At 70.5% G+C, this 55,933-nt stretch carries 54 protein-coding genes and 1 pseudogene (1 of these 55 cut by a window edge); 28 read left to right on the top strand and 27 right to left on the bottom strand.

Annotated features, from left to right (window positions below):
- From ABZV42_RS34315 to ABZV42_RS34295, 5 genes are all read left to right on the top strand, one after another.
- Positions 1-825: the 3' portion of a fumarylacetoacetate hydrolase family protein gene (locus tag ABZV42_RS34315; protein WP_356055373.1), read on the top strand. The gene continues 21 nt to the left of window position 1, outside the view; the window shows 825 of its 846 coding nt (coding positions 22-846); its start codon lies off the left edge, out of view; it ends in the stop codon at positions 823-825.
- 155 nt (positions 826-980) lie between these two features.
- A complete protein-coding gene (locus tag ABZV42_RS34310; RefSeq protein ID WP_355987094.1) occupies positions 981-1,607 on the top strand; it encodes a TetR family transcriptional regulator in 627 nt (208 codons plus the stop codon).
- A gap of 169 nt (positions 1,608-1,776) precedes the next feature.
- Positions 1,777-3,237, top strand: coding sequence for an APC family permease (locus ABZV42_RS34305; protein ID WP_355987092.1), 1,461 nt, complete (start codon positions 1,777-1,779; stop codon positions 3,235-3,237).
- 335 nt (positions 3,238-3,572) lie between these two features.
- Positions 3,573-5,063: an aldehyde dehydrogenase gene (locus tag ABZV42_RS34300; protein WP_356055371.1), complete on the top strand. Its 1,491-nt coding sequence runs from the start codon at positions 3,573-3,575 to the stop codon at positions 5,061-5,063.
- Positions 5,060-5,770 (top strand): gamma-glutamyl-gamma-aminobutyrate hydrolase family protein, encoded by a 711-nt coding sequence (locus tag ABZV42_RS34295; RefSeq protein WP_356055369.1) that lies wholly within the window; start codon positions 5,060-5,062, stop codon positions 5,768-5,770. The genes ABZV42_RS34300 and ABZV42_RS34295 overlap by 4 nt, the downstream gene beginning before the upstream one ends.
- A 95-nt stretch (positions 5,771-5,865) precedes the next feature.
- On the opposite strand, the gene ABZV42_RS34290 is transcribed toward ABZV42_RS34295, so the two are convergent.
- Together ABZV42_RS34290 and ABZV42_RS34285 are read right to left on the bottom strand one after the other, a co-directional pair.
- Positions 5,866-6,438, bottom strand: a complete 573-nt coding sequence (locus ABZV42_RS34290) for a MarR family transcriptional regulator (protein WP_356055367.1) — start codon at positions 6,436-6,438, stop codon at positions 5,866-5,868.
- Positions 6,439-6,652: 214 nt separating this feature from the next.
- Positions 6,653-7,252 carry an RICIN domain-containing protein gene (locus tag ABZV42_RS34285; RefSeq protein WP_356055365.1) on the bottom strand — a complete coding sequence of 200 codons (600 nt, stop codon included), beginning with the start codon at positions 7,250-7,252 and terminating at the stop codon, positions 6,653-6,655.
- 481 nt (positions 7,253-7,733) lie between these two features.
- On the opposite strand from ABZV42_RS34285, the gene ABZV42_RS34280 reads away from it, so the two are divergent.
- Positions 7,734-8,336, top strand: a complete 603-nt coding sequence (locus ABZV42_RS34280; RefSeq protein ID WP_356055363.1) for a DUF4240 domain-containing protein — start codon at positions 7,734-7,736, stop codon at positions 8,334-8,336.
- Between the two features lie 24 nt (positions 8,337-8,360).
- Here the strand turns inward: ABZV42_RS34280 and ABZV42_RS34275 are convergent, their stop codons facing one another.
- A complete protein-coding gene (locus ABZV42_RS34275) occupies positions 8,361-8,720 on the bottom strand; it encodes a MerR family transcriptional regulator (protein ID WP_355987081.1) in 360 nt (119 codons plus the stop codon).
- A gap of 94 nt (positions 8,721-8,814) precedes the next feature.
- Between ABZV42_RS34275 and ABZV42_RS34270 the strand changes: the two genes are divergently transcribed.
- The gene (locus ABZV42_RS34270; protein WP_356055361.1) at positions 8,815-9,330 is read left to right on the top strand and encodes a hypothetical protein; all 516 of its coding nucleotides are present in this window, start codon (positions 8,815-8,817) and stop codon (positions 9,328-9,330) included.
- A gap of 312 nt (positions 9,331-9,642) precedes the next feature.
- Positions 9,643-10,998 carry a beta-1,3-glucanase family protein gene (locus tag ABZV42_RS34265; protein ID WP_356055359.1) on the top strand — a complete coding sequence of 452 codons (1,356 nt, stop codon included), beginning with the start codon at positions 9,643-9,645 and terminating at the stop codon, positions 10,996-10,998.
- Between the two features lie 44 nt (positions 10,999-11,042).
- Here the strand turns inward: ABZV42_RS34265 and ABZV42_RS34260 are convergent, their stop codons facing one another.
- Positions 11,043-12,650 (bottom strand): FAD-binding oxidoreductase, encoded by a 1,608-nt coding sequence (locus ABZV42_RS34260; RefSeq protein ID WP_356055357.1) that lies wholly within the window; start codon positions 12,648-12,650, stop codon positions 11,043-11,045.
- 69 nt (positions 12,651-12,719) lie between these two features.
- On the opposite strand from ABZV42_RS34260, the gene ABZV42_RS34255 reads away from it, so the two are divergent.
- From ABZV42_RS34255 to ABZV42_RS34245, 3 genes are all read left to right on the top strand, one after another.
- Positions 12,720-13,349 (top strand): TetR/AcrR family transcriptional regulator, encoded by a 630-nt coding sequence (locus ABZV42_RS34255; RefSeq protein ID WP_356055355.1) that lies wholly within the window; start codon positions 12,720-12,722, stop codon positions 13,347-13,349.
- Between the two features lie 369 nt (positions 13,350-13,718).
- On the top strand, positions 13,719-15,065 hold the full coding sequence (locus ABZV42_RS34250) for a PHB depolymerase family esterase (RefSeq protein ID WP_356055405.1): 1,347 nt from the start codon (positions 13,719-13,721) through the stop codon (positions 15,063-15,065).
- A 172-nt stretch (positions 15,066-15,237) separates the two neighbouring features.
- On the top strand, positions 15,238-16,686 hold the full coding sequence (locus ABZV42_RS34245) for a tannase/feruloyl esterase family alpha/beta hydrolase (RefSeq protein ID WP_356055353.1): 1,449 nt from the start codon (positions 15,238-15,240) through the stop codon (positions 16,684-16,686).
- Positions 16,687-16,873: 187 nt separating this feature from the next.
- Here ABZV42_RS34245 and ABZV42_RS34240 read toward each other — a convergent pair whose 3' ends face one another.
- Entirely contained in the window at positions 16,874-18,142 is a 1,269-nt protein-coding gene (locus ABZV42_RS34240; RefSeq protein WP_356055352.1) for an MFS transporter, read from the bottom strand.
- Between the two features lie 133 nt (positions 18,143-18,275).
- Between ABZV42_RS34240 and ABZV42_RS34235 the strand changes: the two genes are divergently transcribed.
- On the top strand, positions 18,276-19,211 hold the full coding sequence (locus tag ABZV42_RS34235; protein WP_355987069.1) for a LysR family transcriptional regulator: 936 nt from the start codon (positions 18,276-18,278) through the stop codon (positions 19,209-19,211).
- A gap of 20 nt (positions 19,212-19,231) precedes the next feature.
- Here ABZV42_RS34235 and ABZV42_RS34230 read toward each other — a convergent pair whose 3' ends face one another.
- Both ABZV42_RS34230 and ABZV42_RS34225 read right to left on the bottom strand, forming a co-directional pair.
- Positions 19,232-20,101, bottom strand: coding sequence for an SDR family oxidoreductase (locus ABZV42_RS34230; RefSeq protein ID WP_356055350.1), 870 nt, complete (start codon positions 20,099-20,101; stop codon positions 19,232-19,234).
- Between the two features lie 132 nt (positions 20,102-20,233).
- Positions 20,234-20,647: a DUF1398 family protein gene (locus ABZV42_RS34225; RefSeq protein ID WP_356055348.1), complete on the bottom strand. Its 414-nt coding sequence runs from the start codon at positions 20,645-20,647 to the stop codon at positions 20,234-20,236.
- A 113-nt stretch (positions 20,648-20,760) separates the two neighbouring features.
- Between ABZV42_RS34225 and ABZV42_RS34220 the strand changes: the two genes are divergently transcribed.
- Positions 20,761-21,204: a MarR family transcriptional regulator gene (locus ABZV42_RS34220; RefSeq protein WP_356055346.1), complete on the top strand. Its 444-nt coding sequence runs from the start codon at positions 20,761-20,763 to the stop codon at positions 21,202-21,204.
- Between the two features lie 71 nt (positions 21,205-21,275).
- On the opposite strand, the gene ABZV42_RS34215 is transcribed toward ABZV42_RS34220, so the two are convergent.
- From ABZV42_RS34215 to ABZV42_RS34200, 4 genes and pseudogenes are all read right to left on the bottom strand, one after another.
- Positions 21,276-21,806, bottom strand: coding sequence for a hypothetical protein (locus ABZV42_RS34215; protein ID WP_356055344.1), 531 nt, complete (start codon positions 21,804-21,806; stop codon positions 21,276-21,278).
- A 21-nt stretch (positions 21,807-21,827) separates the two neighbouring features.
- A pseudogene (locus tag ABZV42_RS34210) lies at positions 21,828-22,533 on the bottom strand (acyl-CoA dehydrogenase family protein).
- Between the two features lie 51 nt (positions 22,534-22,584).
- Positions 22,585-23,787 carry an IS110 family transposase gene (locus tag ABZV42_RS34205; protein ID WP_355992012.1) on the bottom strand — a complete coding sequence of 401 codons (1,203 nt, stop codon included), beginning with the start codon at positions 23,785-23,787 and terminating at the stop codon, positions 22,585-22,587.
- 273 nt (positions 23,788-24,060) lie between these two features.
- Positions 24,061-24,873 carry an SDR family oxidoreductase gene (locus ABZV42_RS34200; protein ID WP_356055342.1) on the bottom strand — a complete coding sequence of 271 codons (813 nt, stop codon included), beginning with the start codon at positions 24,871-24,873 and terminating at the stop codon, positions 24,061-24,063.
- 455 nt (positions 24,874-25,328) lie between these two features.
- Here ABZV42_RS34200 and ABZV42_RS34195 point away from each other — a divergent pair, with 455 nt between their 5' ends.
- The 4 genes from ABZV42_RS34195 to ABZV42_RS34180 all read left to right on the top strand — a co-directional run bounded on the left by ABZV42_RS34195 (position 25,329) and on the right by ABZV42_RS34180 (position 27,563).
- Complete coding sequence (locus tag ABZV42_RS34195; RefSeq protein ID WP_355987051.1) at positions 25,329-26,327, top strand: nitronate monooxygenase family protein; 999 nt, start codon at positions 25,329-25,331, stop codon at positions 26,325-26,327.
- A complete protein-coding gene (locus ABZV42_RS34190; protein ID WP_355987159.1) occupies positions 26,324-26,815 on the top strand; it encodes an enoyl-CoA hydratase-related protein in 492 nt (163 codons plus the stop codon). Before ABZV42_RS34195 ends, ABZV42_RS34190 begins: the two co-directional genes overlap by 4 nt.
- Before the next feature lie 8 nt (positions 26,816-26,823).
- Complete coding sequence (locus ABZV42_RS34185) at positions 26,824-26,967, top strand: hypothetical protein (protein WP_355987049.1); 144 nt, start codon at positions 26,824-26,826, stop codon at positions 26,965-26,967.
- Between the two features lie 74 nt (positions 26,968-27,041).
- The gene (locus ABZV42_RS34180) at positions 27,042-27,563 is read left to right on the top strand and encodes a hypothetical protein (protein WP_355987046.1); all 522 of its coding nucleotides are present in this window, start codon (positions 27,042-27,044) and stop codon (positions 27,561-27,563) included.
- 142 nt (positions 27,564-27,705) lie between these two features.
- On the opposite strand, the gene ABZV42_RS34175 is transcribed toward ABZV42_RS34180, so the two are convergent.
- The 3 genes from ABZV42_RS34175 to ABZV42_RS34165 form a co-directional block, all read right to left on the bottom strand.
- Positions 27,706-28,389: a TetR/AcrR family transcriptional regulator gene (locus ABZV42_RS34175; protein WP_355987043.1), complete on the bottom strand. Its 684-nt coding sequence runs from the start codon at positions 28,387-28,389 to the stop codon at positions 27,706-27,708.
- Between the two features lie 73 nt (positions 28,390-28,462).
- Positions 28,463-31,075 (bottom strand): rifamycin-inactivating phosphotransferase, encoded by a 2,613-nt coding sequence (rph, locus tag ABZV42_RS34170; RefSeq protein ID WP_356055340.1) that lies wholly within the window; start codon positions 31,073-31,075, stop codon positions 28,463-28,465.
- A 363-nt stretch (positions 31,076-31,438) separates the two neighbouring features.
- On the bottom strand, positions 31,439-32,557 hold the full coding sequence (locus ABZV42_RS34165; protein WP_356055338.1) for a MerR family transcriptional regulator: 1,119 nt from the start codon (positions 32,555-32,557) through the stop codon (positions 31,439-31,441).
- 235 nt (positions 32,558-32,792) lie between these two features.
- Between ABZV42_RS34165 and ABZV42_RS34160 the strand changes: the two genes are divergently transcribed.
- On the top strand, positions 32,793-33,212 hold the full coding sequence (locus tag ABZV42_RS34160) for a hypothetical protein (RefSeq protein WP_356055336.1): 420 nt from the start codon (positions 32,793-32,795) through the stop codon (positions 33,210-33,212).
- Positions 33,213-33,224: 12 nt separating this feature from the next.
- Here ABZV42_RS34160 and ABZV42_RS34155 read toward each other — a convergent pair whose 3' ends face one another.
- Together ABZV42_RS34155 and ABZV42_RS34150 are read right to left on the bottom strand one after the other, a co-directional pair.
- A complete protein-coding gene (locus ABZV42_RS34155) occupies positions 33,225-33,920 on the bottom strand; it encodes a VOC family protein (RefSeq protein ID WP_356055334.1) in 696 nt (231 codons plus the stop codon).
- A gap of 52 nt (positions 33,921-33,972) precedes the next feature.
- Positions 33,973-34,497 carry a MarR family transcriptional regulator gene (locus ABZV42_RS34150; protein WP_356055332.1) on the bottom strand — a complete coding sequence of 175 codons (525 nt, stop codon included), beginning with the start codon at positions 34,495-34,497 and terminating at the stop codon, positions 33,973-33,975.
- Between the two features lie 52 nt (positions 34,498-34,549).
- Here ABZV42_RS34150 and ABZV42_RS34145 point away from each other — a divergent pair, with 52 nt between their 5' ends.
- The gene (locus ABZV42_RS34145) at positions 34,550-35,446 is read left to right on the top strand and encodes an EamA family transporter (protein WP_355987157.1); all 897 of its coding nucleotides are present in this window, start codon (positions 34,550-34,552) and stop codon (positions 35,444-35,446) included.
- Positions 35,447-35,464: 18 nt separating this feature from the next.
- On the opposite strand, the gene ABZV42_RS34140 is transcribed toward ABZV42_RS34145, so the two are convergent.
- From ABZV42_RS34140 to ABZV42_RS34125, 4 genes are all read right to left on the bottom strand, one after another.
- The gene (locus tag ABZV42_RS34140; protein WP_356055330.1) at positions 35,465-36,187 is read right to left on the bottom strand and encodes a VOC family protein; all 723 of its coding nucleotides are present in this window, start codon (positions 36,185-36,187) and stop codon (positions 35,465-35,467) included.
- A gap of 186 nt (positions 36,188-36,373) precedes the next feature.
- The gene (locus ABZV42_RS34135; RefSeq protein WP_356055328.1) at positions 36,374-37,291 is read right to left on the bottom strand and encodes an aminoglycoside phosphotransferase family protein; all 918 of its coding nucleotides are present in this window, start codon (positions 37,289-37,291) and stop codon (positions 36,374-36,376) included.
- A gap of 93 nt (positions 37,292-37,384) precedes the next feature.
- Positions 37,385-38,236 carry a DUF4239 domain-containing protein gene (locus ABZV42_RS34130; RefSeq protein ID WP_355987021.1) on the bottom strand — a complete coding sequence of 284 codons (852 nt, stop codon included), beginning with the start codon at positions 38,234-38,236 and terminating at the stop codon, positions 37,385-37,387.
- 186 nt (positions 38,237-38,422) lie between these two features.
- A complete protein-coding gene (locus tag ABZV42_RS34125) occupies positions 38,423-39,184 on the bottom strand; it encodes a hypothetical protein (RefSeq protein WP_356055326.1) in 762 nt (253 codons plus the stop codon).
- Positions 39,185-39,405: 221 nt separating this feature from the next.
- Here ABZV42_RS34125 and ABZV42_RS34120 point away from each other — a divergent pair, with 221 nt between their 5' ends.
- Positions 39,406-40,548: a winged helix DNA-binding domain-containing protein gene (locus ABZV42_RS34120; protein WP_356055324.1), complete on the top strand. Its 1,143-nt coding sequence runs from the start codon at positions 39,406-39,408 to the stop codon at positions 40,546-40,548.
- 57 nt (positions 40,549-40,605) lie between these two features.
- On the opposite strand, the gene ABZV42_RS34115 is transcribed toward ABZV42_RS34120, so the two are convergent.
- The gene (locus ABZV42_RS34115) at positions 40,606-41,301 is read right to left on the bottom strand and encodes a response regulator transcription factor (protein WP_356055322.1); all 696 of its coding nucleotides are present in this window, start codon (positions 41,299-41,301) and stop codon (positions 40,606-40,608) included.
- Complete coding sequence (locus tag ABZV42_RS34110) at positions 41,298-42,677, bottom strand: histidine kinase (RefSeq protein WP_356055320.1); 1,380 nt, start codon at positions 42,675-42,677, stop codon at positions 41,298-41,300. Before ABZV42_RS34110 ends, ABZV42_RS34115 begins: the two co-directional genes overlap by 4 nt.
- A gap of 238 nt (positions 42,678-42,915) precedes the next feature.
- Between ABZV42_RS34110 and ABZV42_RS34105 the strand changes: the two genes are divergently transcribed.
- Both ABZV42_RS34105 and ABZV42_RS34100 read left to right on the top strand, forming a co-directional pair.
- The gene (locus tag ABZV42_RS34105) at positions 42,916-43,608 is read left to right on the top strand and encodes an ABC transporter ATP-binding protein (protein WP_356055318.1); all 693 of its coding nucleotides are present in this window, start codon (positions 42,916-42,918) and stop codon (positions 43,606-43,608) included.
- Complete coding sequence (locus ABZV42_RS34100; RefSeq protein ID WP_356055316.1) at positions 43,605-46,028, top strand: FtsX-like permease family protein; 2,424 nt, start codon at positions 43,605-43,607, stop codon at positions 46,026-46,028. Before ABZV42_RS34105 ends, ABZV42_RS34100 begins: the two co-directional genes overlap by 4 nt.
- A 142-nt stretch (positions 46,029-46,170) precedes the next feature.
- Here the strand turns inward: ABZV42_RS34100 and ABZV42_RS34095 are convergent, their stop codons facing one another.
- Entirely contained in the window at positions 46,171-46,767 is a 597-nt protein-coding gene (locus ABZV42_RS34095; RefSeq protein ID WP_355987000.1) for an MBL fold metallo-hydrolase, read from the bottom strand.
- A gap of 402 nt (positions 46,768-47,169) precedes the next feature.
- Here ABZV42_RS34095 and ABZV42_RS34090 point away from each other — a divergent pair, with 402 nt between their 5' ends.
- Positions 47,170-47,703, top strand: coding sequence for a helix-turn-helix domain-containing protein (locus tag ABZV42_RS34090; protein WP_355986997.1), 534 nt, complete (start codon positions 47,170-47,172; stop codon positions 47,701-47,703).
- Between the two features lie 110 nt (positions 47,704-47,813).
- On the opposite strand, the gene ABZV42_RS34085 is transcribed toward ABZV42_RS34090, so the two are convergent.
- Positions 47,814-48,227, bottom strand: coding sequence for a hypothetical protein (locus tag ABZV42_RS34085; RefSeq protein WP_355986994.1), 414 nt, complete (start codon positions 48,225-48,227; stop codon positions 47,814-47,816).
- Between the two features lie 229 nt (positions 48,228-48,456).
- Here ABZV42_RS34085 and ABZV42_RS34080 point away from each other — a divergent pair, with 229 nt between their 5' ends.
- A complete protein-coding gene (locus ABZV42_RS34080) occupies positions 48,457-49,185 on the top strand; it encodes an NAD(P)H-binding protein (protein WP_356055314.1) in 729 nt (242 codons plus the stop codon).
- 373 nt (positions 49,186-49,558) lie between these two features.
- On the opposite strand, the gene ABZV42_RS34075 is transcribed toward ABZV42_RS34080, so the two are convergent.
- Positions 49,559-50,518: a helix-turn-helix transcriptional regulator gene (locus tag ABZV42_RS34075; RefSeq protein WP_356055313.1), complete on the bottom strand. Its 960-nt coding sequence runs from the start codon at positions 50,516-50,518 to the stop codon at positions 49,559-49,561.
- Between the two features lie 246 nt (positions 50,519-50,764).
- Here ABZV42_RS34075 and ABZV42_RS34070 point away from each other — a divergent pair, with 246 nt between their 5' ends.
- The 4 genes from ABZV42_RS34070 to ABZV42_RS34055 all read left to right on the top strand — a co-directional run bounded on the left by ABZV42_RS34070 (position 50,765) and on the right by ABZV42_RS34055 (position 54,123).
- Complete coding sequence (locus ABZV42_RS34070) at positions 50,765-51,610, top strand: SDR family oxidoreductase (RefSeq protein ID WP_356055311.1); 846 nt, start codon at positions 50,765-50,767, stop codon at positions 51,608-51,610.
- A gap of 74 nt (positions 51,611-51,684) precedes the next feature.
- Entirely contained in the window at positions 51,685-52,167 is a 483-nt protein-coding gene (locus tag ABZV42_RS34065; RefSeq protein ID WP_356055309.1) for a nitroreductase family deazaflavin-dependent oxidoreductase, read from the top strand.
- Positions 52,168-52,484: 317 nt separating this feature from the next.
- On the top strand, positions 52,485-53,453 hold the full coding sequence (locus ABZV42_RS34060; RefSeq protein ID WP_356055307.1) for an aldo/keto reductase: 969 nt from the start codon (positions 52,485-52,487) through the stop codon (positions 53,451-53,453).
- A 130-nt stretch (positions 53,454-53,583) separates the two neighbouring features.
- Positions 53,584-54,123, top strand: a complete 540-nt coding sequence (locus ABZV42_RS34055; RefSeq protein ID WP_356055305.1) for an NAD(P)H-dependent oxidoreductase — start codon at positions 53,584-53,586, stop codon at positions 54,121-54,123.
- Between the two features lie 234 nt (positions 54,124-54,357).
- On the opposite strand, the gene ABZV42_RS34050 is transcribed toward ABZV42_RS34055, so the two are convergent.
- Together ABZV42_RS34050 and ABZV42_RS34045 are read right to left on the bottom strand one after the other, a co-directional pair.
- Positions 54,358-54,759 carry an exodeoxyribonuclease VII small subunit gene (locus ABZV42_RS34050; RefSeq protein WP_356055303.1) on the bottom strand — a complete coding sequence of 134 codons (402 nt, stop codon included), beginning with the start codon at positions 54,757-54,759 and terminating at the stop codon, positions 54,358-54,360.
- Positions 54,756-55,736, bottom strand: a complete 981-nt coding sequence (locus ABZV42_RS34045) for a hypothetical protein (protein ID WP_356055301.1) — start codon at positions 55,734-55,736, stop codon at positions 54,756-54,758. Before ABZV42_RS34045 ends, ABZV42_RS34050 begins: the two co-directional genes overlap by 4 nt.
- Positions 55,737-55,933 lie beyond the last annotated feature (197 nt).

Raw genomic sequence — 55,933 nt, 5'->3', positions numbered from 1 at the left:
CTTCTCGACGGCGCCGCCGTCCAGGTCACCGTCGACGGGGACGAACTCGTCGCCGGGGACGGCCGCCGCGTCAAGACCGAGGAAGCGCACCACCTGCCCCCGGTCGTGCCCTCCAAGGTGATCGCCGTCCACCTCAACCACCGCAGCCGCGTGGACGAGTTCGGCATCGAACTCCCGCCCACTCCCACGTACTTCCACAAGCCGACCTCGGCCCTCAACTCCCACAAGGGCGCCATCGTCCGCCCCGAGGGCTGCAAGTGGCTCAACTACGAGGGCGAGGTCGCCATCGTCATAGGGAAGACGGCACGCAACATCTCCCCGGCCGAGGCGGGGGAGTACATCGCGGGGTACACCGTCGCCAACGACTACGGCCTGCACGACTTCCGGGACACCGACGCGGGCTCCATGCTCCGCGTCAAGGGCTCCGACACCCTCTGCCCGCTCGGCCCCGGCCTCGTCACCGACTGGGACTTCCGCGGCAAGAGCCTGCGCACGTACGTCAACGGCGAGGTGGTGCAGGACGGTTCGACCGACGAGATGCAGTGGGACATGCACTATCTCGTCGCCGACATCGCCCGCACCATCACCCTGTACCCCGGCGACGTCCTGCTGTCCGGCACCCCGGCCAACTCCCGTCCCGTACAACCAGGTGACGTCGTCGAGGTCGAGGTCGAGGGCCTGGGACGGCTCACCAACCACGTCGTGACCGGCCCGGCCGCGATCCGCGCCGACGTCGGCGCCCAGCCCACCGAGTCCGAAGAGGTCCTGTCCACCGCGCTCGGCGGGGACTGGGAGTTCCGCGGCATCCGCCCGCCCCGGCGCTGATGCCCGCCGCACGAGGGCGCCGCGGCGGGCGGGACGCCGCGAGCCGCCCGGCAGGCCGCTCAGGAACGCGGCGCACGGAGCCCGGCACGAGCACCTCCACAGGGCCCGTGCCAGGCCGCGCCGGGCCCCGTGAGCAGGCGGGTAGGGTCGGGGCCATGACCGAAACCGCCGAGACTCCTGAGGAACGCAAACCGCGCCGGCGCATGAACTACGGGGAGGGCCGCGAAGCCCTGCTCAACGCCGCGGTGCGGGTCGTGGCCCGGGGCGGGCTGCGCCGGCTCACCTACCGGGCCGTGGCGGAGGAGGCCGGCACCACGCACGGTCTGGTCGTGCATCACTTCGGTTCACGGGACGCGCTCATCGAGGAGGCGGTCGCCCACGCGATCCGCACCTCCCTGAACACCAGCGCGCTCGAACCCGGCACAGGCAACATCGAGGAGTTCTCGGTGGGGGTGTCCGACATGGTCACGGCCGATCCGGACATTCAGTCGTTCCAGTACGAGCTGCTCCTGGAGGCCAGGCGCCGCCCCGAACTGCTGCCGCATCTGCGCGCGTTGTACGACGAGTACTTCGACGCCACCGGACGCGAGCTGTCCCGCATGCTGCCCGACGGCGCCGGGCAGCCGCTGACCCGGCTCGTCTTCGCCGCCCTCGACGGCCTGGTGCTGCACCAGCTCGTCTTCGGCGGCCCCGAGATCACCGACGCCGCCATTGAGGAGCTGCGCTCGCTGCTGCGGCTGCTGGAGGCCCAGCGTCGCACCGCCGCCGATGGCCGCGAATAGCTGTCTGACCTGCGCGTTCATGGGCCCCGGACTCCTGTCGTCCGGGGCCTTTCGCATTCCGGGCAGGAAACGCGGCCCAGCCCCTTGTCAAACGGATAGTTCCAGCCCAGTATGAGGCAACTCGTTTGGCCTGAAACGAATCCCTCTTCCTCACTGGCAGGTGATCCGAGTGGACAGTCAGACTGCGGTCGTCAATCAGACCGCGCCCGACGCCCCCACGGCAGGCAAGCTCAAGCCCAATTCGCTCGGCGTTCTGGGCATCCTCTTCTTCGTCCTCTCCGCCCAGGCGCCGCTGACCGGCGTCGCGGGCGCCGTCCCCATCGCCGTCGGCGTCGGCAACGGTGCGGGAGCGCCCGCCGCCTATGTGGTGGCGGGTCTGATCACACTGCTCTTCTCCGTCGGCTTCGTGGCCATGGGCCGGCACGTCGTGGACGCGGGCGCCTTCTACACGTACATCGGCAAGGGGCTCGGCCGGACCGTCGGCACCGGCAGCGCCGGGGTCGCGCTGTTCGCCTACTGCGCGATACAGGCCGCCATGTACGGCCTGTACGGGGCGACCGTCAACGGCCTGCTCGCGCACTACACCGGGGTGGACGTGCCCTGGTGGGCGTGCGCCCTGGTCACGATGGTCATCGTCCAGGTGCTCGGAAGCGCGGGCATCGAGATGGGCGCGAAGGTGCTGGCGGTCTTCGTCCTGGCGGAGTTCAGCATCCTCACCGTCTTCGCGCTGGTCACCTTCTTCAAGGGGGGCGGGCCGGAGGGGCTGGCCTTCACCCAGTCCTTCTCGCCGAGCGCGGCGTTCAAGGGCGCACCGGGAGTGGCGCTCATGTTCGCCGTGGCGTCGATGATCGGCTTCGAGGCCACCGCGATCTACGGCGAGGAGGCGCGCGAACCCCGCAAGACCGTCCCGCGGGCCACCTATACGGCCGTCGCCTTCGTCACCGGCTTCTTCGGCTTCGCCTCCTGGATGCTGGTCTCCGCGTACGGCCCCTCGAAGGTGTCCGGGGCCGCGGGCAAGGCCCTGGAGAGCGGGGACTCGACGGGCTTCGTCTTCGCGCCCATCGCCGACCTGTTCGGCACCTGGGTCAACGACGTGCTGCCCGTCCTGCTCGCCACGTCCCTCTTCGCCGGCATCCTCGCCTTCCACAACTCCGCCAACCGCTATCTGTTCTCGCTCAGCCGCGACGGACTGCTGCCCCGCCCGCTGTCGTCGATCAACAGCCGCCACTCGCCCAGCGTCGCCGGGTGGGTCCAGACGGCCGTGGCGGTACTGCTGGTCGTCCCGTTCGCACTGGCGGGCAAGGATCCGGTGCTGACCCTCTTCTCGTGGGGCAGCGGCGTGGCCGTCCTCGGCATCATGGCCCTGTACCTGCTGACCTCGGTCTCCGTGGTCGTCTTCTTCCGCCGTGCACGCCTGGACACCCGGCCGTGGAACACACTGATCGCCCCCTCCCTGGGAGCCCTCGGTGTGGCCGTGGCGATCTGGCTGATCGTGCAGAACTTCACCACGCTCATCGGGGGCGCGAGCAGTACCGCCCTCGTGCTGGAGCTGATCGTCCCGGCCGTCCTCGTCCTGGGTGTCGTGGCGGCACGGCTCACCCGCGACAGAACCGGGGCGGCCGGCGGCTGACGCACGCCGGGCCGGTCAGCCGGCCCGGTTGCCGTCCGGCATCAGCAGGCCCGGTCCGCCGTCGGGTATCAGTCGGCCCGGTCCGCCGTAAGACCGAGGGAAACGTCGGCCGGCCGGTGGGCGCTCGTCGGGCCATGGGCTCCAGTTCCATGGCCCGGCTCCGCGCCGGCGGCCCGCGGGGTCCACCCCGTGGCGTGCGGACCGCTCCGCTCCACCGGTCCCGATCCGGCCCCGCACCATCGCGGTGGTGATCTCCGGGTGCAACCGCACCACCGGACGCTGATCCAGCACGTCCGGCCGACCGTTTGAGTTCAAATCACTTTTGGAGGTCCCGCATGCTCGCCGTCACCCACGAGGAGTGGCTGCTCCGGGCCAAGTCCCTGAGCCTCTCCGGCGCCCACCACATCGACGGCGCCGACGAGGACGGCTCGGGAGCGGCCTTCGACGCCGTCTCGCCCCGCGACGGCCAGGTGCTCACCCGGATCGCCGACGCGGGCAGCGCCGAGGTGGACGCGGCCGTCGCCGCCGCCCGCCGCGCCTTCGACACCGGCCCCTGGCCCCGCCTCGCCCCCGCCGGGCGCGGCGCGATGCTGCTGCGCATCGCCGACCTCCTCCAGGAACGCAGGGCCGACCTCGCGCTCACCGTCAGCCTGGAGATGGGCAAGCCGATCACCGACGCGTACGAGATCGAGCTCCGCGCCCTGATCAACACCTTCCGCTGGTACGGGCAACTGGCGGACAAGCTCACCGACGAGTCCCCGCACACCGCCGTGGACGCGCTCGCCCTGGTCACCCGCGAACCGGCCGGTGTCGTCGGCGCGGTCGTGCCGTGGAACTTCCCCCTCACCCTCGCCGGCTGGAAGGTCGCCCCGGCCCTCGCCGCCGGCTGCACGGTCGTCCTGAAGCCCTCCGAGAACTCGCCCCTGTCCGCGCTCCTCCTGGGCCGGATCGCCACCGAGGCGGGACTGCCGCCCGGCGTCCTCAACGTCGTGGGCGGCACCGGCCCGGTGGCAGGCCGGGCGATCGGCCTCCACCCGGACGTCGACGTCCTCGCCTTCACCGGTTCCACCGCCGTCGGACGCCACTTCCTGCGCTACGCCGCCGACTCCAACCTCAAGCGCGTATGGCTCGAACTGGGCGGCAAATCCCCGAACATCATCCTTCCCGACGCACCCGACCTGGAGAAGGCGGCCGCCACCGCGGCCTGGGGCATCTTCTTCAACCAGGGCGAGATGTGCACCGCCCCCTCCCGGCTGCTCGTGCACACTTCGATCGCGGAACAGGTCACCGAGTCCGTCGTACGACGCGCACGGGACCTGCGGATCGGCGACCCCCTCGACCCGTCAACCGAGATGGGCGCGCTGGTCGGCGAAGCGCACCTCGGCCGAGTACAGGAGCACATCGCCACCGGCGTCGCGGACGGCGCCCGGCTCCGTACGGGCGGCTCCCGCACTCGAGCCGACTCCGGCGGCAGCTTCCTGGAGCCGACCGTCTTCGACCAGGTGAACCCCGGCATGAGGCTCGCCCGGGAGGAGATCTTCGGCCCGGTCCTCGCGGTCCTGACGTTCGACGATCTCGACGACGCCGTACGCCTGGCCAACGACACCGAGTACGGGCTCGCGGCGGGCCTGTGGACCTCAGACCTCTCCACCGCGCACCGGGTCTCCCGAGCCCTGAAGGCCGGCACGGTCTGGGTCAACTGCTACGAGGAGGGCGACCTGACCGTCCCCTTCGGCGGCATGAAGCAGTCGGGCAACGGCCGCGACAAGTCCGCCCACGCCCTGGAGAAGTACACCGAGATCAAGACGACCTGGATCCAGCTGTGACCCGCCCTCTGATCGCCGTTCCGGCCCGCTTCTCCGCGACGACCTCCGCGCTGCGGTACGCCGCCGAGGTCAACGCCCGTGCCCTGATCGAGGCGGTGTGGCGGGCTGGCGGCGAACCGGTGACCATCCACCCGGCCGATCCAGCCGTCACGGACGTGACCGGGCGCCTCGCCCGCTTCGACGGCGTCCTGCTCCCCGGCGGCGGCGACCTCGCTCCGCACCGCTACGGTGCCGCCGACACCCACGACAGCGTCTACGACGTCGACGACCTCCAAGACGCCTTCGACCTCGAAGTAGCCAGCAGGACACTGGAATTGGGCCTCCCCCTGCTGGCCGTGTGCCGCGGTCTCCAGGCCGTCAACGTCGCCCTCGGTGGCACCCTGGAACAGGACATGGGCGGCCCCGAGCGCGAACACCGGCACGTCGTGCACCCGGTGACCGTCGAGCGCGGAACCCTGCTGGAACGGGCCACCGCCGTGCAGAAGGCCGAGGCTTCCTGCTACCACCACCAGCGGGTCGATCGCCTGGGCTCAGGTCTGACGGTCAGCGCACGCGCGGCGGACGGGACCGTCGAGGGCCTTGAACTCGCGGGCTCCGAAGGGTGGTTCACCGCCGTGCAGTGGCACCCGGAGGACACCGCGCACGAGGACCCGGTCCAGCAGGCCCTGTTCGACGCGCTGGTGAACGCGGCCCGCGGCGGACACTGACTCCGTCGCATTCTCGATCTCAGCCCGTCGCCCGTCGCCCTCGGTCAGTGGCCGTCGGTCAGTCACCTCGGCCCGGCGGCCTCGGCTCTTCGCCCTCAGCCCTTCGCGCGTCGGCCGCTGCGGCGACGCGCCGGTTCGGCACCGTCGAGGAGGGTGAGGCGGCGTTCCTCGCCCTCCTCCTCGACCTGGTGCACGACCTGTCGCAGGCCTTCCGCGACGCTGCGGCACTGCTCGTCGCTGAGCCGGGAGGCGACGAATGCCTCCTCCTCGTTGAACCGGGGGAACAGACGTTGCATCAACGCCTCGCCTTCGCCGGTGAGACTGAGGAGCTTCAGCCGTCCGTCGGACGGATGACCGGCGCGTGTCATGAGCCCCCGTCCCTCAAGGGTCCGGGACACGCCGGTGAGCGTGCCCTTGGAGATCCCGGCCTCCTCGGCGACATGCCGGGTCTCCGACTCGCCCCAGACCCAGACCACCCAGAGCACGACGAAGGACGTCCACGTCAGATCCGCGTCGCGCAGCACCGAGTTCTCCAGGTGCTGACGGACCGCGGAAGCGGCACGGTAGATGTTCGCGACCACCGCCATCTGCTCGCGGTGTATCGGTATGCCGCCCAGCTTCGCAGCCGCCAGCTTCTCCGCTTCGGTGATGGACCGATGGCCGGGCACAGGCACGCTCCCTTGATCGTTCGGATCCAAATTGTACGGGACGCGCTCTGGCCCCGGGCCGACGGATCACACGTCTCCCTGCCGGTCCGCCGCTGGGCGCGGGTGGGGAAGACGAGGAGGCGGAGGCTCGCGCCTGGGGCCTGGGCCGACTGGCGTACGTCGGCCCAGGCCTCGTTCGCCCCGCTGCCGCGGAGTCACGGTCGTGGGGTGACTGCTACGGCACGATCGTCCAGCGCTGCCGGGCGCCGTCGGTGCAGTTCTCGATCGTCACGTAGGCCGCCTCCCGCGCCGACGGCACCAGGCACTGGTGCGCGGCCTCGTTGCGGAGGCGGAGGGAGCCGTCCCCGTACATCTCCGCCTGCCAGCGGTGGCCCGTGCCGTCGTCCCTGGCGCCTCGGTCACCGCAGTCGTGCAGCAATGAACGTTCGCCCGGCCGAGGCTCACGGGTGTCCACGATGCCGACGCACCGTCCGCCGCTGCCGAACGCCTTGAGCCGGAGGAGGTTGTCGCCCGCGCTGGCGTATTCCATGTCCCAGCGCTGGGCGGGAACGTCGTTGCGCCGACGGGTGGTCAGCGGGGTGCCGTCACGGCCGGGCTCACCGAACTGGTCCAGGTAGAGGCCGTTCCACGCGCGAAACCGGACCCGCTGGTCACCGGTCTCCCACACGCGTTCGGACACCCCACGGGAATTGTCCCACCACCGCTGGGAGGGACTGTCGTCACACGCCAGGGCCAGGACGTTCTGCTCGTTGCCCAGACCCGTCAGACACAGCCCCGGATAGGCGGAGTTGTGCCAGCGCAGCGGGCAGCCCATGGTCGGAACCCTGCATGTTGTAGGTGGCGAACGGCAGGCTGCCGTCCGACGAGGGGTCGACCCGCCGGTCGTCCGCCCGCGCCGAGTGGCCACCCGCGCCAGGAGCGGCACCCACCAGCAGGCCGGCCGTCAGCAGCACGGAGGCGAGAACGGCGGTCCGCCGCGATCCGCGGGGGCCGGAGCGCGCCTCGGCGCGGGACCGGAATAACGGTAATTGCATCGTGCTCTCCCTTGTGGAGCGATCTGTGTACGGCTGCGAACAATCGCACGAACGATCTCTTCAGTTCGGCAGTTCCGTGTCAAGAGTCCCTCATGCGCCACGCGCGCCGGGTTGCCGCAGAAATGCGCGACCGCCTCCGCGCCGAATTCCAGCCACGCCGCACGCCGGTCCGGGTGCGCGTGCCGGTCTGCCGTGCCGCGCTCGTCGCGCGGGACGTCGGCGAAGAGGGCGCTGTCAGACCTGTGCGGCAGAGTGCCCGTCATGGACATCTCTGAGTTCTGGACCGTCATCGATGCCGCTCGCTCGGCGACCACGACGGACAAGCCGTTCGCCGAAGCGGTGACCGACCATCTGGCCACCCGCGCCAAGGAAGACATCCTGGGCTACCAGGAGCGCTTCGACGAGGCGAGGGGTGCTGTGTACCGATGGGACGTGTGGGCGGCCGCCTACCTCATCGGGGGAGGCTGCTCGGACGACAGCTTCATGGACTTCCGCGCCGGCGTCATCGCCCTGGGCCGCGACTGGTACGAGAAGACCGCGGCCGACCCCGACAGCCTCGCCGAACACCCGGCGGTGCTGGTCGCCGCCGGGGCGCATCGCGACGAGGCTCTGTTCTACGAGGACGTCAACTACGCGGCCGCTCGGGCATTCGGGCGCGTCACCGGCGACGAAGAGGACTTCTACGAGGCCTGGACCGCGTACGCGGCCTCACGTGACCGGCCTGAACACGACAGCGCCGACATGGGCGAGGACTTCGACTTCGACGACGACGCCGAGATGCACGCCCGGCTCCCACGGCTCGCGGCCCTTTGCCTCGGCGGCGTCGTACCGGGCTCGTCCGATGGTCCCCAGGAATCGACCTGAGCCGGCCGAGGCCACGGTCGCCTTCTACTGTCCGGCCGCCCGCAGTGGGCATCCGCTGCCGATCCGCGTGGTCAGGTCGGCCCGCAGACTGGTCAGTTCGGCGATGCGGGCGTCGACGACCTGAAGCTTCTCCTCGAAGAGCGTGGACAGGGCTTCCGCGCTGTCCGGTGCTTCGCGCAGTGTCTCGCCGGTCCGCATGATCTCCGCCAGGGAGAATCCGAGCGCCTGGGCGGTGCGGACGTATTCGAGCCAGGCCACCGTCTCGGGCGGGAAGTCGCGATACCCGTTGGGGAGACGTCGACCTGTGACAAGGCCGACCTTCTCGTAGAACCGGATCGTGTCTCTGGTCATGCCTGCCTGGGCCGCAAGCTCACCGATGCGCATGCCCCTCCCACCGGATATCGGGCTTGACCTTGGACCCTACTCCACTGTTTAGCGTGAGGCGTCGCCGTCAACGAGAGCAGCAGGAGCCTTGCCCGTGAGCCGTCTTCGCACACCCGCGCACCCCGCCTACCTCCGCGTCGTACGCGCGAGCGCCTGGTACGACCTGGCCGTCACGGCCGGATTCGCGACTCCGTGGACCTACACCCTGGTACACGACGCGCTGTCGTCGTGCGGCAAGGCGCTCGGGCTCGGCGCTCTGCCCGAACTCGACCCGTGGCAAGCCCTGTTCGCCAATCTGATGGGGTCGGTGGTGGTCGTCTGGGCGGTTCTGCGCATCGTCAGGCCGCTCCCGGAGCACGGACTGTTCGACGGCATCGCGCGCGCCCTGTTCGCGACATGGCAGGCGTACGCACTGGCCCACGGTGTGTCGCGGATCCTGTGGCCCTTCCTCGGCCTTGAGGTGGCATTCGGTGTCCTCCAGCTCGTGCCGTGGAGCCTTCGCCGAAACGCAGGCCCCGCCGCCCGAAACGCAGGCCCGGCCGGCGCAGACCCCGCGGGCGGGGACGCGGGCCCGGCCGGCGGACGCCCGATCGGCACAGCGAGTCGGTGACGTGCGGGGCGTACGCAGAGGGATGCGCTCGGCCGGTCCCCGCGCCGCCCGCGCCACGCTCCTCGGAGAGGTCAACTCTTGAATGCGGGGCCCGGCGTGAGGCGGTCGCGGTGTCGGGATCCGAACGCCTCGGCCTGTCGGGCGAGGCCGAGTGGCGGCGGATGGGGCCCCGTTGGGCCTGACACCCGAACTCCGTTGATTTCAGCTTCAGTTGTTGACGTCTGAAGAGTGCGGGGATACAACCCGGAGAGAGCGCTCTCCCTGCTGTTGCTCCGCCCCCACACACGCCGATCCGGCATGAGGAGATCCCACATGCAGCCATCAGCCAGCGCCCATCCCCAACGGCCGTCGAGCGGCACCGCACGGGCCCGTACGGCTCTCGGTCTCGTCGTCGTCCTGCTCGCCGCCTGTGTCGCCTTCCTGAGCCCGTCACCGGCGCACGCCGCCGACCAACTGCTGTCCCAGGGACGGCCCGCCGCAGCCTCCTCGGTCGAGAACGGCTCCTTCCCGGCCGGGGCCGCGGTCGACGGCAACACCGGCACCCGCTGGTCCTCGGCCTTCTCCGACCCGCAGTGGCTGCGCGTCGACCTCGGGTCGGTCCAGCAGCTCACCCGCGTCAGCCTCAACTGGGAGGCCGCCTACGCCACCGCCTTCCAGATCCAGACCTCCAGCGACGCGAACACCTGGGCCACCGTGTACTCCACGACGACCGGCACCGGTGGCACCCAGAACCTCAACATCACCGGCAGCGGCAGATACGTGCGCGTCCTCGGAACGACGCGAGCCACCCCGTACGGCTACTCCCTCTGGGAGTTCCAGGTGTACGGGCCCGGAAGCACGACTCCGCCGGACGACTTCTGGGGGAGCACCGGCGACATACCCGCCGCGAACAACGCCGTGGAGGTGAAGGTCCTCAACCGCACCAACGGCAAGTACCCCGACAGCCAGGTGTACTGGAGCTTCAACGGCCAGGTCCACTCCATCGCCGAGCAGCCCTACCTCGACATGCCGGCCAACTCCGCCGGCCGGATGTACTTCTACCTCGGCTCGCCCAACGGTCCGTACTACGACTTCATCGAGTTCACCGTCGGCAACAACGTCTTCAACGGCAACACCACCAGGGTCGACGCCTTCGGTCTCAAACTGGCGATGCGCCTGCACTCCAAGGACGGGTACGACACCGAGGTCGGTGAGAACCGGCAGACCTTCGCCGAGGACCGCGCGACGACCTTCCAGCGGTTCACGGCCGCCGTTCCTGACCAGTTCAAGGTGCTGGCCCAGACCCAGTCCCCGTACCGCATCATCGCGCCCGGCAGCGACCCGAGCTTCCGGGCCGGCGGCGCCAACGCCAACTACTTCACCGCCTATGCCCAGTCCGTCGGCGTGAGCGCCGCCACCTCCGACATCTTCGGCTGCGCGGCGGCGCTGGCGGGCAACCCGAACATGTGCGCCGCCCTCAACCGCCATGTGGCGACCCTGCCGGCCGCCCAACAGGGCGATCCCGCCCAGTACTACAAGGCGGCGCCCGCCAACTACTACGCCAAGTTCTGGCACGACAACGCCATCAACAACCTCGCCTACGGCTTCCCCTACGACGACGTTGCGGGCCAGTCCTCCTTCATCTCCCACGGCAGCCCGCAGTGGCTGCTGGTCGCCGTCGGCTGGTAGCCGGGCCGTGAGCACGAGGGCCGTGCCGGCCCGGCGGCGCCGGGTCAGCGAAGAGGGTCGATCACGACGCCGGGATTGAGGATCCCGGACGGGTCCAGCACGGCCTTGCCCGCCCGCAGGGCGGCGGCGAAGAGGTCCGGGCGCTGCCGGTCGTACCACGGCCGGTGGTCCCGGCCCACCGCGTGGTGGTGGGTGATGGTGGCGCCGTGCGCGATCAGCGCCTCGGAGACCGCCTGCTTGATCTCGTCCCACTGCTCGACGGTCCTGCCCCACTCGCCCGCGGCGTAGACCCCGAAGTACGGGGCGGGACCGTCGGGGTAGACATGGGTGAACCGGCAGGTCACGACACCCGTGGCGCCGACCTGGCGCATGGCGTCCTGGGCCGCGGTGTCGACGGCCGCGCGGAGCCCGGCGAACCTGTCCCAGGTGCAGGCCGTCTCGAACGTCTCCACGATCATGCCCTGAGCCGCGAGGGCGTCCCGCTGGTACGGCATCCGCAGGAAGGAGGAACGCCAGGTGTCGGCGGCCGAGGTGCGCGCGGCTGTGTCCGAGGTGTCGGTGTAGCGGGGCGGCTCCGGAAGGGTGCCGCCGTGGTCGCGGCAGAGTTCCAGCGCGCGTTCCATCCAGGCGGTGACGGGGTGGTCGGCCGACTCGAAGCCGAGCACCAGGACCGAGGCCGGGCTGCCCGCGTTGATGAACGCCTCCATCGGGTCCAGCAGCCGGCAGTTGGCCGGGTCGAGCCCGGACTGTGCGAGGGCCCGTACGGCCCGGACGCCCGCCTCGTACTCCTTGAACGCGACGGACGCTCCGGCCCGCCAGCGCGGCCGGTCCTGAAGGCGTACCCAGGCCTGGGTGATGACCCCGAGCGCTCCCTCGGAACCGAGGAACATACGGTCCGGCGACGGACCGGCACCAGAACCCGGCAGACGGCGGCTCTCGACGACACCGGCCGGTGTGACCACCCGCAGCGACTGGGTGAGGTCGTCGATGTGCGTGAGGCGGGTCGCGAAGTGACCGCCGGCCCGGGTCGCCAGCCAGCCGCCGAGACTGGAGAACTCGAAGGACTGGGGGAAGAACCGGAGCGTGTACCCATGGGGCCTGAGCTGCCGCTCCAGATGAGGGCCGAGGACGCCGGCCTGGACGAGCGCCGCCCGGCTGGTGCCGTCCACCTCGAGGACCCGGTCCAGTGCGCCGAGATCCAGGCTCACCACGCCGGCGTACTCCGCACCCGTACGGACTTCGACGCCTCCCACCACGGAGGAGCCGCCGCCGAAGGGGACGACCGCGATGCCGGCGCCGTCGCACCACTCCAGCGTCTGTACCACCTCCGTCTCCGAGGTGGGTCGCACGACGAGGTCCGGCACATGGGGCAGCTTCCCGAGCAGCGCGCGGACGACGTCACGGAAGGCCTGGCCATGGCTGTGCGCCAGCCGGTCGCGGGTGTCGTACGACGCCAGCCGGGCCAGCGCGGACGGAGCGGTCACCCGGCTCGGCGCCAGGTCGAACGACTCAACCGGAGGTGGCTCGTGCCGGGTCAGATCCGCGTGCGGAAGCAACTCGGCCGTGCGCCGAGTGAGTTCCGCCCGCTCCGCGCCGGTGACCGCGTCCTCGACGTTTCCCCAGCCCCACCACGAACGCGTCCCGCTGCTCATCGTGCCTCCAGCCCCTGAACTGAACGTCGGGTAACTTACCGGTCGGTCACTTTGGCATAAGGTGGGGACATGAGCAAGCAGGGGAAGGCCACGCAGGGCGTGGGCACCAAGGGGATGCCCCGCAAGGACCGGGAGCGGCTGATCCTGGAGGCGGCCGCCGAGGAGTTCGGCGCCAAGGGCTACGCGCGCGGGTCGACCGCGCACGTGGCGGCCCAGGCGGGCATCTCCAAACCCATGATCTACGAGTACTTCGGGTCCAAGGACAGCCTCTACCTGACCTGCCTGGAACAGGCCGGCGCCCGCCTCGTCGAAGCCGTCGCGTCCGCCCAGCAGGGGCCCTCCGACCTCTCGCGCGCCGTGCGCACCCTGGAGGCCGTGTTCCGCGCGCTCGAATCGCGCCCGCACGACTGGGAACTCGTCTACGACGGGACGCTTCCGGCCGAGGGCCCGCTGCCCGCCGCCGCGGCCGTGTACCGGCGGGAACTCAACCGGATGGGCGCGGTGGGCGTGGCCGAGTTCCTGCACACCTCCCCTTCCGTCGAACCTCTCGACGCCGACCTCGTCACCCACCTCTGGTACGGGACGGTGAGCGCCGCGGTCGCCTGGTGGCGGCACCACCCCGAGCAGACGGCCGACGAGATGGCCGCGCGCTTCGAGCGCATCCTCGCGGTGCTCTGCCCGGACCTGTGGGCGACTTAGCAGACCGGGCGGCGCTTCCGCAATCCGTTCGACGCCGCCTGACGCGCCGTCGGTTGTGGTGCCGGACTCCATGTCATGGCGGTCGGAGGAGGCCGATTCTGGGGTTCCGCCAAGTCCCGTACGCCCGGTGGCCAGGGACGGCTTCGGACGAACGGGGGCCGGACACCCCCAGAGAGGGAGCCGCCCGTGCAACGCCCTTCACCACGCTCTTCAACAGGTTCTTCAACACGTTCTTCACTTGTTCCTTCATCACCCCGGCGACGCCGGAACCGGTCGGGCCGCCCGCTGAGCCGCCTCCTCACGGTCGTCGCCCTGGTTCTGGCGGCGGCCCTGACCGGCCCCGCGCCCGCCGCGCAGGCCGCCGTGTCGATCACCAAGGTCACCGATTTCGGCGCGAATCCGGGCCAGTTGAACATGTACGTGTACCGTCCGGCGTCCCTGCCCGCGAACCCGCCCGTGGTCGTCGCGCTGCACGGGTGCACACAGAGCGCCCAGGTCTACGCCGACAACTCCGGACTGCCCCGGCTCGCCGACCGGGACGGGTTCGTCCTCGTGCTCGCGGAGACGACTTCCTCGAACAACGCCAGCAAGTGCTTCAACTGGTTCCAGGCGACGGACAACCGACGGGGGCAGGGCGAGGCCCTCTCCATCAGGCAGATGGTGAGCCACGCCGTCTCGGCCTACGGGGCCGACTCCGGGCGCGTGTACGTCACCGGTCTGTCCGCCGGCGGTGCCATGACCTCGGTCATGCTGGCCACCTACCCCGACGTCTTCGCCGCCGGCGCGGTCGTCGCCGGCCTGCCCTACGACTGCACCCGGGACAACAGCCCGTACACCTGCATGAACCCCGGAGTCGACCTCGACGCGAGCATCTGGGCCCAGCGGGTGCGCGACGCCTATCCGTCGTACGACGGTCCCTGGCCCCGTACGGCCATCTGGTACGGGGACCAGGACAGCACGGTGGTCCCGCGGAACGCCGCCGAGCTGCGCGACCAGTGGACGGCGGTGCGCGGGCTTTCCCAGACACCCAGCCGCAGCTCCGTCATCGGGCCCGACTCCACCCGGCACGACGAATACCTGGCGGCGGACGGCACGGTCGCCGTCGAGGTCGACGCGGTACCGGGCATCGGGCACGGCACCCCGGTCGACCCGGGCAGCGGTGACCAGCAGTGCGGTGCCACCGGAGCCCCGTACTTCCTCGGCTCGATCTGCTCCAGCTATTGGATCGCCCGCTTCTTCGGCCTCGAAGGCGCCGGATCGGGCGGGGCCTCACTACCCGCACCCACCGGACTGGCCACGACCGCGGTCACCGACACCGGCGTCGCCCTGCGCTGGGACGCGGTCGGCGGTGCCACCGACTACGCCGTGTTCCGCGACGGCAACCCAGTCGGGACCGCGAGCGGCACGTCGTACACGGACACCGGACTCACGGCGGGAACCTCGCACACCTACGCGGTCGCCGCGCGCGACAACGCCGGTACGGCGGGCCCCAGTTCGGGGACGATCACCGTCACGACCACCGGCGGCGTCACCGCCGCCTGCTGGACGAGCAGCAACTACGCCCACGTCCAGGCCGGCCGGGCCATCACCAGCGGCGGGTACACGTACGCCAAGGGTTCGAACCAGAACATGGGCCTGTACAACACCTTCGTCACCCACACCCTGAAGGAGTCACCCCCAGGCACCTACATCATCGCCGATGGCGGCTGCCCCTGACTGAAGTTGACGGAACGTCATATCGCTGCCGCATACGCGGACATGGACCGCCATGGTGGCCGACGCCGCTCCCACCTTCGCCATCATGGCGGTCCGGCACATGTCCCCACCGGTTCCCACGTCACTAACCTCCGGCGCGTCCACCCATCCCCACTCGGATTCGAGGTCCCGGATGCTCCACCCCAGTACGGACGTCACCTCGGCCCGCGGACGGCGCCACCGATGGCGGGCCGCGCTCTGCGCGCTGGTGCTCGCGACCGCCGGTTCGGGCGTCCTCGCGACGGCCACCCCGTCACCCGCGGCAGCCGGCCGCGACCCGCACACCGGAGCCTGCTCCGCGGGCGACCAGCCGCGCGTACCCGGCGCCGCCTTCCAACAGGCCGACTGCCTGGCTGAGTTGACCACCGCCGGAACCGTGGCATCTGGACACACCGACCCCGCCGACTACGCGGGACTGACACCCAAGGACCTGCCGACGCCCAGCGGCGTGCCCGGTACCCAGATCGACGGCTATTTCCCCGACACGTCCACCACCAACACCAACCACGGCTGGAACCACGACGCGCAGTTCGTCATCAGGCTGCCCGACCACTGGAACGGCGGACTCGTCGTCGCCGGAACACCGGGCAACCGCGAGCAGTACGCCAACGACCGCGCGATCTCCGACTGGGTGCTCGCGCGCGGCTACGCCTACGCCGCCACCGACAAGGGCAACACCGGCCTCGCCTTCTACCGTGACGGCCGCCGGCCGGGCGACGCCGTCGCCGAGTGGAACACCCGGCTCACCCAGCTCACCCGGGCCGCCCGGACCGTCGTCAGGGAGCGCTACGGGAAGTCCCCCTCCCGCACCATCGCCACCGGCATGTCCAACGGCGGCTACCTGGTCCGCTGGCAGCTGGAGAACCACCCCGAGCTCTACGACGGGGGAGTCGACTGGGAGGGCACGCTCTGGAGCTCCGAAGGACCCGGTCTGCTCACCTTCCTGCCGCCCACGCTGCGCGCGTACCCGGTCTACGCGGCAGGCGGACCCGGCGCCGGGGAAGCCAGGCAGGCCATGCACGCGGCCGGCTATCCGGCGGGATCGGAGTTCCTGTGGCCCTACCACTACAAGACCTACTGGGATCTGACCCAGCGCCTCTACCGTGAGGAACTGGACCCCAGCTACGACGGGGCGACCGAGGCGGGTACCCCGTTCTGCGCCTCCGGTACCCCCGCCTGCGACGCCGACTACGACTACCGCACGCGACCGCGGGCCGTGCATCGCGCCGTCGACCGCATCGCGCTGACCGGGCGCATCGGGAAACCCCTCATCACCATCCAGGGCACGCTCGACGTGCTGCTGCCGATCAGCCGCGACGGGGACGTCTACGCCCGTATGGTGCGCGAGGCCGGGAGGGGGCCGTTGCTGCGGTACTACCGCATCGCGGGCGGGACGCACACCGACTCGCTCGTCGACGCGTTCCCTGACCAGCTCCGTCCGATGGTCCCGTGCCACCGCTCGGCCTTCACGGCGCTGGAACGCTGGCTGGCGGGCCAAGGACGGCCTCCGGCCGACCACACGGTGCCGCGCCCGGGGGACGCGGACGCCACGGCACTGCTGACCCGGTGCGCCCTGGAGTAGCAGCCAAGGAGGCCGGTTCTCCTGACGCGTACTCGGCGGCCCGGCCCGGTGCGGTCGGCCCACTCCGGCTCGCCCCGGTCCGTTCGGCTCGCCCCGCCCCGGCCGGGCCCGATCCCTTCGCCCGCCCCGGTCCGGTTCGGTACGGCCCGTTCGGTTCGCTCCGGCGGGGGAACCTGGCCGAGAGTCCTCAGGCGCGCCCCGCTGCCGCCTCCGCCTCCGACCCTGCCTCGCCCTCCCCCTCGGTGGCGGGCGCCGCGGTTCGCCGGGGGAGCAGCAGCGGGGTCGCCAGCAGGAGCACGCCGGCCAGGGCGATCGCCGTACGTGGGCCGAACAGGGCGCCCAGTACGCCCCAGAGTGCGGTCAGCAACGCGGTCGAGGCCTTGGTCGTCACCGCCCAGGCGGTCAGTGTGCGGGTGACCCGGTCGTTCGCGGTGCGTTCGAGGCGGTAGGTGGAGTAGACGGGGTTGAAGACACCGCAGCAGAAGATGAGCCCGAGCTCGACGCCCATCACCAGCAGCAGCCCGCCGGTGCCCGGCCCGAGGAAGACCAGGCCGAGCGGCCAGATCGCGCGCAGCGCCCCGGACGCGACCATGACCCGGTGCTGTCCGAACCGGGTGACCAGCGGCCGGGCCAGCCGTGAGCCCAGCAGCCCGCCGATGGAGGGCGCGGCGAAGGCGAGACCGTACTGCCACGGCGTGAACCCGAGCCTGCCGAGCATCAGGACGGCCAGCAGCGGCTGGGCGGCCATGACCAGGCCGTTGAACAGGGCGGTGTTGAAGAACAGCGGACGCAGGGTGGGATCGGCGAGGATGTACCGCCAGCCGTCGAGGAGGTCGGGGGCCCTCAGACGCGGGGCCTCTCGGGGTTCGGGCCGTGGCTCGTCCCCGCCCGTCGCGCGGATGCCCAGGGCGGAGAGCAGATAGCTGACCCCGTCGGCCACCACCGTCGCCACCGGACCCAGAAGCCCGATCGCCGCGCCGCCCAGCGGTGGACCGATGATCGTGGTCGTCCAGGCCGTCGACTCGAACCGGGCGCCGGCGACGAGCAGGTCCTCGGCCGGTACGAGCGTCTTCAGGTACGCACCGGAGGCGGCGCGGAAGGTGATGTCGGCCGCCGCGACGACGACGGAGACGAGCAGGAGCTGTACGAAGGTGAGCACACCGAGCACGAACGCGGCCGGGATCGTCAGCAGCGCCGCGAACCGCACCAGGTCCGTCGCGATCAGCACGGGCCGTTTGCGGCGGAACTCCACCCAGGGGCCGAGCGGCACCGCCACGGCCGCGCCCACCGCGACCCCGACGGAGGCGAGCACGGCGACCTCCGCCGGGCCCGCGTGCAGCACGCGGATGGCGATCAGCTCGAACGAGCCGAACGCGAGCCACGTACCGAGCGCGCTGGCCCCGTAGGCCCCCCAGAGCCATCCGAACCGCCGCCCCAGCCGGTGCCCGCTCCGCATGCCCGACACCCTTCGCCCCTCACCCGTACAACCGATCCGCGTCCGAACACATCAAAGCGAGTGCCACGACCGGGGATCAAACAACCGTCGAAGCGCACACGACAACCATCGGTTGTGGCGTTAGGGTGGCCGGGTGGATCTCGACACTGTCCGGACCTTCGTCGCCGTCGCCGACGCGGGGCAGTTCCAGGAGGCCGCCGCCGAGCTGACGGTCACCCAGCAGGCCGTCTCCAAACGCGTCGCCGCGCTGGAGCGCTCCCTCGGCGTGAGGCTGTTCAACCGCACGCCGCGAGGCGCCGAGCTCACCATCGACGGCCAGGCGTTCCTGCCCCACGCGCGCGAGCTGCTGCGCGTGTCCGAGCGCGCGGTCGCGTCCGTGCGCACCGGCCGCCGTCCACTGCGCGTCGACATCATCGCCTCGCGCGGCGCGGCGTCGGGCCTCATGCGCGGCTTCCACCGCACGTACCCCGAGGTCGACCTCGACGTGGTGATGCTGTTCGACATCGAGACGGCCGTCGCCGCCATCCGATCCGGCGCGATCGACGCGTCCTTCCGCGCCGTCGCCGTGCCCGGCCGTCCCCTTCCCGAGGACATCGAGTCGGTACGGGTGCTCGACGAGCCGCTCCAGTTGCTCACCGGCCCCGGACACGCGCTGGCGGGAGCCCGGTCGGTGACCGTCGCCGAGCTCGTCGGTCACCGCATCTGGATGCCGGGCATCGTGCCAGGCACCGAGTGGGCCGCCTACTACGACGATCTGGTCGCCGAGTTCGGCCTCACCATCGAGGCGACCGGTCCCAACTTCGGCTCCGACGCGCTCCTCGACACCGTCGCCGACACTCCGGCGCTCGCCACCTTCATGGGCGGGCAGACGCGTCTCGTCTGGCCGACCGGCCATGGTCTTCGCCTGATCCCGGTGACCGACCCGACACCCGTCTACCCGCACTCGCTCCTGTGGCACCGCGACAATCCCCACCCGGCGCTGGCCACCCTCCGCACCCATCTCGCCGCCACAGTGGCCGGCCAGGACGCGGCCGGCACCTGGACCCCGGACTGGGTGCGCCCGCGCTGAACTTCGGTTTTCCATGACCGTCAAGGCGAAGCGGGCCCGTCGGCCGCCGCCCGGAGCACCTGGTCCAGCGATGTCGCCCGGTGGCCGGTCAGGTCTTCGACGGTGGTGGTGACCGCGGCGAGGGATCCGTCGGCGATCGCCGTGTAGGTGGACACCCATGCGTCGAGCTGCCAGCCGGGAGCCCCGTACACGGCACGCGAGGCGTAAGCCTCCTCGGTGGTCTCCGGGACGTAGGAGACCGGCCGGCCGCCGACGGCGGCGAGAGTGCTGGCTACTTCGCTGAGGGTCAGCGATTCCGGTCCCGTGAGCTCGTAGGCGCGGCCGGCGTGTGGATGCGGGTCGCGCAGTACCGCCACCGTGGCGTCGGCGATGTCGTCCTGGGCGACCAGGGCGGCCCTGCCGTCACCGGCCGGTCCACGGATCGCGCCGTCGGCGCCCACGAGAGCGGGCATGAAGTCGGCGTAGAGGTTGTCGCGCAGGAACGTGAAGGGGATTCCGCGGGCGCGGATGTGCTGCTCGGTGTGCCAGTGGTCCCGGGCCAGGGTGAAGGTCGCGTCGGGCGCGGCCCCGTAGAAGGAGATGTAGACCAGGTGCCCGACACCGGCCTCGGCCGCGGCGTCGATGAAGGTGCGGTGGTCGCGGAGCCGGTCGGGGGACTCCGAGGCAGAGACCATCAGGACGCGGTCGGTGCCCCGCAGGGCGCGTACGAGGGCCGCGTGGTCGTCGTAGGCGCCGGGAACCGCGACCGCGCCGGGCAGCTGTGGGGCGCGGGAAGGGGTACGGGCCAGGAGGGTCTGCGCGATACCGGCGGCGGCCAGCCTGCGGGCGATGCGCCCACCCAGGCGGCCGGACGCTCCGGTGATCGCGTAGGTGGCATCGGTGGGAGCCAACGTTTCTCCTCCTTGAGCGGGCGTCTGGCGCCGGGCGCCGATTGTGTCGTGGTGGCTGTGGTGGCCGGAGTGCCCGTGGTGGACAGGCGGTCGGCCGGTCCGCGGGGGTGGCGGGCTGGGCGTTACGAGACGCTACAGCTCGACTGCCGCGTACGACTCGACGTAGGAGTCGCCGTCGGCGCCGTGGTACGTGCAGGTGCGTGCCGTCAGGTCGACGTCGTACGTGACGATTCCCGCGGCCCAGCAGCCCTGGACGAACTCGGGAAACGTCGTCCGGCCCGCCTGGTCCGCGCGCAGCGCCGCGATCAGCGCCTCTCGGTCGAACGGCGGAATGCCGACCATGCCGGTGATCAGAGGCTCGCCCTGGACGGCGACCGGTCCGGCGGCGGTCAAGTAGAGCATCGCGTTGGACGGCACGGTCATCCGGCAGCCGCTGACGCCGGCCAGGCGCAGCGACTCCGCGAGGTAGGGGAAACCGCCGGCCTTGGGGCGGACGGCCTGGGCGCGCGCCAGCGCGGCCCGCAGATTGTCGATCGCGTCGGTCATGGTGCTCTCCCGGAGAGGTGGTGTGCGGGCGCCGCGGATCGGTCACCACGTTGTACGATGACAACAAATTTACAGAACGACAACGTGTTGTCAAAAACTGGGAGGTGGCCGGCGTGCCTGATGTGCCGGACGAGCTGGCCCTGCTGGTCGCCGACGTCTATGAGGCGGCGGGTGTGCTGCGCAGGTCGGGGGAGGCGATCGCGGGGGCCCAGGGGCAGACGCAGGCGCGATGGCAGGTTCTGAGTGCCGTTTCCGAGGAGCCCCTGTCCGTCGCCCGGGCCGCCCGCCGCCTGGGCGTCGCCCGGCAGGGGGTCCAGCGCATCGCCAACGACCTCGCCCGTGACGGACTGGCCGAGTTCCGGCCCAACCCCGATCACCGGAGTTCGCCGCTCCTCGGCCTCACCCCCCAGGGGCGCGGTGTGCTGGACGGGATCACGGACCGGGCCGCGGCGACCCACCGCGTGCTCGCCGCCGACATCGAGCCTGCCGACATCGCCGCCGCGAGACACCTGCTGCGCCGTCTGATCGGACAAGTGCGCCTACTGGAAGGCGAGTAGAGGTTCCCTGCGCCGAAACCCTGGGTCGCGGCCGGGTTTTCGGCGTCACGCGTCACGCCACGCGTCACGCGTCACGTCTCGGGCGCCGTGAGCCAGCGGCCCGGGTGCCCGGGGGGCAGCCGGAGATCCTCGCGTACGGCCGCGTAATAGCCCTCGCGGCCGGTGCGCTGGCGTTCCAGGAGCGCCTGCCAGGCCTGTGGATCGCGGGTGCCCACGCGCTGGAACCGTTCCATCTCCATGACCACGGTCACCCATACCCGGGCCCGGTCCACCACTTCGCGGCTGCCCAGCATGATCAGGGCCTCTCCGGCGGGATCGCGGTCGTCGGTGGCCCGGGCCAGGAGCGGTTCGGCCTCGGCCAGGGCCAACGGGTGCGGGTGCGGGTCGTTGCCCATGTGGGCGGCGACCCGGTAGGTGAGCGTCACCGACTTCTTCAGCGACCGCGCGTACTCGGAGTACACGGCGAGACGCCGTTCCTCCCATCGGTCCGCCCGGTCCCTCTTGAAGCGCTCGCGGTCGCTGCGGACGAGGGCCAGATACGAACCGAGGGCGCCGATCACGACGCCCACGAGAGCCGGGAGTTGCTGAAGAAATGCGGACATGAGCGCACCGTACCGAGCGGATCAGGCGAGCAGCGAGCGGCCGATGATTTCCTTCATGATCTCGGTCGTGCCGCCGTAGATGGTCTGCACACGGCCGTCGGTGAACGCCTTGGCGATCGGGTACTCGGTCATGTAGCCGTATCCGCCGTGGAGTTGCAGACAGCGGTCCGCCACGCGCTTCTGGAGCTCGGTCGCCCACCACTTCGCCATCGAGGCCTGGACGGCGTCCAGGGCGCCGTTCGCGTGTTCCTCGATGCACCGGTCGAGGAAGGACCGGGTGACCGCGCACTCGGTCGCCATCTCCGCGATCTCGAAGCGGACATGCTGGTGTTTCGCGAGTGGCCGTCCGAACGCCTCGCGCTCCTTCACGTACCGGGTGGTGATGTCGAGAAGGCGCTCCGCCCCGGCGACGGCGGCGACCGCGATCGTGACGCGCTCCTGCGCCAGGTTCGTTGTGCAGGCCGATGGCGAAGCCGGCCGCGTACGCGCGGCCGAACTCCTCCGCGATCACGGCGCTGTACCGGTAGTCGGGGTTTCCGCCGCCTCCGTACTCCTGGGCCACGGCGAGTCCGAGCAGGCCCTGCCTTCCCGCCGCCCGCCAGACCTCGCGCGAGACGATTCCGTCCTTCTCCCACTGCTCGTAATGCGGCAGCACTTCCTTGTCCAGAAAGGTGCGCACCGTCGCCCGGAAGGCTTCGTGGTCCTCGGTGTAGATCCGACGTTTCATAGGGAGGGCTCCTGATACTTGCGGGTCGAAAAAGTGCCTCTATATCTTTCGTCAAGCCGTAGTGAGCGTGGGCGGTTGGTAGAAGGTGCCGTCTCGGAGCATGGCGAACAGGACGTCGATGCGACGTCGGGCCAGTGCGATGAGGGCGGCGATGTGGTGCTTTCCCTCGCGGCGTTTGCGGTCGTAGTAGGCGCGTGACTCGGGCTGGGAGAGTGAGGCGAACGCGGCGAGGTAGAAAGCCCGCTTCAGTTGTTTGTTGCCGCGTTTCGAGGGGTGCTCGCCACGGATGGACGAGCCGGAGTTTCGGGTCACGGGTGCCAGGCCGGCGTAGGCGGCGAGGTGTCCTGCGGAAGCGAAGCCGCTGCCGTCACCGACGTCGACGAGGATGCGGGCCGCGGTCCTGGTCCCGATGCCGGGCATCGACATCAGGACCTGGGAAAGAGGGTGGGCGTCCAGGAGTTCCTCGATCCGGGCGGCGAGGAGTTTGCGCTGGTCAAGCACTGCCTGGAGTGAATTGGCGAGGCTGGGCACGATCAGCGTGGCCGCGTCGGTGCCGGGGACGACGACGGTCTGCTCGTCGAGTGCGGCAATGATGTCGTCGACCAGTCGCTCGGCCATGCGGGGTGCCTTCGGCCGCATCAGGGTGACCAGACGTCGTCTTCCTGCTTTGCGGATCTGGGCCGGGGAGCCGAACTGATCCAGCATCCTGAGCACGGCCGGATGCTGGATTCGCGGGCCCAGGACCCGTTCCAGGGACGGATGGATCTGGGTCAGCAGACCTCGGAGCCGGTTGGCGATTCGGGTGGACTCGCCTGCCAGGTCGTCGTCGAAGCCCGTGATCATGGCCAGCTCCGCGATTTTCTCGTCGGCGAGATCGACGGTCCGCAGGGTGTGGGGCATCGCTCTGGCGGCATCGGCGATGATGAACGCGTCACGGGCGTCGGTCTTGGCCTCGCCGGGATAAAGATCGGCGATCCGCCGCATCGTCAGGCCGGGTAAGTAGGCCACTTGGCAACCCGCATCGCGGGCAACCGCCAGCGGAAGGGCCCCGATAGAAGCCGGCTGATCGACGACCACCAGCACTGTCCCGTGCTTGGCCTGCAGTTTCTCGAACAACTCTTGCAGCTTCGGCTCGCTGTTGGGTAGCGGCTTGTCGAACACCTTCTTCCCCGCCCGGTTGACGGCGGTGGCGTGGTGTCCGTCCTTGCCGACATCCAGACCGAGGTAGACGTCGATGCCATCGCCAGCGGTCATGCCTGTTGCTCCCGTGCTCGCTCTCTCCCCGGCCTCACCTGCGGCATCAGCGTGCCGGCATCCACGTTACGAAGAGACTGCCTCGCCCATCCACGGGTCCGGCGCTCGTGCCTCTAATCAGCGGTCTGCCAATGCCTTCGATCCCGGTGACACCACTTTTTCGATCATCATCGACAAGGGGGCGAAGTCATGCCGGGGCCGAAGGCCGGGAGCCTCATTGCGAGGCCACGAAGAAGGTAACGGGGGCGACGCGAGTGCTGGTGTGCATCGGCGTCACCGCGGGGCCGAGGCGAGGAAGCGGCCGGCTTCCTCGATGGCGCGGACGACCTCGAACGAGCCGCCGCCGTCGCAGGGGATCACCGCGCCGGAGATGTAGGCGGCGGCGGAGGACGAGAGGAACATCGCCAGATCGGCGATCTCGTCCGTGGTGCCGAACCGGCCCAGCGGAACGGTTCCGATCGACCTTTCGCTCTGCGGGTCATCGCCCGGAGAGAGCCTGGCCAGCCCCTCCGTTCCGGCGATCGGGCCCGGTGCGATCGCGTTCACGCGGATGCCCCTGCCGCCCCACTCCAGCGCGAGAACCCGGGTCAGCTGGTCCACGCCGGCCTTCGCCGCGCACACATGGGCCTGATAGTGCACGGGGATCGTCGCCTGCGGCGCGGTGATGTTGATGACCGAGGCGCCGGGAGCCAGGTGCTCGAAACCGGCGCGCATCACGTGGAAGGTGCCGTTCAGGTCGATGTCCACGACCACTTTGAAGCCGTTCGACGACAACTCGCCAGCCTCCGCGAGGAAGTTGCCTGCCGCCCCGGACACCAGGACGTCGACCGCCCCCCACTCCGAACGCACCGCTTCGAAGACGTCCGTCACCGACTCCATGTCCCGCACGTCGGCCACGAAGCCGCGCACGGGGTTCCCGTGGACAGCGAGCCGCCTCACGGCCGTGTCGACGTTGGACCGCTTCCGGCTGGCCACCGCAACCGCGGCACCCCGCGCGGCGAAAGCCTCGGCGATGGCGAGGTTGATGCCGGAGGTGCCACCGAACACCACCACCCTCTTGCCGCTGAAATCGAACTTGACGTCCATGCGTGTCCCTCTCGGGTCGTGACGCGAACAGCCGCACCGCTCACGGGGGAGCGGGGGCTGCGATGACGGCAGCGTCAAGCAAGCTGACAAAATAGTCAAGTACGTGACTGGCGTCGCGCGTCCTTGGCTGAGCCCATGGCGGTTCGATTTATGACTCGCCCACGAAAGCGACGGATTTCCGGGCGTGGCCATGGCGACTGTGATACCCGTCTCTTCGACAAAAAAGTCAGCTTCTTGACGCGGCCGGACCTGCCCCCGCAAAGCCGCTGGTCAGATCGCCTGCGGAGCGGTCGGGCGTACAGGTGCCGACGTCATCGGTGGCGCCCGGCCGGGCGGCGGCACCCTTGCGGCGATTGTGCAACAAGTTGCACAATCGCTGACCTGCCCCTGCCGAGGTCCCCTCCGCCGGCCGTCATGCCGCAGAGGGCCCGACGAAAGCCGTCAAAGGACCCGCCATGCCGCTGCCTCCCGCCCTGTCCCGGCCCCTCACGCTGCCCGTCGTGGGCTCGCCCCTGTTCATCGCCTCCGGACCCGAACTGGTCATCGCCCAGTGCCAGGCCGGTGTGATCGGTTCGTTTCCGGCTCTGAACGCCCGGCCCGTGTCGCTGCTGTCCGACTGGCTGGACCGCATCACGGAGGAGAACGCCGCGTACGAGGCCGCGCATCCGGACGCCGTCGTCGCCCCGTTCGCGGTCAACCAGATCGTGCACCGCTCGAACGACCGCCTCGAGCTCGACATGGACGTGATCGTGAAGCACCAGGTGCCGATCGTGATCACCTCACTGGGAGCGCGTCCCGAGATCAACGACGCCGTGCACTCGTACGGCGGGATCGTCCTGCACGACGTGACCAGCGACAAATTCGCCCGCAAGGCCGTCGAGAAGGGTGCGGACGGCATCATCGCCGTGGCCGCCGGCGCCGGCGGCCACGCGGGCACGCAGTCCCCCTTCGCCCTCCTCCAGGAGATCCGTGAGTGGTTCGACGGCCCGCTGCTGATGTCCGGAGCCATCGCCCACGGCCGGTCGATCCTGGCCGCGCTGGCCGCCGGCGCCGACCTCGCCTACATCGGGTCGGCGTTCCTCTCCACCGCCGAGGCCAACAACTCGCCCGCCTACAAGCGGATGATCGTGGACAGCACCGCCAAGGACATCGTCTACAGCAACCTGTTCACGGGCGTCCACGGCAACTACCTGCGCGGGAGCGTCGCCGCCGCCGGACTCGACCCCGACGACCTTCCCGAGTCCGACCCGTCCGCGATGGACTTCGGCTCCGGCGGCAACACGAACGCCCGCGCGTGGAAGGACATCTGGGGATCCGGCCAGGGCATCGGCGCCCTCAAGGAGAGCCGTACCGTCGCCGACCTCGTCACGGTACTGAAGGCCCAGTACGACGCAGCGCTGCTCGGCCTCGGCATCAGGACCTCGGTCCACACGGCCCCGTCGACGACCGTCTGATATCCAACTCCCGTCAATCGAAAGGCCAACGGGCCTTCTGCGTGGGCCAGGATCTGGAGGAAGCACGCTCCGCGGGCGAAGGGCAGGCCATGGCCGATGCCGTACGAGAGCAGTACAACCCTCTCGTACGAACACTCCTGACGATGCCCAAGCCCGTGGTCGCCGCGGTGAACGGGATCGCCGCGGGCGCCGGGATGGCCCTGGCGCCGGCCTGCGACATCCGTATCGCCGCTTCGTCCGCGACCTTCACCACCGCCTTCGCGGGCATCGGCCTGTCCTGCGACACCGGGATCTCCTGGATCCTGCCCCGCGTCGCCGGGCGGGCGGCAGCGCTCGACCTGCTGCTGCGCCCCCGGCTCCTCGGCGCGGCCGAGGCCCTGGCCTGGGACTGCTGCATCAGGTCGTCGCGGACGGGGACTTCGAGGGCACTGTTCACCGGGGCGCGGCCGAATCGGCCGCAGGACCCACCCGCGCGTTCGCCGCCATGAAGGCCGCCGTGACCTTCGCGTCCGGATCGACACTGGACGCCGCGCTGGAACGCGAGGCCGAGCAGATCGCCCTCACCGGCGCTTCGGAGGGCTGTCAGGCAGGTCTGAACGCCTTCCTGGCCAAGCGGAAACCAGCGTTCACAGGATCCTGAACCGTCCCCGCGCCCGGAGTCCTCCGCACGTCCGTACTGGTGCCGACTGCACGGGATGGCCCAAGCTGGCCCGCATGGACTGGTTGCCACTGCTCTCCACCCTGGCCGGGGCCGCGATAGGTATCGGCTCCACCCTCATCGCCGACCGGAATCGGTGGAGGCGAGAGGACGCCAAGGAAGGAGTTCGGCTGCGGCTGGACATCTACACGCAGTACACCACCACCGTGAAGGTCCTCGGTGAGACCCTGCGGGCCCTGGCCGAGCGAGAGCATCCTTCAGACGACGAGCGGGCGCTCGCGCTGCGCGAAGCCTTCCGGGACTCGGGCATGGGTGTCGCGTCGGAACGGATGTGGCTGATCGCGCCCCAACCCGTCGTCAAGGCCTCCAACGGCGTCTTCCACTGCCTGAAGCGCATCTGTGACGGCTACGTCGACGGCGCCGCCGTCAGCAGTCCGGAGGACCGGGCCCGTTGGGAGGCGCGCGGCCAAGCGGCGGCCAAGATGCGCAAGTTGATGCGTGAGGATCTCGGCGTCGGCCCGCTCACCGAACGCCACAGCCCCCTGCTCGACGACCACGACAACCCGGCCGCGCGGTGACTTTGGCGTTGGCGCCGTGTCATCGGCTTCAGTAGACGGCACACCGGAACGGCCGTGCGGTACCTCGCTGTTCTGGTACCTCGCTGTTCGGGCCCCGGCCGGGATCGACAGGACAACTCCCGGATGCCCCAGCCCACTTGCGTCAGCCTGACGTCGTACCCGTGGAGGCGCCGACCCGATCGGCCCAGCCCTCGTCCGGCGCGCCCCGCAGGCCGATGGCCGACGCCCACAACCGCGAGAGGTGGTCGACCACAGTGTCCTCGTCGTACGGCACGTCCATGGAGGATCTCGCGTGGGCGACCTGCTCGACCATCGAGCCCAGCGCCAGGGCCGTCAGCCGGGTGTCCAGATTCGGATTCGCCAGCCCCGCGTCCTGGAGCCGTCGGATGCCCCTCGTGGCACGGCTGACGTAGAACTCCCGGATCTCCAGGACCATCTGCCGCAACGTCTCGTCCGCGGCCGCTCCCTGGTCCACGAGCCGCAGCACCTTCGACGCCCGGTCCCAGGCACGCAGATAGAGACGGTTCGCCTCCACCAGCTTCGTGTACGGATCGTCGACGGTGTCCGGCGGCACCAGGCTGGACGCGAACATCTCGCCGACGACCGATCGGACGACGTGGTGCAGCAGGTCTTCCCTGGACTCGAAGTACGTATAGAACGTCCCGTACGAGACGCCCGCCGCCTGGGCCACCGCCTCGGGGCTGAAGGCCGACCAGCCCTGCTGCTCCAGCACCTCCCGGCCGGCAAGGATCAGGCCGTCACGAGTGCGCCGACCACGCGTGGTGGTCGGCGGCGTCGGAGCCGGCTTGGTCCTCTGTCGTCCCATACCCCAATCATCGCACCCGGCGCATGTACGACCGGGCGGTTCCCGGCGGCCACGCGCCTCTCGGCGCGGTTCCTCAGGGCAGGATCTCGACGTACCCGTCCGTGCCGTGCACGCGGATCCGCTGCCCGTCCCGGATCCGCCGGGTGGCCCCCTCGACACCCACGACGGCCGGCAGGCCGTACTCCCGGGCGATGACCGCTCCATGGGTCATCAGGCCGCCCACTTCCGTCACCAGACCGGCGACCGCCACGAACAGCGGCGACCAGCTCGGGTCCGTGAAGGGAGTGACCAGGATGTCGCCCGCTTCGAGATCGGCGTCGGCCATGTCGAGGATGACGCGGGCCCTTCCCTCGACGGTCCCGGCGGAGACGGGCAGGCCGATCAGGGCGCCGTCCGGTGCGTCGTCACGCCGGTACGCCCCGGTGACGGCCTCGCCGTCCGAGGTGAGCACCCGGGGCGGGGTGAGCGCCTGGTACGACCGGAACGCGTCCTTGCGCTGCCGGACGAGCCGGTGATCCACCCGACTCGTGCGGACGACGTCGTGGAACTCCTGGAACGTGAGGTAGAAGACGTCCTCCTTCTCGGCAAGCACGCCGGCCCGCACGAGCCGCCCGGCCTCCTCCAGCAGCGCCCGCTTGTAGAGGAAATAGCGACTCACGATGCCGTACTTCGGATACTCCCGGTAGCCGGCGAATGCCCTGACCTGGTCGATCATCCGTTTGGTCTCGTCGGCCCTCCGGTCCCCGTCCGGCAGGGCCCGCAGGCGCGACAGCACCTCCTGCTCCTTCTGCGCCGCCTTCCGCCGCCCCTGCTCGAAACGCCGCCCGGCGGCGCCCGGCTCGAAGTTCCTGACGTTGTCGAGGATCACGGGCACGAGCGTGCCGGGGCGCTCGCGCCACCGCGGCCTCGTGACGTCGATCTCGCCGACGCAGCGCATGCCGTACCGGTCGAGATAGGCCTCGATGGCATCGCGGGCCTCGGTCCCGCCCGCGACCTTCGTCAGCTCGTCCAGGAAGCCCTCGCCCAGGACGCCCGCGTCCTCGACGTCCCGCAGGAACGCCACAACCTCCGGCAGCGCGCGGATCACGTCGGCGACATCGAGCAGCTCAAGTCCCATCTCCGACGTGATGTTGTCGGGGGCGGACAGGGTGAGGGTGTCAGCCGCGTTCTTCTCGCCGAGCCACTCCAGCAGCCTGTCGTTGAGCCACCAGGTGGCCTCCATTCCCGCCATGATCGCCTGGATGTTCAGCGGATCACCGAGGACCCGCTTGTGCTCGGCGAAGGCCTCCAGCAGAAAATCGAACAGAGCCGGGCCGGTCTTCGCCAGGATGCCGCTCTCCAGGGCCGCGACCGACGCCCGGCTGCGCCCGATCAGTTCGGTGACGACGGCCGGATCGGCCTCGGCCGGGGCGGACGCACCTCCTGCCGGCTGCCCGGCGAGGGCCGCGTCCGGGAGCGGGGGGACGAGATCCCCGTGGCCGAGGACGGTCTCCAGAGCGTCCCTGACCAGCGGATCGCCTCTGCCCATGACCTCCAGGAGTGCGGCGCGGCTCGCGGGCGACGCCAGCCGCGGGGCGACATCGACGAACAGCCTTCCACCGGCCTCGTGCATCGGCACCATGGCCGTCAGCCGCCACATGGAGAGCCCCAGCGGCTTCATGGCGTCGGTCATCATCTGCTGGTGGCCGACGGAGACGTAGACGTGATTCTCCTGGTCGCCGCTGTCGGGGACGGGGAACAGCGTCGTGATCGGCCGGCTCTGGACGATCCGGAAGCCGTCGGCGGCCAGGCACCACTCGATGTCCTGAGGGCGGCCGAAGTGCGCTTCGATCCGCCGCCCGAGCCGTACGAGTTCCACGGCCTGCCCGTCCGTCAGCGCCGGCCGCTCCTGTTGCCGCGGGTCGATCGCCGCTTCACGCGTACCACCGCCGGGCAGGGCCTGAACGGCACGGCTCTTGGCGGCGATCGTCCTGGCGACGACTTGCCCGTCGCGCACCTTGAAGACGTCCGGGTTCACCAGTCCGGAGACCAGCGCCTCGCCGAGGCCGAAACCGGCGTCCACGGTGGCAACCTTCCGGTTGCCCGACAGGGGGTCGGCCGTGAACAGGATGCCGGACGCCTCCGGGAGGACCATCCGCTGCACGACCACGGCCATGTGGACCGAACGGTGGTCGATGCCGTTCCGCCCGCGGTAGGTCACGGCCCGCTCGGTGAACAGCGAGGCCCAGCACCGGCTGATGTGCCGAAGGATCTCCGTCGTCCCCACGACGTTCAGATACGTGTCCTGCTGACCGGCGAAGGAAGCCGTCGGCAGGTCCTCGGCCGTCGCGCTGGAGCGGACGGCGTACGCGGCCCCCTCGCCGAGCCGGGCGAGCGCACGGGTGATCGCCGTCGCGAGCTCACCCGGGACGGCCGTCTCCTCGATGCTCCGGCGAATCCGGGCGCTGAGCGTGCGGATCGCCTCCCGGTCGTCCGGGTTCACGCGCGACAGCTCTTCGAGCGGCTCGTCGATCGACGGAGCCTCCGCCATGATCCGCCGGAAGGCGTCCGTCGTCACGCAGAAGCCGGCCGGCACACGGGTGCCTTCGATCCGCGACAGCCCGCCCAGGTTCGCGCCCTTGCCGCCGACGGCCGCGGCCTGCGTTTCGTCGACCTCTTGAAGTTCCAGCACGTACTGCTCAGTCATCGGTGATGCCTCCGAGGCGGCAGCGGTGCTCCGTCGTACCGCGATGTCCGATCGGATCACCCCCGCCTCCAACTCTGTCGAACCCCTTGTCGAGCATGTCCTCGTCCCTGCATGCCTTCCCGCGGGCGAGCCGTCCGGCCGCTCCGCCGGTCGGGCGGCGCGGCCACACGTCTCCGCCGGTTGTGGCACAGGCCGACGATTGTGCGCCGTGACCGGGGCCTTGCGGCAAGGCCCCCTGTGCGCTATACGTTAGGAGAGGCAAGGAGAGGGCTCTCCTTGCCTTCGCCATGTGCGGTCCGGTTGGACCGGCCGGCTTCCCCCGTGGCACGGTGGCGCGCGACGAACGGGTACGCGTCTTCGGTGTCAGGCGACGAGCAGGCGCAGGCCGAGTTCCGCCGTGTCGAGGGCGAGCAGGTCGCGGTTGCGTTCGGCCCACCGGCCCGTTGAAAGGTCTTCACGGAGTCCGGTCACCGCCCGCTGCTCGGCCTCCGGCCCGACCCTGGTCCACACCGACACCGCGCGGCGCACGGATTCGTCCAGGTACGCCTCGGGCCGGCGCCAGTAGGCCTCGAAGAAGCCGTCGGCGCAGTCCCACGGAACGAGCACCGGCTCGGCCCGGCCCCCGATCGCGTGCGTCAGGTCGGCCAGAGACGGCCAGCCCACGAGAAGGTCCGCGAATTCGGGCAGGTAGTCGCGGGCCAGCCAGAACCGTTCACGCCCGGCCGGGTCCCCGGCGTCGTACGTCACCACCACCACGCGCCGGGCCACGCGCCGCATCTCGCGCAGCCCGGCGATCGGATCCCGCCAGTGATGAACCGTGCTGAAAGCCATCGCCGCGTCGAAGGACCGGTCCTCGAACGGGAGGCTCTCCGCCTCGGCGGCCACGCACGGCGCCGCGTCCGCCGGACGCTGTGCCCGCATGACCGCCGACGGTTCCACCGCGGTCACTTCGCGGTCCGGGGGTTCGTAGGAGCCGGTGCCCGCGCCGACGTTCAGTACCGTTCGCGCGTCCCCGAGCGCGTCCCAGACCCGCGCGGCGATCCGTGGCTCGGTCCGCCGTGTCGCCGGGTAGGCGGACCCGATGGCGTCGTACAACTTCGCTCCGAACATGGTCAGTTGTTCCTCCGGTGTCGTCCTGATCCCCATGGCCCTTGCCTCCAGTTCCCTGTCGATCGCCGTCACCATGGCTGCCGCGTGGTCGCGTTGTCGCAGCAGCAGGCGGTGCAGGTGCGCGACCGCGTCGGTGGCCGGGTCGTCGACCAGATCCGCGATCTCCCGTAACCCGAAGCCCAGCCGCCGATAGGCGAGCACCTCCCGCAGCCGTTCCACGTCGGGCGCCGCGTAGGCGCGGTATCCGGCCGCGGTCCGCGCGGACGGCCGTACGAGGCCGATCTCGTCGTAGTGATGCAGCGTGCGGACGCTCACGCCGGCCAGCTCCGCGACGCGTCCCACGCTCAGGTGTTCCTCCACGCCCTCGACCATGCGGCATGACGCCACGTGAGGGTCAAGGACGCGGGTCCCGAACCCTGAACTTCCTTACGGTCGACCGCAGATGTGGCCCGGTCACGCCAAGAGGGTGCCCTGATAGGTTGTTCCGTCGATCGGGTCGTGCAGGTGGCGAGGGGGCGGGGACGTGCGGCGTGGGGGAAGTGAGACCGAACTCGGTGCGAGACGCGGGAGTTACCCGATAGGGGGCGTCACGGGGGCGGTTCTCCAGATGCTCCGCCGGCTTGCCGTGCTCTTCTGCCTCATCGCGTTGGGAGCCTTGATCGTCAACAGGCCCGACAACGCGCTCTCCAAGGGTCTGACCACGACCGCCGTTATCCTCGGCCTGGTCGGACTGCGGGCCGCGTGGGGCCGGACGTCCGCGCGGCTCGGGGTGCGCGTGTGCCACCTCCACACCGGCGGCCTCGCCGTCACCGGTCTGTTCGGCCAGGTGAAGCACACCGTGCCGTGGGACCGGGTCACCGTCCTGAAGCACATGTCCAACATGTCGCCCCTGCTCACCTTCCACCGGTTCGAGTTGGTGCGCAGCGACGCCAAGCCCGTGGCGATCCTTGTCCTCCAGCGGAAGCCGGAGTTCGTGCCTGCGCTGAAGCGGGCGACGGAGCTGGCCGGCATGGGCCCCGAGCGCTGACCCCGCCGGCCGTCAGTGACCGGCGGCGGGCCCGGGGGGACCGGCCACGCCGACGCAGGCCTCGTTGCCCTCGGGGTCGGCGAGAACCCAGTTCGACGGGGCGTCGGCTTCGCTCACCAGGCGGCCGCCGGCCGCGAGGGCAGCGGCGATCCGTGCCTCGGCCCGGTCGTACGGCACCCATACGTCGATGTGGACGCGGTTGCGCTGAGGCCGCGGGGCGTCCATCCGCTGGAAGTAGAACGGCGCTCCGCGGCCGCCCGGGTCGACCAGATCCTCGTCGCTGCCCGCGCGGTCGGTGTAGCCGAGCAGGGCGCGCCAGAACGGCACCACGTCGGCACCCGACAGCGCGTCCACGGTGACCTGGACGGTCTGGACGGCGGACGGATCGGCCGTGAGGTCCAGCGAGCGTGCGAGCGCCGAGATCTGCCCGGCGAGATCGATGTGCCGCTCGGTCAGTCCGTAGTAGTCGTCCGTGAGCGTGATCAGTCGTACGGTCACCCCCTCCCGGCGCAGGTCGACGTCCGGGTGGTCGTCGACGACACCCGGCAACTCGGCGATGGCCCGCACGAGTTGAGCGCCGACCGGGAACGACCCGGTACGGAAGTAGGTGCACGCGCCCTCGCCGACCACACGCCAGTCCTCCAGGCCCGCGGTCTCGTGGAAGCGCTGCGGCCTGATGGGTCCGGTCCTGTTCTCGCCCTCGATCATGGTGCCAACGTAGCGTGCGGCCCGGACGACTCCCTCGACCTCCCGGGGCCTCCTACGCGTCGCCGGGACTACGCGGATGGTCCATGCCGGAGAGCCAGGTGCCGAGCAGCGTCTCCAGCGACTCCGCCTCGGCCGGGGACAGCAGATCCAGCAGACGGCGTTCATTGCGCATGTGGTCGGTGAACGCCCGGTCGATCAGTTCGCGTCCGGGCCTGGTGAGGGCGACGATCCGGCCGCGCTGGTCATCGTCGGAACGACGGCGGGTGACGAGCCCGGCCCGCTCCAGGCGATCGATCCGCTTCGTCATCGCGCCGGTGGTGACCATCGTGTGGGCGGCGAGTTCGCCGGGTGCCCGTTCGTAGGGTTCACCGGCGCGGCGCAGTGCGCACAGGACGTCGAACTCGCCCTCGCCCAGGCCGTAGCGGTCGTAGACGAGGCACAGTTCCTCGCTGAGCCGGTCGGCCAGCCGGTGCAGTCGGCCGATCACTCCCTGTGGGGTGATGTCCACGTCGGGTCGCTCGCGTCGCCACTCCGCCTGGATGCGGGCCACGCGGTCGAGAGGTTCTCCGTGCTCCATGCCCACCAGTATAGCTTCCCGGGAAGTTATACTGGTTTCCATGGAAGCTAATATGCGATGGGTGGCCCTGACCGCGATCGCGCCGGTGGCCTGGGGGACCAACTACTTCGTGACCCACGAGTACCTGCCGGCCGACCGGCCGCTCTACGGGGCCGCCCTGCGCGCGCTGCCCGCGGGCCTCGTACTGCTCGCCCTGTGCAGGAAACTGCCGCGCGGCGCCTGGTGGTGGCGTTCCGCGGTGCTCGGACTGCTCAACATGAGCGTGTTCTTCGTCCTCGTCTACGCCGCATCCCAGCTGCTCCCGACGAGCGTGGCCTCGACCGTCATGGCGGTGGCCCCGCTGACGATGATGCTCGTCGCCTGGCCCCTGGTGTCCGAGCGGCCAAGGCCCGCGCACCTGGCCGGCGCCGTGACCGGACTCGCAGGGGTCTGCCTGATGCTGCTCGCCGGGGTGAAGGCGGTGAGCGTTCCGGGAGTCCTCGCCTCGGCCGCCGCGATGCTGGTGTCGTCCTTCGGGTACATCCTGGCCAAACGGTGGAACACGGGCGCCGACGTCCTCGCCTCGACCGCCTGGCAGCTCACCGCCGGAGGTCTGTTCCTGCTGCCGGTCGCCGCGGCCGTGGAAGGCCGCCCGCCCGAGCTCTCCGGGCAGACGCTCCTCGCGTTCGGCTACGTCACCCTGATCGCCACCGCGCTCGCCTTCGCCGCCTGGTTCACGGGGCTGCGGCATCTGCCCACGGGGACGGTCGGGCTCATCGGCCTGCTCAATCCCGTCACCGGTGTACTGCTCGGGACGGTGGTCGCCGGAGAGGCGCTGACCGTCCAGCAACTGGGCGGACTCGTCCTGGTCCTGGCCGGAGTCCTCCTGGGCCGCCCCAGGCGCGCGAGCGGACGCGAAACCGGGCACGCGTCCCGGCGCGTCCGTCCGACGACGGTCCGTAACGAGTGACGGTGTGACCGCCGTGGGCTACCGGTCCCGCCGTACGACGAATTCGTTGCCGTCGGGGTCGAGGAGCAGGACTCGCTCGCCGTGGCCCTCTCCGCCGGCCGGGTGCGTCGCGCCGAGCGAGACCAGGCGGTCGACCTCGGCCTCCAGAGCGGTGTCGGCGGCGAGCGACAGCTCGAAGAAGAGCCGGTTCGTGCCCGTCTTCGGTGCCACCGGGGGACCACCCCAGGTGATCTTCGTGCCGCCGCTCGGCGACTGGATCGCGGTCTCCTGGTCCTGGTCCCAGACCAGCGGCCACCGCAGCGCCTCGCTCCAGAAGCAGCCGACCTCCCGCGTACCGTCGCAGGCCAGCGCTCCGATGAATCCCGTGTCGGCGAGGAACTTGTTGCCCGCCTCGATGACGCAGAACTCGTTGCCGTCCGGATCGGCGAGCACCACATGCCCCTCTTCGGGGAGTTGACCCACGTCGATGTGTTCGCCGCCGAGCTCCAGGACCCGGGCCACCGTCCGCCGCTGTTCCTCAGGGGTGGCGCTGGTGAGGTCGAAGTGCGCCCGGTTCCGGCCGGTCCTCGGCTCCCGGCTCGGCAGGAAACGGATGCGGAACCCGGCGGCATCGGGCGGCAGGATCACGACACCGTCGTCCGAGGCGTCGGCAGGCTCCCAGCCCAGGACACCGGACCAGAACCGCGCCAGATCCGACGGCCGGGTCGCGTTGAAGCAGATCGCGAACAGCTGACTGGTCATACCCCGTGCATCTCCGATCCGCTGACAGCCCGATTCGATGCCGTACCCGGTGCGCGCGTGCAGCCTAGAGAGGGCCGTGCGGTGTCCGCATCCGAGTTTCCGGGGCGCGGGAGCGGGGGCTGTTCGCCGGGCGCGACCCGGTTCACCGCGCATCCGGCGCGACCGTGGTCGCCGTGGGATGCGTGATCACATGCATGCCGACGCGGTGAGGCGTCGCAGTGAGGCCTGGGCGGGCGGTCCCCAGCTGGGCTTGCCCCCGGGGCGGCCATGGACGCCGGCGTCCGCGATGTGGAGGAAACCGAGAGCCCGCAGCACGGCCCAGCCGCGCGCGCGGCGAAGGGTCGCGGAGTCCGGGCTCGGCCGGTAGGCCGCGTGGAAGTGGTCGACGGCGCCGTCCGGCAGCAGGATCCACGCGGCGGCGAGGTCGAGGGCGGGGTCGCCGGCGAAGAGGTCGCCGAAGTCGATCACACCGGAGATGGTGCCGTCCGTGGTCAGGACGTTGGCCGGATGCAGGTCGCCGTGGAGCCACAGACGCGGGCCGCTCCATTCGGGTGCCGTGGCCGCGTCCTCCCAGACCGCGCGAACGGCGGCCGGATCGCTGACCAGCCCCAGCTCGGTGGCCGAGGCGAGCGCCCGGGTGAGGTGTTCGGCCGTGTCGGCCGGCGGGCCCCCGCGGTCCCGGCCTGCCGGCGCCCCGTCGGGGGCGGGCAGGTGAAGCGCGGTCAGGAAGTCGGCCAGCGCGACGGCCGCCTCCTTCGGGCGTGTTACGGGGGCGCGGTCGGCGGGCTCGCCCGGTACCCAGGTGGTGACGAGCCAGGGCCGGGGGAACCGCTCACCGGGCTCACCGAGGCGCTGCGGGACGGGAACGCGCAGCGGAAGGCGCGGCGCGAGGAGGGGAACCCAGGCGTACTCCTTGCGCAGCAGCGCGTCCGCGGACTGTGTCGCCCAGGGCAGGCGGACGGCGAGGTCGTCGCCGAGCCGCCAGACTTGATTGTCCCAGCCGAGCGCTCCGAGTCTCAGGGGAAGATCCGCGAGGTCGGGGTGCTGTTCGCGCAGCAGGTCGCGGATCAGGGCTTCCGTGATGTCCGACCGGGCGATTGTCATGCGGAGCAAGGGTAGTTGGGCGAAGGGCTGCGCGACTTCCGACGGGATCCGGTGATTGTCGCCGCAGTGCCGCAGTGCCTCAGTGCCTCGTGCTCAGTGCCGCGTGCCGGCGGTGTTCGTGTCGTGGGCTGCTTGTGGCCAGTACTGGGCGAGGGCTCCCTCCTTGTACGGGGTGGGGCTGACGCTGAGTTCGCCGGCGAACGGGCGGTCCAGGACGAAGACCAGGAGCAGGCTGAAGCCGACGAGCCCGGCGACCGAGGCGACGAAGAGGATCTGGACCCTCAGTTTGCGCATGCCGTAGAGGAACGTGAGGGGGACCAGGACGAGTGCGCCGCCGAAGGCCAGGGCCTGGAGCAGCGGGGGGAGTTCCTGGCGGGCCATGGTGATGCGGGCTCGGCGCTGGGAGGCGACGTCGTTGAGATGGGTCACGGCCTCCTGGTAGAAGACCTGCTCGCTCTGGCTCTTCGGGTCGTACTCCTGAAGCGCCCGGAAGGCGTTTCCGAGGTGGGATTCCGTGGCTCCGTAACTGGGGTTTCCCGCGCGCATCCGGGGCCACTGGTCCTCGACGACCGCGTGGACGTATCCGCTCATGGTGGAGTCGAGACGGGCCCGCACCTGTGCGGGGAACGCGGCGGCGTCACGGGTGATGAGCGCCGCGTCCGTGGCCTCGGAGGCGACGATGGTCTGGGTGTCCTCCAGTTGGGTCCAGAGGGTGACGATGACGAACGCGAGGATGATCCCGTAGATCGCGCCGAACATGCCGAGTGTCACCCCGACCATCTCGTTGTGTTCGCCGCGGGCCACCGAGGGATATCTGCGGCGCAGCAGCACACTGCCGCCGACAGCGAGGAGGACGGTTCCCCCGACGGTGACGACGGCCAGCGTGAAGGTGCTGAAGTTGTTGAGCAGCCAGAGCGAGAGATGCGTGGAGTCTAGAGCGGACACAACTGCCCAAACGTACGGTGCCGATCAGTCGCTACGGGTGTGCCCGGCAAGTTCACACCACCGGGTGAGAGATCGATTCCGCCGGGCCTCTCGCGTGCTCGCCCCTTCAACACGCCGTGCGGCGGGCGCGGATCGGTGGACCGGCCGGGCGGGTGGTCCCACAGTGCGAAGCGCGGACTGTCGGCATCAGGAAATCGGCAGTTGGTCGTACATCCGGAACGTGTAGGTCGCGTCGTAGGTCATCAGGTTTCCGCTCGACGCGGGCAGGCCCAGTCGCCGGTTGAGCTGCCCCGTGAGGGGCCCGCAGTGTTCGGCGGCGGGGACGGTGAAACTGTCGTCGTAGGCCGAGAACTTGATCACCGGCGGATCCTGCGATACCCACTGCGAGGGCCCCGACCGCTTGAGCTGGAAGTCGACCGGCGCGCCCGCTCCGATGGAGCATCCGTGTGGCAGCAGCGGGCTCGACAACCGGAAGCGAAGGCTGAACTGCCCGGTGTAGAAGTCGGATCGGCCACCGTACTCCGGCTTGATCGCCAGGCCGAGCAGCCGCGAGTGCTCACCCGCCGCGGTGGCGGTCAGCCCGCCGGGAACGGTCGTCGGCGCGCTGTGCATCGCACCCCAGACCTGTCCGTCGGTGCCGTCCGGCATCGGTCCCTCGGCGTGCGTCATGGTGATCGGAGCGAGAGTCGTCTCGACCTCGCCCATCCTCAACTTCGGCGCCGCAGTGTGGACTTCGCATCGCCAGCGAGCCGGGTCGGCCCCGGCCGGAAGGGCGGGGCAGTCGCTGAAGCCGGTCGCGGACAGGGTGGTGGCCGAGCCGGGGTCCGGGGACGCGAAGCTCGGCGTGTACACCCCCGCCAGGCCCGTCAGGGCGGCGGCGCCGGCGACGGTGAGCGCGGCGCGGCGGGCGAGGGACGGGCGGTGGGCATCGGGAGTCGTGTTCAACATGACAACAGCGTGCTCGCCGCCACCGGGCACCCGCTATCGGTGACGTCCCCGCCTCGACCCTGAACCGACCCTGACGTCCTGTCAGGGACGGCGGGCGCGCGGGCAAGGGGCGTCGTCGGGCCCGCCCGGCGGTGTCCGGCGGCGAACGGCTCTCGCCGAACTGTTCACGGGCATCCTGACCGAACGCGCGGCCGGCGCCGTAGGGGCGCGATAATCCGGGCGTGACCCTCACCGAGCGACAGCTCACCCTGGCGACCCTGGACCGTCAGCTCCTGCTGAGGCGCAGGCGCCTCGACGTGGCGGAGGCGGTACGCCTGGTCTGCGCGGTTCAGGCGCAGGCGCCCGCGTCGCCGTACGTGGCCCTGTGGAACCGCGTGGAGGACTTCGCGCCCGAGGAGCTCGACGCGGCGTTCGCGGATCGCCGAATCGTGAAGGCGACCCTCATGCGCATCACCCTGCACGCCGTCCACGCCGACGACTACGCGCCGTACCACGCCGCCATGGTCCGCAGCCTGCGGGCGTCGCGGCTGTACGACGGCCGCTACACCTCGACCGAGCTGACCGAGGACGACGCGGACGGGCTGCTGACGCGGCTCGCCGAGTTCCTGGCGCGCCCCCACGCCGGAGCCGACGTGGAGAGGGAGGTCACGGCGGGCTTCGGCGAACAAGGGCGCCGCGTGTGGTGGGCGCTGCGGACGTACGCGCCGATCCAGCACACGCCGACCGGCGGTCCGTGGTCCTTCCGGCTGCCGAACACCTACCTCGCCTCGTCCGTCGACCCCGAGGCCGAGACCCAGGACGCGGCGGCGGGTGTACGGCGGCTGCTCCTCGACCATCTCCGGGCGTTCGGACCCGCGTCGGTACAGGACTTCGCGCGGTTCACCCTGCTGGGGCGTCCCGTGATCACCCAGGCGCTGAGCGAGCTCGGCGACCAGGTCGTACGGGTTCCCGGGCCCGGCCGCGCCGTCCTGTACGACCTGCCGGGTGCCACCGTGCCCGCCGAGGACACCCCCGCGCCGCCGAGGCTGCTGCCGATGTGGGACAGCACGCTGCTGGCCCATGCCCTGCCCGGGCGCGTGATGCCCCAGGACTACCGGCCGCTCGTCGTCCGGCGCAACGGCGACATGCTGCCCACCCTGCTCGTCGACGGCCGGGTCGCCGGGGTGTGGCGCGGCCTGGACGGAGGGCTGGAACTGACCGCGTTTCACAAGCTCGGCAAGGCGGCCTGGCGTGGTCTGACCGAGGAGGCGGAGAAGCTGGCGGCACTCCTCGCGGAGCGGGACCCGGCACCGTACAGCCGCCACAATCACTGGTGGGACAAGGGAATCCCCGGCGCCGAGACCAGGACGGTCAAGGGCCGCTGAACCGGGCCTGGTCCTGCGCTGGGCGCGAACGATCCCGGGGAGCGCCGGAACAGCCCGTCAGCCGACGTCCGGCGGCCCGTGCGGGGAGACGAGGCCGCTCTCGTAGGCGAGCACAACGGCCTGTACGCGGTCCCTCAAGTCGAGTTTGGACAGGATGCGGCCCACATGAGTCTTGACCGTCGTCGGGCTGAGGAACAGGCGGTCCGCGAGTTCGGCGTTGCTGAGACCGGTCGCCAGCAGGCGCAGCACCTCCAGTTCACGCGGGGTCAGCCCGGACAGGTCGCGGTGGAGCCCGGCCTGCGGGGACTCCTGGCGGTGCGTGAAACGCTCGATCAGCCTGCGGGTGATCGTGGGCGCGAGCAGAGCGTCGCCGGAGCGCACGAGTCGCACGGCCGCCACGAGGTGCTCGGGGGTGACGTCCTTGAGCAGGAAGCCGCTCGCTCCGGCGGTGAGCGCCGCGTACACGTAGTGGTCGAGGTCGTACGTCGTGAGGATGATGACCCGGGTTCCTTCGGAGCCGTCCGGTCCGCCGCCGAGAATGCGCCGGGTCGCCTCGATACCGTCCATCCGCGGCATCCGGATGTCCATGAGGACGACGTCGGGGCGGGTGCGTCTGACGGCGTCGACCGCCTCGGCCCCGTCCGCCGCCTCGGCCGTCACCTCGATGCCGTCGGCGGCCAGGATCATCCCGAAGCCCGTACGCACCAGGGCCTGGTCGTCGGCGATGACGGCGCGCAGTGCGGGCGCGTTCACACCGCCTCCCACGGAACGCGGGCCGTGACCCGGTATCCGCCGGGGAGCGTGGGCCCCGTGGTGAGTCTGCCGCCGTAGACCGCGAGCCGCTCGCGCAGCCCGATCAGCCCGCGGCCGTTGCCGTCCACCGGGGGCGAGTCCCGGACCGCTCCCGTGTCCGTGACCTCTATCTCCAGCCAGGAACCTGAGAAGCCGATCGTCACCGCCGCACCGGCACCCGCCGCGTGCTTGATCGTGTTGGTGAGCGCCTCCTGGACGACGCGGTACGCCGTGAGCTCCACCCCGGGCGGCAGCGGTCCGTGCGGCAGCGACACCGTCAGGCCCACCGGTGTCCCGGCGGCCCGCACCCTCTCGGCCAGGGCGTCGAGCTGTCCGAGGCCGGGCTGCGGCTCAAGGCCGTCGGCCGGGGTGTCGGCGCCCGCGTCCGAACCCGCGAGCAGGCCCATCACATGGCGGAGTTCGGCCATCGCGGCACGGCCCCCGGCCTCCACCGCCAGCAGTGCCTCCTTGGACCGCTCCGGGGCCGCGTCCATCACCTTGCGCGCCGCGCCCGCCTGAATGACCATCACGCTCACATTGTGGGTGACGACGTCGTGGAGCTCGGCGGCTATCCGGGCACGCTCCTCCTCGACCGCCCGGCGCGTGGCCTTGTCCTGCGCCCGCTGTAGGTCGGTGAAACGCTTTCGGCTGGCCTCCAGCCGCAGGCGCCCGAGCCGGACGAGGCTGGCCAGCACCCCGACGACCAGGAGCACCACGGCGGGGCTCGACCAGCCGGGGAGCATGGGATCCGCGTCCCGGAAGGCGACACCGGCCAGCACGGCCGCGAAGATCAGCGCTGCGAGGGCCCGCGTTCGGTAACGGCTGTGCGCGACAGCTCCGTACGCGGCGACGCTACAGGTCAGCACGTTGATCCAGGAGACGCTGTCACCGAGGGCCAGCGCGGCGGCGGCGATCACACCGAACGCGAGCAGCGGATACCTGCGCCTGGCCACGAGCGGCAGCGCCGAGAGCACGACCAGGACCGTGGGCGCGGAGGACCTCGGGTCGTACACGGCTCCCGGGTCGGGTATCGGAGGCCGCATCGGGTACGGACGCGCCACCGGGTTCTCGGACGCGACCCTGGAACTGATCCGTACCGGCCCGTCGCCCGGGTAGCGCGCCGCCACGATCAGCGCGACGACCGTCAGTACGAGTGCCAGCACCACGTCCACGCGAACCGCCCGCCGGGACAGCGGAGCGGGCTCGCCCTCCGGCCGCATCGCGTCGCGGACATGCGCCCACCACGTGCCCGGCCGCAGCGCGTCGCCGGCCCGTTCTCGCCATGCGGCCGCCCACGACGTGTCGCGCGGCAGCCCGTACGGGTCCTCCTTCTCCATCCGCACATTGTGCGGCTCCGCTGCACGGGCCCACGTCCACCCGTGTGACCAGCGCGCCTGTCCGCCAGGAGTACTCCTCGAGGATGACCCCGGCGCCGGGTCGTCCGAGGGGAGGGCCGTATGTCGGTGCCACGGCCGACGCGCCGCCGCGGCCTCCGCCCATACGTTCACCGGGCCCACCCAGGGCATCGGCTCGCCGACCCATTCGCCTCCCGACCCACGAAGGACGGACACACCCATGACTCAGGTGATCGAACTGGAGGGCGTGGCCAAGCGGTACGGCGGCGCCGACGCCCCGGCGCTCGGACCGGTCGATCTCGGCGTGGCCCAGGGCGAGGCCCTGGCCGTGACGGGACCCTCCGGCAGCGGCAAGTCCACGCTGCTCAATCTCATCGCCGGCCTGGACCGGCCGAGCGAGGGCACGGTGACCGTCGCCGGGCAGCGCATCGACCGGCTCAGCGAGCACGCGCTGGCCCGGTTCCGCCGCGAACGCATCGGCATGGTCTTCCAGTTCTTCAACCTGCTCGACGACCTCACCGTCGCCGACAACATCCAGCTCCCCGCCCAGCTGACCGGGACCAGCAGGCGAGCGACGGCGGCCCGTGCCGGGGAACTGATGGAGGTGCTGGGAATCCAGAAGCACGCCCGCGCCTACCCGGGGAGGTTGTCCGGCGGCGAACGCCAACGCGTCGCCGTGGCAAGGGCCTTGGTGAACAAGCCCGCCCTGCTGCTCGCCGACGAGCCGACCGGCGCGCTGGACACCGCCTCCGGGCAGGACGTACGGGAACTGCTAGTGGATCTGCACCGGGGCGGGCAGACCGTCGTCCTGGTCACCCACGACCTGGAGCTGGCCCGGGCGTGCGCGAAACGCACGATCCATCTGGTCGACGGTCACGTCGCCGCCGACACGCGCGCGGAGGCCGTCCGATGACCGGGTTCGGCAACGGTGCCCTCGGGCGGGTCGTGCGCTCCGGGGTCGGCAGACGACGCGTCCAGACGGTGGTGATCGCCGTGGCCACGATGATGGCGGTCGCCTCGGCCGTGGTCGCCGGGTCCCTCATGGTCGCCACGAACGCTCCCTTCGACCATGCCTTCGCCCGGCAGCACGGGGCGCACCTCACCGCGGAGTTCGACCCGAAGCGGGTCAGCACGGGTCAACTGGCGGGCACCCGAGGCCTGGAGGGGGTCACGGCGAGCGCGGGACCGTTCCCGTCCACGACGATCAGCCCGGTGGGCACGGACGGCGGGCACCTGCCAGCGCTGACGCTGGTCGGACGATCCGGTCCCGGCAAGGACGTCGACGCGCTGGACCTGAAGTCGGGCCGGTGGGCGCGGAAGCAGGGCGAGATCGTGTTGTCCGCCTCGTTCTCCGGCCAGTTCCTCAAGCTCGGTTCGACACTGATGAGTTCCGACGCCGCCGACGCGCGGACCCTGACGGTCGTCGGCTTCGCGCTGTCGGCCGGCGGGAGCGCCGAGATGTGGGCGACCCCCGGGCAGGTCAGGTCCCTGGCGAGCGGGCACAGCGGCCTCACGGACCAGATGCTCTACCGCTTCGGCTCCGCGGGGACGAAGTCGCAGATCGCGGCCGACCGGAGGAAGCTCGCCGCCGCCCTGCCCTCCGGGGCGCTGGTCGGCACCCAGTCCTGGCTGGACACCAAACACGCCGCCGATCAGGGCGCCGCGGCGACGATCCCGTTCCTGTTCGCGTTCGGGGTGCTCGGCATCGTCATGTCGGTGATCATCGTCGGCAGTGTGATCAGTGGCGCCGTCGGTACGAGCCTGCGCCGGATCGGCATCCTGAAGGCCATCGGATTCACCCCGCGCGAGGTCGTACGGGCCTATGTGGCCCAGGCGTTGATCCCCGCCGCGGCCGGCATCGCGCTCGGGGTCGTCCTCGGCAACGTGCTGGCCGTGCCGCTGCTGAACGACACCGAGTCCGTGTACGGCACCGTGTCGCTCTCGGTCGCCTGGTGGGTGGACGTCGTGGTGCCGGCCTGCGCGCTGCTCGTGGTGGCGATCGCCGCCCTGGTGCCCGCACTTCGGGCCGGGAGGCTAGGTACGGTCGAGGCCATCGCCGTCGGCAGGGCGCCGCGCACCACGCGCGGCCAGTGGGCGCATCGGGCCGCGGGACGCCTTCCGCTGCCTCGCCCGGTCACGTACGGCCTCGCGAGTCCCTTCGCGCACCCCGTGCGGGCGATCGCGATGGTGCTGGCGGTCACCTTCGGGACGGTCGCCGCGACTTTCGCGGTGGGGCTGACGCAGTCGCTCGACGCGGTGGCGAACGCGCAGGATCCCGAGAACCGCGCCGATGTCACCGCCGTGAGCGGCGGTCCCGGCCCCGGATCGGGGCCGGGCGTGGTGGAGAGCAAGCAGAAGCAGCCCCCGTCCGGCTCCGCACAGGCGCCCGCGGCCTCGGGTTCGAACGAGGAGCAGCCGACGGCCGATCCGGCCGCCATGCGTGCCGCCATCGCGGCGCAGCCCGGCACCGCCTCGTACTACGGCACGGCGATGGGGGACGCCACGGTGTCCGGGGTCTCCGGCACCGTCCGGGCCGTCCTCTACCAGGGTGACTCCCGCCCCGGCGGCTACGAGATGATCGCCGGGCACTGGATCTCCGGGCGGGGCCAGGTCGTGGTGCCCACCCGCTTCCTGGAGCGGACGGGCACCAGGATCGGCGAGAGCGTGCGGGTGACGTTCCAGAAGGAGACGGTGAGCCTTCGGATCGTCGGCGAGGCCTTCGACACGTCGGACGACGGTATGCGGGTCCACGCGGACCTCGACAGCTTCGCCAAGGTGACACCGGGGGCCTTCCACATCGAGGTCAAGCCCGGTGTCTCTCCCGCCTCCTACGCGCGGAAGCTCGCCGGGGTGGTCAAGCCGCTCGGCGGCGACGCCTTCGCCGAAACCTCTCCCCAGGGGGAGAACATGATCGTCCTGCTGGAGGCGATGGCCGCGCTGCTCACCCTGATGCTGGTCTCCGTGGCGGGTCTCGGCGTACTCAACTCCGTCGTCCTCGACACCCGGGAGCGCGTCCACGACCTGGGTGTGTGCAAGGCGCTCGGCATGTCCCCGCGGCAGACCGTGAGCCTCGTGCTCGCCTCGGTCGCCGGGATCGGCGTGGTCGGCGGGCTGGTCGGCGTCCCGGCGGGGTTCGCGCTGCACGGCTATGTGCTGCCGGTCATGGGACAGGCCGCGGGTACCGGCCTGCCGCCCTCGGTCCTCGATGTGTACGACACCCCACAACTGGTGCTGCTGGGGCTGGCCGGGGTGCTCGTCGCCCTGTTCGGCGCGATGGTCCCGGCGGGCTGGGCGGCCAAGGTCCGCACGGCCACGGCACTGCGCACGGAGTGAGAGACGGGCCGCCGACGCCGTGCGGTGCCCACCGGCACGCGGGGGCCGGAACCGTACGGCGTCGGGGTCCAAGGGGGACCGTAGCCTGTAGAGGGGGAGTTGGGCCGGAGGCGAGGGAGGACCGCCGGGGACCCGCGGTTCCTCAGGCCGATTCGCCGGGCCTGAGATACCGGTAGCCGTGATCGGTCTCCTCGCCGAGCCAGCCGTTGACGCTGTCGAGACCACGATCGTTGAGCTGGGCGTCATGGATCGCGAACGCCCTCTCCGGCTTGACCGCCTTGACGAGGTCGATCGCCTCCGCGATGTTCATCCACGACCCCTGTACGGGGACCAGAAGGGTCTCAACCGGCTGATCGGGTACGTGCATCGAGTCACCGGGGTGGTAGATCGCCTCATCGACCATGTAGCCGAGGTTGGCACAGTCCGGCAGGCCACCGTAGATGAACGCATGACGGCCGCCGACCGCCCGTACGCGGAAGCCTGCCGCTGTGAACTCCGTATCGGCGGAGACCCCGATGCGGTCCGGCAGCGGGATGCCGGCGTCGGCGGGGGCGTAGACCGGTACCCCGAGCCCGGCCAGGCGGCTGACATCGATGTGGTCGTCGTGCTCGTGAGTCACCAGCACGGCATCCGCACCGGCCAAGGCGGCCGGCTCACTCCACGTACCGGGATCGATGACCAGCACGCGGCCCTCGTGCTCCAGCCGTACGCAGGCGTGGGTGTATTTGGTGATCCGCATGGCGTCACAACGTACTACGGATGGGCGGCTGTTCGAGGGGTCGCGGCGTGATCCTGCGAGTGGCGACCCGTACCGGAACGGGATGGACCGGTCGCGCCGGGGTGGGCCGATGTTTCGATGGTTGCCGAAGTCCGGGGACTGACCCTCGTCGAGCCCTACTGGCGCAGAGCACCTGTTTTCCGGGTGCGCTGTTCGCCGTGCGGCGGCGATCTCAGGGGTCACGTCAATCGGTTGATTTCGTAACACCCCTTCGGGAGATGGGGCGTTGACCTTTTCAAGCGTAGTGTTTCGAGCATAGTGTTTCGAAACATGTCTTCTGATGGATCGCGCCAGCCCTCAGCTTCTCCTGGCCCTGCGGCGCGTCCGCTCCGCCCGCTTGCGGACCCCAAGACGATGAGGGCGGTGGCGCATCCGACTCGGCTCGCGCTTTTGGAGGCACTCGCCCAGCGCGAACCACTCACGGCGACGGAAGCCGCGGAGATGGTCGGGGAGACGCCGACGAACTGCGCGTTCCACCTACGGACCCTGGCCAAGTACGGCTTCGTCGAGGAAGCCGGCAACGCGCCCGGCCGACGCAGGCCCTGGCGGCTCAAACACGTCGGCTTCTCCCTCGACGATTCCTCAGGGGATGCGGAGATGTCCCACGCCTCCGAGGCCCTGGCCCACCTGCTGTGGGAGACGTGGCTCAACCGGGCCGGCACGGTCAATGCCCGCCGCGCCCAGTTCTCAGGAGCCTGGCAGCAGGTAACCAGCGGCATCGAGAACGTGGCCTACGTAACGCCGGACGAAGCCCAGCAACTGAACGCCGACCTGCTCCAGGTCATCGACCGCTACCGGGACCGCCTGGAGGACCCGTCGCGTCGCCCGGCCCAGAGCCTGCCGGTCGAGTTGCTCCTGTTCACCTACCCCCTCGACGCGACCAAGCCGGAGGCATGATACTGCCCGACCGCACGGCCGCCACTCTGGAAACGTGGCTGCGTGAACACCCGGGCGTCGAGACCGTATGCCGAGACGGCTCAGCCACCATGCCGAAGCCATCCGCCTGGTTAGCAGTTGATGGGGGGGTTACCAGAAGCGACTCGGCAGTAGTCCGACCCGAGTCCGCCGTCGACGGTGCCGGCGTTCGGGCCGACGGAGATGAAGTCGCCGTCGGCTCCGCCGAGGATCTTACCGGTCGTCGTGGTACCGGCGTTGGCTGTGATGGAGTCGCCGCCGGCGCCGCCGTCGACGGTGCCGGCAACGATGCCGTTGATGACGATGTAGTCGCTGCCGCCCAAGCCGTTGACGCTGTCGCCCAAGGCGAGGGCGCCGCAGCTGATGTGGTCGGAGCCGGCGGTACCGCTGACGGTCGTACCGGACACGGGGCGGCCGTTGACCGTACATGACGTCAGGGCTTGTGCAGGCGTTGCGGTCAGGGCGAGGGGAGCGGCCGCGAGGGTGGCGGCGCAGAGCGTACGCATCGCATGTCTGATCATGCAATGAGTGGCTCACGACGATTTCATGATCGCAATGCTGCATCATCGGTGACGCCGCCGTTCGGGGCAGTCTGCCGCCCGGACGGGCCCTCGAGGGAGTTCGCCAGTCGAGCAACACGTTGGATGGATGTACGAACCCTGACCTCATATCAAACGTCTAAATAGAGGATGTTATGCGATATTTTGGACGCATCTCCTGGCGAAAGGGCATGTCATGAAGTTCGCGGTCATCGGCGGTACCGGGCTGATCGGGTCGCAGGTCGTCAAGAATCTGAACGCCGCCGGGCACGAGGCGGTGCCGCACTCGCAGTCCACCGGAATCGACGTCATCAGCGGCCAGGGACTGGGCGAGGCGGTGGCGGGGGCCGACGTCATCGTCAACCTGACGAACTCCCCGAGCTTCGACGAAGCCTCCCTGGCCTTCTTCCAGACCTCGATGGACAACCTTCTGGCTGCGGCCCAGAAGGGCGGCGTCGGCCACTTCGTCATTCTCTCGATCGTCGGCGCGGACCAGGTGCCGGAGCTGGACTACTACCGGGCCAAGGTGCTCCAGGAGGACATCCTCGCGGCCGGGCCGGTCCCCTACTCGATCGTCCGCGCGACGCAGTTCATGGAGTTCATGGACGCCGTCCTGTCCTGGACCGCCGATGGCGACACCGTCCGGCTGCCCGCCACGCCGATCCAGCCGATCGCCTCCAAGGACGTGGCCGAGGCGGTGGCGGACGTCGCCGCGGGCGCCCCGCTGGGGGGCATTCGCAACATCGCCGGGCCCGAGGTCTTCTCCCTGGACGAGCTGGGCCGGGTCACCCTCACCCACAAGGGCGACAGCCGGACCGTTGTCACCGACCCCGCCGCCGGCATGTTTGCCGTCGTCAAGGGTGGCGTCCTCACCGACAAGGACGCCCACCTCGCCCCCACCCGCTACGTCGACTGGCTCTCCTGAACCGCTCGCGCCCTCCAGCCCCCCGTTGGGCCGGACACGGAAGCCGACAGGTGCTCCTGCTTCACCAGCACCCGCCCAATAGGCGCCTCACGCGACACGGTCCGCCCGCCTCTGGCCAAGGCGGACACCGCGCATACGGGTGCTGTCGGGCCCGTGGGCCGGCGGACGTGGAAGACATGCCGCGTGACCCGGACGCTGCCCCAGCCCATACTGACAACCCCCACACCCGGGCCGGACCTGCGACCGGGGTGGGCCGCGGAACCGAAATTATGGCGGGGGTTGGCAGTTGTCCGTTTGTCCGCGGTGCCGCGAGCTGGAGTGCAACGTCACCCCAGCGGTCTCGGGCCGCAGATCGACTCGCGTGGCTCGTCGGTCAGTCGGGTGTCTCGCCCGAGTCGGCGGGCTGAGAGTCGTTGGCCGGCGCGGACCGATCGATGTCGTCGTTGGTCGCGGCCCAGCTGGCCAGCAGGTTCAGGGCGTCCTGCGAGGGTGAGTGGGGCTCAGCGGTGTAGGTGAGGAGGAACTGGCTGGGGCCGTCGGGGAGCGGGAAGGTTTCGAAGGGCAGGTCGAGGTCGCCGACGACCGGGTGGTGGAGGAGTTTCACGCCGGTGGTGTGCATGCGGACGTTGTGGGCGGCCCAGCGGTGGCGGAATTCCTCGCTGCGGGTGGACAGCTCCCCGATCAGGTCCGTCAGCCGTCGGTCGTAGAGGTCGCGGCCGGCCTCGGCGCGCAGCATGGCGACCGTGTCGTTGGCGACTTCGTCCCAGTGGCGGAAGAACTCGGTCGCGTGCCGGCTGAGAAAGACGAAGCGGGCGTTGTTCGGCGGCCGTACCGGGTCGGCGTAGACAGGGGAGAGCAGGGCGCGCCCGAGGTGGTTGGCGGCCAGGATGTCGCCGCGGCCGCTGAGGATGAACGCGGGTGTGCCGGCCATCGAGTCGAGGACGCGCTGCACCGCGGGCCGCACGCGCTGCTGGGCCGGGCGGCGGCGTGGCGGGCGGGTCGTGCCGGCGCCGCGCAGGAGGTCGAGCAGGTGGATGCGTTCGGCCTCGTCGAGCTGCAGTGCTTGCGCGATGCCTTCGATGACGCTCTCGGAGACGCCGGTGGCGTTGCCGCGTTCCAGCCGGGTGTAGTACTCGCTGGAGATGCCCGCGAGGAGGGCGACCTCCTCGCGGCGCAGCCCGGTGACCCGTCGGCGCTCTCCGCCGTACAGGGGCAGTCCGGCCTGCTCGGGGGTGACCTTGGCCCGTCGCGTGCCGAGGAATTCCCGGATCTCCGCGCGGAAATCATCACGGATGTCGCGGTTTGTGCCGTTGGGGTCGTTTCTTCCTGCCATGTGCCTCACTCTACGAGCGCATCCGCCGGGTTGGGGGTCCCTGTCAGTGACCCCCTCATCAGGGACTCCCGCCCCCGCGTGACAGCCGGTTTTGTTGGTGGTGCACCGCCCACAGCGGTGTGAACCGTTCAGACAGACGGCGCTCGCGGCGACGGTCCCAGCCTCCTCTGCGGCTCTCTCCGTGCTGCACGGATTACCCCCGCAGACAGCGGGTGCCAGATCTCGGCGCCTGAAAGGAAACCCCCCATGAGCAAGGTCATTCTCGTCACCGGTGCCGGACGCGGTCTGGGCACGGACATCGCCCGCGAGGCCCTCAGCGCCGGCCACCAGGTCGTCGCCACCGGCCGACGCCCCGAAGAGGTCGAGAAGACCCTGGGCGGGCCGCAGGACAATCTGCTGGTCACCAGGCTCGACGTCACCAGCCTGGAGGAGGCCGGGGCCGCTGCGCAGGCCGCCGTCGACCGCTTCGGCCGCATCGACGTCCTGATAAACAACGCCGGGAACCTCTTCACCGGCTACTTCGAGGAGATCTCGCCCGCGCAGATGCGCCGGCAGTTCGAGACCAACCTCTTCGGCCCGATGAACGTCACCCGCGCTGTCCTGCCCATCCTGCGCAAGCAGCGCGCCGGCCACATCATCACCATCACCTCGACCGCCGGGCTGGTCGGCATGGAGTTCACCTCCGCCTATGCCGCCTCCAAGTTCGCGGAAGAGGGCTGGATGGAGTCCCTGCGCTACGACGTCGAGCCGTACAACATCCACACCACCGTCGTGGAGCCCGGCTACTTCCGCACCGAACTCCTCGTGGACGGCTCCACCAACTGGCCCGAGCTGTCCATCGACGACTACGCCCCGCGCACCGCCCTGCGGATCGAGGGCATGAAGAGCATGAACGGCAAGCAGCCCGGCGACCCTGCCAAGCTCGCCCGCACCCTGCTCACCATCGCCCAGCAGGAGAAGCCCCTACAGCGTTTCGTCGCCGGTGCGGACGCCATCGAGGCCGCCGAGGCCAAGGCGAAGGAGCTCCTCGCCCAGGCCGAGGCATCCCGCGAGCTGGGCGACAGCCTGGCCTACGACGACGCTCACGTCTGAGCACCACGCCCCGCAACCTGCCGGGACGGAGGACGGCTGCCGGGTGCCTTTTCGACAGCACGGAGAGAGTCAACATGCCCCTCAAAGGCGAGTACGAGCCGAGCAAGGCGCAGTTTGTGCGTGACCAGGTGGAGCTGTACGAAAGCTCCGGCGGTACGCAGGGAACGACGCTGAGTGTCCTGGTCGCACGGGAAGAGGACGAGAGGCTCCGGGACCTGCCCGTCGTCATCCTGACCACCCTGGGCGCGAAGAGCGGCAAGATCCGCAAGACGCCGGTCATGCGGGTGGAGCACGATGGCTCCTACGCCGTCATCGCCTCCATGGCGGGAGCCCCCACCCACCCCGTCTGGTACCACAACGCGGTGGCCGACCCCCGGGTCGAGCTGCAGGACGGCCCGATGCGCCAGGACATGCTGGCACGCGAGGTGACCGGGGACGAAAAGGCCCTGTGGTGGGCCCGAGCCGTCGAGGCCTTCCCCGACTATGCCGAGTACCAGAAGAACACGGACCGTGAGATCCCGGTCCTCGTTCTGGAGCCGGCGGCCCACGAGCACTGACCCGGCGCAGCCGGTTCAACCCGCGGATCCCCCGCCGGCTGGTCCTGCCGACACCAGCATCGAACCCCCACCTGACAGCGGCCGGTTCGCATCCCCCGTGAGCGGCACGGATGTCCTCGACAGCCTGACCTGCGACGACATCCAGACCACGCCAGGCCGAGGCCAGCAGCCACCCGGTCCACCTACGGCCCCGACCCGGCCGACGGCGCCCGCGCCGACAGCGCGCGGATCACCCCAGCACGGTCCGCCACCTGGTGGCGCACCCCCTACGCACGACCACCGACCGGCCTGACGGCCGTCACGACAAGGAGTACCTGATGAAGCACGTATCACTGGGCGGGCTCGATGTCTCCCGCATCGGCCTGGGAGCCATGACCATGGCCGGCACCTACACCACGGGCGGGGGCCTCGATGACGCCGAGTCGATCCGCACCATCCACCGTGCGCTGGACCTCGGGGTCACCCACATCGACACCGCCGAGATCTATGGCCCCTTCCACAGCGAGGAAGTCGTCGGCCAGGCCATCAAGGGCCGCCGCGACAACGTCGTCGTGGCGACGAAGTTCGGTCTCGTCTCGCACGCCGGCGACGGCCCCGGCGTCATCGACAGCAGCCCCGCCAACGTGAAGACCGCCGTCGAAGGCTCACTCCTGCGGCTCTGCACCGACCACATCGACCTCTACTACCAGCACCGCGTTGACCCGAACACCCCCATCGAGGAAACGGTCGGCGCGCTGGCGGAGCTGGTCGCCGAGGGCAAGGTGCGCCACATTGGACTCTCGGAGGCCGGACCTGAGACGATCCGCCGGGCACACGCCGTGCATCCGTTGGCCGCGCTGCAGACCGAATACTCCCTGTGGACGCGTGACGTTGAGGCCGAAATCCTCCCGCTGCTACGGGAGTTGGGCATCGGGTTCGTGCCCTACTCGCCGCTCGGGCACGGCCTGCTGACCGGGCAAATCCGCACCGTCGACGACTTCGCCGATGACGACTGGCGCAAGACCAACCCGCGCTTCACCGGCGAGAACTTCCAGCGCAACCTGCGCATCGTCGACGAGGTGCGGGCCATCGGCGCCACCCCCGCACAGACCGCGCTGGCATGGCTGCTGACCCGCGGTGACGACATCGCCCCCATCCCCGGAACCCGCCGGGTCTCACGCGTCGAGGAGAACACCGCTGCCGACGGTGTGGAACTCACCGCCGCCCAGCTCGACCGCCTCAACAACCTCACACCCGCCGCCGGCGAACGCCACGACGAGGCCAACATGGCCAGCATCGACCACTGACCGCTGTGCCCGGCTAAGCCCGCGCTCCTGAGCTTCGCGAAGTTCCGGCGCCCCGGCGAAGTTCCCTGACTCGTCACACCGACCAATCCGCGTCCATTCACCCTCTCCCTGATCGCTGAAAAGGTTCCCCATGTCCAAGGTTCTCCTTGTCGTAGGTCACCCCGACCTGTCCCAGTCGAAGGCCAACAAGGCCCTGGTGGACGCCGTCCGCGAGCTGGCCCATGTCACCGTGCACGACCTCTACGCCACCTACCCCGACTTCCAGATCGACGTCGACGCCGAGCAGGCATTGCTGGCCGACCACGATGTGATCGTCTTCCAGCACCCGGTGTTCTGGTACAACACCACCCCTCTGTTCAAGCAGTGGCAGGACAGGGTCTTCACCCTCGGCTGGGCCTTCACCATGGACGGCTCCGCCTCGCAGCTGGCCGGCAAGAAGGCCGTCGTCGCCGTCACCGCCGGCGTCCCCGCCGAGCACTACACCCCTGAAGGCTCGAACCAGGCCACCATCGAGACACTGCTCGGCAACTGGCACGCCACCCTGCGGCTCTGCCAGTTCGACATCCAGCCGATGGTCAAGCTGTACGGCACCGCCTTCGGCCTCTCCGACGAAGACCTGGCCACCGCCGCCAAGCAGTACAACGAACTGCTCGCCTCCTTCGCCGCCTGACCGCCCTCTCACAACAACAGCCGCCCTCGCCGTCCGCGACGCAGCGGTGACGGTCTAGTCTCCCGTCGCTCCTCGTCGGCTCGGCGCCAAGCGACCGAAGATCAGTACCGGCGGCGACCGTGTCGTGTAACAGCGACCGCTCGTCGCCGAGCACCGTCGGCTCGGCGGATCTGGAGTTGCAGCGTGAGCACGTCCGCCGACCCAGGTTCGGTCTTAGAAGCGGATCGGCACACGTCAGGACTGTGACCTGGGGGTCTGGCGGGCGCGTGAGGGCAGGGGCAGGACGGCGGCGCCCTGGCGCAGGGCGTCGTTTTCGAGCGCGAGCTGCCGGATGGCCTCTTCATACAGCTCCAGGGAGCGCCGCAGGTCGGTGTTCTCCTGCCGCAGCCGGCGCAGGTTCGCCTCCGTGCGCCGGCTGGCCTCCTCCCCGGCCGCGGGCTGTGCGGGCGCCGGGATCCGGGGTCGGAAGTGCTCGTCGATCAGGTCGCTGTAGTGGCGGTAGAAGGTGGCGTGCGGGATGCAGAGGCGTCGCTCGACGGTGGTGATGGTGGGGCGGCGTCCGGTAGCAGCGGCATGTTCGAGGACGCTGTCGATGGCGGCCTTGACGGTGTCGGCGTCGGGAAGGGCGCGTTTCACGGCGTGGGCTCCGGGTTGTGACGGGTGAGGAAGGCGGCTGTCTCGCGGCGTTGTCCTTCGAGGCGGTGGCGGACGTACGGGGCGAGGCGGTCGCCGTTGGCGAGGGTGTTATCCAGGTCGGCGAGGTGACCGGCCAGGGCCTGTCGGTTGGCGGGGGTGAGGGCGGCGTTGCGGCAGGCCAGAGGCTGGCAGTCGGCCATGACCGGCGTCTCGGCGGGGCCGGACGGTGTGCGGCACAGGGCGCGCTCGGGCTGGTAGACGCAAGTGACGAACATGCCCGGGTGCAGGTGTGGGTCGTGGCGGGCCACGATGCGGCCCAGCCGGACCTCGTCGGTGACGACCTGGCCGTCGAAGACGGCATGGCGCGCGAACTCGGCGAGCCTGGCTTCGGCCTCCGCACCGGCTGGGCCGGTCAGCGCGGGCCGGTCGCCATCCGCGCTGATCTCGGCGAGGTACTGGCCTCGGGCGAGGGCGTCTTCGGCCTCGACCTCGTCGCGGAAGCCGGAGTCGCTGGTGCCGGCGTAGCCCTCGAACATCTGGATGCGCTGGTGGCGGTATTGCAGGGCGCCGGCGATGGTACCGCCGGGGCGGCGGGCGATGAACCAGGCCAGGGTGCGGCGAAATTGCCGGGTGGTCAGGCGCGGCTGTCGTCCCCGGTCCGCGGGGATCCGGTCCGGCCGGTGATGGGCCAAGCAGTAGGCGTTGATCCAAGTGATCAGTGCCGCCATGTCCTTGATGGTGGTGCTGCTGCCCGGCACGTGGTGTTGGTCGTGGCGCTGCCGGTGGCTGGGCGAGCTGGGCGGTTTGGCGAACAGGTAGGGCTCCTCGTCTGGCTGAAGCCGCTCCAGGACGGCGACAGCGCGGGCAACCGGGGCAGTGACGATCCAGGTCGCTGGCACGCCGTGGGCCTCCTCGCCCTTGAAGGCGAGACTGTGCAGCCGATACCGGTAGACGTGGCCGTCCGGGGCACGCTGCACATTTACGCAGCCGCGCTTCAGGTGCTTGATTACTGGCGGGAGGGGGTTATTCCGACCGTGCACTATTCCCCTTCTTCTCCGGCCGTGGGCTTCGTCCCCAGAGCCCGCCCCTGACCCGCAGCAGGGCTCCACGACATGGCTCCTGGTCATGCGAGTCAGGGTCGAATGACGCTATCTCAATAGCCGTCGGGCCAGGA

This window comes from Streptomyces sp. NPDC005281 (assembly GCF_040607495.1).
Lineage (GTDB): Bacteria > Actinomycetota > Actinomycetes > Streptomycetales > Streptomycetaceae > Streptomyces.
This window is presented reverse-complemented; position numbering and strand designations above follow the sequence as displayed.

Bases quoted from the DNA above. Each gene is read 5' to 3' on its own strand.
- ABZV42_RS34310 (WP_355987094.1), top strand. From the start codon at position 981: ATGACCGAAACCGCCGAGACTCCTGAGGAACGCAAACCGCGCCGGCGC.
- ABZV42_RS34300 (WP_356055371.1), top strand. From the start codon at position 3,573: ATGCTCGCCGTCACCCACGAGGAGTGGCTGCTCCGGGCCAAGTCCCTG.
- ABZV42_RS34285 (WP_356055365.1), bottom strand. From the start codon at position 7,252: ATGGGCTGCCCGCTGCGCTGGCACAACTCCGCCTATCCGGGGCTGTGT.
- ABZV42_RS34280 (WP_356055363.1), top strand. From the start codon at position 7,734: ATGGACATCTCTGAGTTCTGGACCGTCATCGATGCCGCTCGCTCGGCG.
- ABZV42_RS34275 (WP_355987081.1), bottom strand. From the start codon at position 8,720: ATGCGCATCGGTGAGCTTGCGGCCCAGGCAGGCATGACCAGAGACACG.
- ABZV42_RS34265 (WP_356055359.1), top strand. From the start codon at position 9,643: ATGCAGCCATCAGCCAGCGCCCATCCCCAACGGCCGTCGAGCGGCACC.
- ABZV42_RS34260 (WP_356055357.1), bottom strand. From the start codon at position 12,650: ATGAGCAGCGGGACGCGTTCGTGGTGGGGCTGGGGAAACGTCGAGGAC.
- ABZV42_RS34255 (WP_356055355.1), top strand. From the start codon at position 12,720: ATGAGCAAGCAGGGGAAGGCCACGCAGGGCGTGGGCACCAAGGGGATG.
- ABZV42_RS34245 (WP_356055353.1), top strand. From the start codon at position 15,238: ATGCTCCACCCCAGTACGGACGTCACCTCGGCCCGCGGACGGCGCCAC.
- ABZV42_RS34240 (WP_356055352.1), bottom strand. From the start codon at position 18,142: ATGCGGAGCGGGCACCGGCTGGGGCGGCGGTTCGGATGGCTCTGGGGG.
- ABZV42_RS34225 (WP_356055348.1), bottom strand. From the start codon at position 20,647: ATGACCGACGCGATCGACAATCTGCGGGCCGCGCTGGCGCGCGCCCAG.
- ABZV42_RS34215 (WP_356055344.1), bottom strand. From the start codon at position 21,806: ATGTCCGCATTTCTTCAGCAACTCCCGGCTCTCGTGGGCGTCGTGATC.
- ABZV42_RS34205 (WP_355992012.1), bottom strand. From the start codon at position 23,787: ATGACCGCTGGCGATGGCATCGACGTCTACCTCGGTCTGGATGTCGGC.
- ABZV42_RS34200 (WP_356055342.1), bottom strand. From the start codon at position 24,873: ATGGACGTCAAGTTCGATTTCAGCGGCAAGAGGGTGGTGGTGTTCGGT.
- ABZV42_RS34195 (WP_355987051.1), top strand. From the start codon at position 25,329: ATGCCGCTGCCTCCCGCCCTGTCCCGGCCCCTCACGCTGCCCGTCGTG.
- ABZV42_RS34180 (WP_355987046.1), top strand. From the start codon at position 27,042: ATGGACTGGTTGCCACTGCTCTCCACCCTGGCCGGGGCCGCGATAGGT.
- ABZV42_RS34175 (WP_355987043.1), bottom strand. From the start codon at position 28,389: ATGGGACGACAGAGGACCAAGCCGGCTCCGACGCCGCCGACCACCACG.
- rph (WP_356055340.1), bottom strand. From the start codon at position 31,075: ATGACTGAGCAGTACGTGCTGGAACTTCAAGAGGTCGACGAAACGCAG.
- ABZV42_RS34165 (WP_356055338.1), bottom strand. From the start codon at position 32,557: ATGGTCGAGGGCGTGGAGGAACACCTGAGCGTGGGACGCGTCGCGGAG.
- ABZV42_RS34160 (WP_356055336.1), top strand. From the start codon at position 32,793: ATGCTCCGCCGGCTTGCCGTGCTCTTCTGCCTCATCGCGTTGGGAGCC.
- ABZV42_RS34155 (WP_356055334.1), bottom strand. From the start codon at position 33,920: ATGATCGAGGGCGAGAACAGGACCGGACCCATCAGGCCGCAGCGCTTC.
- ABZV42_RS34150 (WP_356055332.1), bottom strand. From the start codon at position 34,497: ATGGAGCACGGAGAACCTCTCGACCGCGTGGCCCGCATCCAGGCGGAG.
- ABZV42_RS34145 (WP_355987157.1), top strand. From the start codon at position 34,550: ATGCGATGGGTGGCCCTGACCGCGATCGCGCCGGTGGCCTGGGGGACC.
- ABZV42_RS34140 (WP_356055330.1), bottom strand. From the start codon at position 36,187: ATGACCAGTCAGCTGTTCGCGATCTGCTTCAACGCGACCCGGCCGTCG.
- ABZV42_RS34135 (WP_356055328.1), bottom strand. From the start codon at position 37,291: ATGACAATCGCCCGGTCGGACATCACGGAAGCCCTGATCCGCGACCTG.
- ABZV42_RS34125 (WP_356055326.1), bottom strand. From the start codon at position 39,184: ATGTTGAACACGACTCCCGATGCCCACCGCCCGTCCCTCGCCCGCCGC.
- ABZV42_RS34110 (WP_356055320.1), bottom strand. From the start codon at position 42,677: ATGGAGAAGGAGGACCCGTACGGGCTGCCGCGCGACACGTCGTGGGCG.
- ABZV42_RS34105 (WP_356055318.1), top strand. From the start codon at position 42,916: ATGACTCAGGTGATCGAACTGGAGGGCGTGGCCAAGCGGTACGGCGGC.
- ABZV42_RS34100 (WP_356055316.1), top strand. From the start codon at position 43,605: ATGACCGGGTTCGGCAACGGTGCCCTCGGGCGGGTCGTGCGCTCCGGG.
- ABZV42_RS34095 (WP_355987000.1), bottom strand. From the start codon at position 46,767: ATGCGGATCACCAAATACACCCACGCCTGCGTACGGCTGGAGCACGAG.
- ABZV42_RS34085 (WP_355986994.1), bottom strand. From the start codon at position 48,227: ATGCGTACGCTCTGCGCCGCCACCCTCGCGGCCGCTCCCCTCGCCCTG.
- ABZV42_RS34080 (WP_356055314.1), top strand. From the start codon at position 48,457: ATGAAGTTCGCGGTCATCGGCGGTACCGGGCTGATCGGGTCGCAGGTC.
- ABZV42_RS34075 (WP_356055313.1), bottom strand. From the start codon at position 50,518: ATGGCAGGAAGAAACGACCCCAACGGCACAAACCGCGACATCCGTGAT.
- ABZV42_RS34070 (WP_356055311.1), top strand. From the start codon at position 50,765: ATGAGCAAGGTCATTCTCGTCACCGGTGCCGGACGCGGTCTGGGCACG.
- ABZV42_RS34065 (WP_356055309.1), top strand. From the start codon at position 51,685: ATGCCCCTCAAAGGCGAGTACGAGCCGAGCAAGGCGCAGTTTGTGCGT.
- ABZV42_RS34060 (WP_356055307.1), top strand. From the start codon at position 52,485: ATGAAGCACGTATCACTGGGCGGGCTCGATGTCTCCCGCATCGGCCTG.
- ABZV42_RS34055 (WP_356055305.1), top strand. From the start codon at position 53,584: ATGTCCAAGGTTCTCCTTGTCGTAGGTCACCCCGACCTGTCCCAGTCG.